Origin of the sequence: Kingella kingae ATCC 23330 (assembly GCF_900111845.1) — a bacterium.
GTDB classification, from domain to species: Bacteria; Pseudomonadota; Gammaproteobacteria; order Burkholderiales; family Neisseriaceae; genus Kingella; species Kingella kingae.
This window is the reverse complement of record NZ_FOJK01000058.1, coordinates 115037-171641: the sequence shown is the minus strand read 5'-3', so window position 1 is coordinate 171641 and position 56605 is coordinate 115037. Positions and strand designations below refer to the sequence as shown.

The window sequence follows — 56605 nt, the reverse complement described above, 5'->3', positions numbered from 1 at the left end:
AACGAACAAAACCCAGACGACTGCCACCCAACGCACGAATGTGCTGAACACGTTCACGGCGAAGGCTGCGGACACGAAGCCGTGCCACATGGCGACCATGTAGATTACATTGTAAACGGACGTTTGCACTACCAACACGGCGACCATTGTGATGACCATGGCGCAGTGGAAATTGTGAAATAATCTTGCCGCGTTAATTATAGTGGATTAAATTTAGATTAGGACAAGGCGACAACGACCGCCGTGTACATCTAGTACATAAGGGAGTTGGCAACGCCGTACTAATCTAAATTTAATTCACTATAAAAGCAGCCTGCACTTTTTGTTGATTGAAAGTGCAGGCTGCTTTTTTGTGTGTACCAATCTATTTCAGCCTGACCTGCGGCTGGAACGTCGGCGGCTCACCGACACATTTCAAATGTCACATCATTTTTTTGATGGCGCGAACATTTGCAAATTTTGTCGGCGAGCCGCCGACGCTCCATTACGCCCCTTTCATTTTCTCATACACCCCAAACAAAAACTCCACTCTATCCGCATCATCGTTACCGCCAGTGTAGCCGTAAGCATTATCCACAGCTTTATCTAGCGCGGCGTGGGCGGCGTGCAAGCGCGTAAACGGTGCGCCCCTGCGATACAAATCCGCCAAGCTCGGCTCGGGCAAGTTTTCCTGTTGCGCTTGGGCTATGTAATGCGCTCGTGCGTCCAACACGGCTTGGGCGGCTGTGGCAATTGCGGTGCGGTGTTTTTGTTCGGCTGGGCTGATTTCGGTTTCAGGCTGCCTGAATGCGGCAAACGGAAACGGAAAATTGTTATAAACAATCGTATTGGAATAGCGGTAATCGCTTTTCAATCGCCCTGCCACGGTTCGCATAAACTCATTGTGCATGGTGCTGCTTAATAGCCCGAAGTGGTACAAAGTCGCGTTTGGCAAACTAAAATTTGCATTGCCGTTAATCGTATTACTATTCAAATAACCAATCGGGATAAATTCGCGTGTTTCCGATGAAGCGCTTGGAATTAACAAATAATTTCCGCTTTCAGGCTGCCTGATTGCTTGAAATAAATGCGGCGTGGCTGCGGCTTTATTGGTTTGCTTATCTGAACTTTCTAAACGCATTTGTTTAACCAATTCAATGCGTTTGGCAACCAAAGGCATTTTTTGTAAATCGGTAAACAATCGCATTTCACTCATTCCATGAAACCACAAACACCAGCGTTCTTTATTATTCAAAAATTCTTCCGCGCCCAAAAATCGGCGAATGTATTGTTCCGCCAATGGTTCGGCTGCAATCAATTCGTTTTTTTCTTCGGTTGATAAAATTAAATTACCGCCGTCAGTTGGTTTGCTGCCGTAAATCATTTCAGGCTCGCCCGAAATTGGTTTACTGCGTTTTTCAATAATCACATTCGGCGCATCAATCAAATACGGATTGATGTTCGCCACTTCGCGTTTTTCAGGCTGCCCTTTGATGTCGGGATAATCAAATAAATATTTCGCACCCGAATGCTTTTCAGGCTGCCTGAAACCCACAATCACGCAATGCACCGCCGCTTTGCCGTGCGCTTGGCTCGTCCATTGAAACGTGCGGTGCGCGAAATGAATTTCCACGCCCCAATCCAACAACGCGCCCCAAAGTGCTTCCACTTGCTGCCCTTGGCAAATGGAATTGGTAGAAACAAAAGCAGCCTGCACTTGCGGATTGTCGCGCATGATTTGCGCCGCTTTCACATACCAATTTGCCACATAATCCAAAATCCCAGCATTTTTCAGGCTGCCTGAAACCGCTTGCGTGTCCGCTTTTTGCTCTTTGGTTTGATACGTTGAACCGATAAACGGCGGATTGCCAAGAATAAAATCCACGTTTTCCCAATCCAATCGCAGCGAATTGCCGTGCGTGATGTGTGCCAATTTGCGTAGCGGAATATTCAGGCTGCCGTAGCCTTTGCCCAATGCCGCGCCTTCGTGCAAATTGCATAAATGGTCAATCAACCACATGGACAACACCGCAATTTCCGCCGCCAATCCGTCAATTTCAATGCCGAAAAATTGCTCAATGCTGACGGCAGATTGCAAATGCGTTTTATCCAATTTCTGATATTCGTGAATGACTTGAATCTCCAATTCACGCAAGGCGCGATACGCCGCCACAAGAAAATTGCCTGTGCCGCAAGCTGGGTCTAAAAATTTGAGTTTCGCGATTTTTTGTTGAAATTCAATCAAGCGTTTTTTCTTGTCGCGTTTCAGGCTGCTAATTTGCGCCAATTCCGCTTTTAAATCGTCCAAAAACAACGAGTTGATGACTTTTTCAATATTGTCTTTTTCGGTGTAATGCGCGCCCAATTCGCGGCGTTCGTTCACGTCCAACGCTTCCTGAAACAGCGAGCCGAAAATTTCGGGCGAAATAAAGCCCCAGTTGATTTCCCTGCCGATGTGAATCAGCTTTTGGCGCATTTCGCTGTCAAAATAAATGGTGGGCAGTGTTTCGGCGAATAAGCCGCCGTTGATGTAGTCAAATTCTTGTAAATATTCAGGCAGCTTGGGTGAGCGTTTGGCGGTGTTGAGCGTTTGGAATAATTCCGTGAGCATTGCACCTGTGTCGCTGCCGTCTGCTTTGGTGTGTTTGTCGATTAGGCGGTTGAATTGGTCGGGGCGGAAAATGCCTGTATCTTCGGCGAATAGGCAAAACAAAATGCGGATTAGGAATTTACGCACGGTGTCGGTATTGTAATCGGCTTTAATGCCGTTGTAGAGTTCGCGCATCATCGCGGACGCTTGCAAATTAACAAGGCTTTGCGCGTGATGAATTTCCGTTTCCAAATCCAGCAAAAAATTGAATAAACCGATGTTTTCAGGCAGCTTTTCAAGCGGAAATTCTACGCAAGCCGTGCCAATGGTTTCGTAAAATCGCATGGTTGCGAAATCGCACACGATGAAATACGGCGGTAAATTTTCAGGTTCTTGGGCGCGGATTTGTTCTAAATATTCACGCGCTTGGGCGGCGGCATCGTCTAGGTTTTTGCCTTTGGTTTTTTGTTCGCAGAGCAATTTTTTCGGCACGAAAACATCGGCGAATTTGGTGGATTTTTCTGCTTTTAATCGCTTTTCCAAAATGGCAATGGCTTTGCGGTCTAGCCCGAAAATGGCGAAAAATTCGTTCCAAAAGGTTTGGGATTCGGATTTTTCGTCTGATTCGTGTTGCCAGCGTGTGGCGAAGGTTTGGGCGTTGATGAGGATTTGGGCGGAAGTGAGCATGGGGATTTTTCCTGTTGCGTAAATGGAGTGGATTATACGGTTTTAGGCTGCTTTTCGGTACACGATACAATGGAGCGTCGGCGGCTCGCCGATAAAATCTTTCATAATCACAAAGTGTTATTTCAAGCAAATCAAGTTGCTGTTATAGTGAATTAAATTTAGATTAGTACAGCGTTGCCAACTCCCTTATGTACTAGATGTACACGGCAGTCGTTGTCGCCCTGTCCTAATCTAAATTTAATCCACTATAAATCCCACCTTACGCGCATATCAACGAATTATGCGAACACAGCCAAAATTTATTGTTTTACAGAAAGTCTAATACAAAAAGCAGCCTGCACTTTTCATCAACACAAAAGTGCAGGCTGCTTTTTCAATCTCAATTTAATCTACACACGCTTAACCGTGCGAACGTGCGGAATATGCTGCAATGCTGTCATTATCGCTTTCAAATGTGCTAAATCGCGCACGTTTACATTGAAACGGAATTCGATAAAGCCTTCTGTGCCAGCTTGCGATTTGGATAGCGTGTCCACCGATGCAATGTTGCCGCCTGTGCCAGAAATCGCGCTTGCCATCGTTGCCAACAGCGCGTGGGCATCGGCTGACGACACCACCACTGCCGCATCGTACATTTTTTCCATGCCAGCAGGCAGCGTTGCCCAATCTGCGTCCAGTTGCTGCTCGGGATCGGATTTGAGCAGCGTGGCGCAGGTGTCGCGGTGGATAATCAAGCCTTGGTCTTTAACGATAACGGCGCGTACCGAATCGCCAGCCACAGGCATACAGCATTTGCCCAAATGCACGCGCGTGGTTTCGCTGCCGTGAATTTGAATCGGGCTTAATTTGACTTCGCCGCCAAAGTGGTTGCCCGCCATATCGGCAATTTCCATCGCCACCGACACAGGCAAGGTCAAGCCCACGCCTACGTTGTATAACACGTCTTCCAATTTTTGCTCGCGTGCTTCTAGCTGCTTTAAGTATTTGTCTTTAAACGTGTCTGACTGTGCGACTTCTTTGGGCAACAAGCTGCCCAAGGCTTGTGCCAACAGGCGTTCGCCCAAGGCAATGGCATCGCTGCGACTGGTGTTTTTGACGTAGTTGCGAATGGCACTACGCGCACGGCTCGATGCGGCAAAGCTCAACCAAGCTGGGTTGGGTTTGCCATTGGGCGATGTGATAATCTCCACTGTGTCGCCTGTTTTGAGTTTGGTACGCAACGGCACAGCCACGTTATTAACTCGTGCGCCAATGCAGCGATTGCCAATGTCGGTGTGAATGGCATAGGCAAAGTCAATGGTGCTTGCGCCGCGTGGCAGTGTGATGATTTTGCCTTTGGGCGTAACGATATAGACTTCGTTGGGGAACAAATCGACTTTGATGTGTTCCAAAAATTCAAACGCATTGTCGCTGCGTGATTGCAAATCCAAAATGTTTTGCAGCCATTGGTTGGTACGCAATGTGGTTTCATCTTCGTGTGTGTCGCCCGATTTGTATGCCCAATGGCTTGCCACGCCCGATTCGGCAACGGCGTGCATTTCGCGTGTGCGAATTTGGATTTCAATCGGCAAACCATACGGGCCGTTGAGCGCGGTGTGCAGCGATTGGTAGCCATTGGATTTGGGAATGGCAATGTAGTCTTTAAATTTACCAGGTTTGGGTTGATACAATTCGTGCAGCGCACCCAAAGCAACATAGCAGGCTGCTTTGCTGTTCACAATCACGCGAAAGCCGTAAATATCCAACACATCTTCAAATTTGATTTTTTTTGCCTTCATTTTTTGATGAATGTTATACAAATTTTTCTCGCGCCCTTGGATTTTGGCTTCGATGTTGTAGCCAACCAAATGCAAGCTCATTTCGCGTAGCACACGTTCAATCACATCGTGGCGATTTTTCTTGAAGGCGGTCATGGCGCGTTGCAACACTTGGTAACGCGCAGGGTGCATGGCTTTGAACGCCAAGTCTTGCAACTCGCGATACACAGGATTCAGCCCCAAACGGTTGGCAATGGGGGCATACACTTCCAGCGTTTCGGTGGCGATGCGGCGGCGGCTGTCGGGGCTTTTTGCACCCAAAGTCCGCATATTGTGCAGGCGGTCAGATAGCTTAACGATGATGATGCGTATGTCTTTGGTCATCGCCAAAATCAGTTTGCGAAAGCTCTCGGCTTGTTGTTCGGCTTTGCTGTCGTATTTTAGGTTTTCTAGTTTGGATAAGCCGTCCACCATTTCGGTGATGGTGTCGCCAAATTCTTGTGCCATTTCGGCTTTGGTGATGTGGGTGTCTTCCAACACGTCGTGCATTAAACCTGCGCTTAATGTTTGAATGTCCATGCGCCAACGTGCCAGTTCGATGGTTACGGCAATCGGGTGGGTGATGTAGGGTTCGCCACTTTTGCGCGTTTGACCATCGTGTGCAAAAAAGGCATAGGCACAGGCTTTTTCGAGTTGTTGTAATTCGTCTGCATTCAAATAACGCGCTTCACGAAACAGGGTATCGCGGACGCTGGCGGTCAGGGAATCGTAGGGGGCGGTGGGTTGAATTGGGGACATGATGTTGGCTCGTGTTGATTGGTTGTGATTGGGTTAAATCATAATAGATAGGGCTAAAAAAATCAGCAATAAATCAAATAGCGTTATTTTATGTTGTATTTTGTACAAAAAAGTGCAGGCTGCTTTTGAACGCTTCAAAAGCAGCCTGCACTTTTTTGTGTTTATTTATTGCGCGACAAAATGTCCACACCCACTTGCCCTGCTGCGATTTCGCGCAAAGCGGTTACCGTTGGTTTATCGTGGCGTACATCATCAACCAAAGGCGATGTGCCGTTTTCTAGCTGGCGCGCGCGGCGTGCTGCTGCCAAAGTTAAGTCAAAATGATTGGGAATGTGCGGAGTGCAATCTTCCACAGTAATGCGTGCCATGAATATTCCTTTAAATAAAACTAAAAACCGTGCAAGGCGACCAAGCAGCCTGCACATTTAAGTGGGCAGATTTTATACGCTTTTTAACACTTTTTCAATGCTGGCAACTTGGTTGCTTTGGCGCAAACGTGTGGCTTGGAAAATTGCCAATAATTCGTTTTCGGCTTGTTGCAAATCGTGGTTATGCACAATGTAATCAAAGGCAAAAGCGTGTTGGATTTCTTCGCGCGCTTCGGATAGGCGACGCGCAATTACTTCATCGCTATCGGTTTGGCGCGTGCGTAGGCGGTATTCCAAAATTGCCATGCTGGGTGGCAAAATAAAAATGCTCACCGAATCGGGTAGGGCGTGGCGAATTTGCGCTGCGCCTTGCACGTCAATTTCCAAAATTACGTTAAAACCTTGATTGCACAAATCTTTTACGGCTTGTGCGCTTGTGCCATAAAAATTGCCAAACACTTCGGCGTGTTCCAAAAACGCGCCTTCGCCAGCCAGTTGTGCGAATTGTTCTTTGTTTACAAAATGATAGTGCTGTCCGTTTACTTCGCCCGCACGTGGTTCGCGTGTGGTGTGCGAAATGGATACGCGAATGTGGGCGTTGCGTTGCGTTAAACGCGATACCAGCGTGGTTTTGCCTGTGCCAGATGCGGCGGAAATGACAAATACATTGCCTGTTTGTTGGGTCATGTTGATTCTCTTGGTTGATGGAAATGGAAAGGTGCAGGCTGCTTTGTTTTGATGTTTTTGTTAGGGTGTGATCCAACATTTCAAAGCAGCCTGCACTTTATGTTTATGCTATTTAAACCGCAGCTTCGCCTGTTTCGCCTGTGCGAATTCGGATAACTTCTTCAACAGGTAAAACAAAAATCTTGCCGTCGCCAATTTTGCCTGAGCGTGCGGTTTGTACAATAATTTCTACGGTGCGTTCTACCAAATCATCGGGCAGCACCAATTCCAATTTTACTTTGGGCAAAAAGTCCACCGCGTATTCTGCACCGCGATACACTTCGGTGTGTCCGCGTTGTCGTCCAAAGCCTTTGACTTCGGTAACCGTCATGCCAGAAATGCCCGCTTCGGTCAGGGCTTCGCGCACGTCGTCCAGTTTGAACGGCTTGATAATGGCTTCAATTTTTTTCATGATGCGTTTCCTTTGTGGTTGATTAAAAGTGCAGGCTGCTTTTTATGGTTCGCGCCCCAAAATCATTGCATCGCCATAACTAAAAAAGCGATATTCTTTGCCAATAGCGTGTTGATACAACTGGCGGATTCGCTCGCTGCCTGTGAATGCAGATACTAACATCAACAGCGTGGATTTGGGCAAGTGAAAATTGGTAATCAAGCGGTCAATGACTTGAAACGGGTAGGGCGGTGTGATGAAAATATCCGTGTCGCCTTGCCCTGCTTGCAATGTGCCTGAACGTGCTGCCGATTCAATCGCGCGTAAAGAAGTCGTCCCAACCGACCAAATGTGGTTGCCACGCGCTTTGGCGGCGGCGATTTTGGCAACGGTGTCTGCTGGCACATCAAACCATTCGCTGTGCATTTTGTGTTCGGCAATGTTTTCTACGCGCACGGGCTGGAATGTGCCTGCGCCAACGTGTAGCGTTACTTCGGCGAACTCTATGCCTTTTTGTTGCAGGCTGCTTAATAAATCATCGGTAAAATGCAAGCCTGCGGTGGGAGCGGCAACTGCGCCTTGATGTTTGGCATACACGGTTTGATAGCGATTGTCGTCATTGTCGTCTGCGCTGCGAACAATATAGGGCGGCAAGGGCAATACGCCGTGTTGTTCTAATAGTTCGTACACCGTTTGTTCGCCCGAAAAATGCAGTTTGAACAATTCGCCCACGCGTTCGGTCATGGTGGCGTGAATGTCGCCCGTAAAAATCAGTTCCGCGCCTGCTTTGGGTGATTTGGACGAGCGAATGTGCGCCAAAGCGGTGTGTGTGTCCAACACGCGCTCAATTAAGGCTTCAATTTTGCCGCCACTGGTTTTTTGTCCAAACAATCGCGCTTTCATCACTTTGGTGTTGTTGAACACAAATATATCGCCTGCACGAACGTAGTTTAATAAATCGGCAAAATGCTGGTCGGCAAACGGTTGATTGGGCAACGCAACCAACAAACGGCTGCTGCCACGCACGGCAGGTGGGTTTTGGGCGATTAAGTGTTCGGGTAAATCAAAGTCAAAGTCGGAAATGTGCATAATTTAGGGATACAAAATAAAACGACATTATAGTCAAAATGAGTACTTTGCAAAACTACTGTGCCGTCATTCCTGCCTCCGCCTACGCAAGGGTAAACTACGGCAGGAATCTAACGTGGCATTTAGGTAATAGAAAATAAATCCATATAATTGAATAAGTTAAATAGATTCCCGCCTGCGCGGGAATGACGGTAATTTAAAGGTGTTTAGATAGAATTCAGTTTTGCAAAGATTTTAGGTAATCTTACGCCTTTTTCATAATTCAGAGACCACAAACCATGCGTACCGCAACCATTACTCGCAACACCAGCGAAACCCAAATTACTGTACCCATCAACCTAGACGGCACAGGCAAAGTGCGTTTGGACGCGCCTTGCGCATGGCGGTGGAACACGATGAGCGCATGGCAGGTAAAATGCCATCAACCAAAGGAACTTTAACGGCATAATTTAAAGTGCAGGCTGCTTTTGAGTGATGTGTTGGGTCGCAACCCAACAAAATGTAATCAACCAAACCAAGCAGCCTGCACCCCAATCCAACGGAACTGAAATCATGAATATCGCCATTATTGATTACGGCATGGGCAATTTGCATTCGGTCTATAAATCGGTGCAGGCTGCTGCCGATGCAGCACAATCGTCTGCCAAAATCACGCTCACGTCCACTCCAGAAAACGTGTTGGCAGCCGACAAAGTCATCTTCCCAGGTCAAGGCGCAATGCCCGACTGCATGAACGCGCTCAACCAAAGCGGTTTGCGCGAAGCTGTGCAAGAATCGTTGAAAAACAAACCATTTTTTGGCATTTGCGTGGGCGCACAACTGCTGTTTGAACACAGCGAAGAAGGCGATACCGCAGGTTTGGGCTGGTTCAAAGGTGGCGTCAAGCGTTTTGCCGCCAACCAAACCGACACGCAAGGCAATCGCCTGAAAGTGCCGCACATGGGCTGGAACACCGTCCGCCAAACGCAAGCGCACCCCTTGTTTACAGGCGTAAGCAATCCCGCACATTTTTATTTTGTTCACAGCTATTACTTTGCACCGCAAGACAGCGACATCGTGCTCGGCACAAGCGAATATCCGCACGATTTTGCCTGCATTGTTGGCAAAGATAACGTGTTTGCCACACAATTTCACACCGAAAAAAGCCACGAAGCAGGCTTGCGACTGTTGCAAAACTTCTTGCAATGGCAAGGTTAAAACGCGATTTTCTTTACATAAACTTACTTTGTTGATTACAATGTGCAGGTTTGAAAAGCAGCCTGCACATTTTATATTTTTAGGATAACCCCAATCTATGCAACTCATTCCCGCGATTGACTTAAAAAACGGACAATGCGTCCGCTTAAAACAAGGCTTAATGGAACAAGCCACCGTATTTTCCGACAGCCCAGCCCAAATGGCAGCGCACTGGCATCAACAAGGCGCGCGCCGTTTGCATTTGGTGGACTTGGACGGCGCATTTGCAGGCGAACCCAAAAATTTCCCGGCCATCAAAGAAATTTTGGCAGCGGTGGCGCAACACATTTCCGTGCAGCTCGGTGGCGGCATTCGCGATTTGCAAACCATTGAAAAATATTTGTCTTTGGGGTTGAATGACGTGATTATCGGCACGGTAGCGGTTAAAAATCCAGCCTTTGTGCGCGAAGCCTGTCGTGAGTTTGCAGGACACATCATCGTGGGACTTGATGCCAAAGACGGCATGGTCGCGATTGACGGCTGGGCAACCGTAACCGAACATCATGTCATTGATTTAAGTAAACAATTTGAAGACGATGGCGTAAACAGCATTATCTATACCGACATCGGACGCGACGGCATGATGAGCGGCGTAAACATTGAAGCGACTGTTAAACTGGCGCAAGCGGTCAATATCCCGATTATCGCATCGGGCGGCTTGACCAATTTGGACGATGTACGCGCCTTGTGTGCCGTCGCCAAACAAGGCGTGGCAGGTGCGATTACAGGTCGCGCCATTTACGAAGGCAGCATTCAGTTTGACCAAGCACAGCAGTTGGCAGACGAATTGCTGGCAGCATAAATTTTTGTTTTAGTTTGAATAAGGAAGTAAAAAAATGACTGGTTCTTATATGTTAATCGCCTTTATTTTGGGCTTTTGGTGCATTTGGTCAGCCAACCGCGATGTGAACTCGCTGGGCGAATCGCTGGGCTTTACGCTGATGGCAATTGTGATTAAATCGTTGATGGAGTGGTCGGGCGTACCCAATCTTGACAATTTGACCATGGCGCAATGGGGCATTTTGTTCGTGTATGTGGTGGTGTGCTTGGAATTAACCGACCGCTTTTCCAGCAGCATGGCGTTGAACATGACGATTGCGGTTGCTAGTGCGTTGGGCTATTTCTTTTTGGGACAATATGTGTTCAGCGCGGCAGGTGCGGCAACGGTCAATGGCTGGTTGTCTTAATTGTTTGTAATATAAAAGTGCAGGCTGCTTTTAGCGGAAAAATCCGTTCAAAAGCAGCCTGCACTTTTTTGCGTTTTAAAAGGCTTTGTTCATTTGGATAAAGACATTTTTCTTGCTGTAATCGCCGTAAAACGGATGATTGCTGCTGACTTTTGTCCAACGGAATACTAGGCGTGGTGTGATGCCCCCAAATTGCCAGCGGTTGTTCCACAAGCTAAGCGATGCAAAATGTTCGCGGTCTTTGCGAATGTAGTTGAACGGGAAGTTGGGCGCATCGTAAACACGTTGTGCAGTGCCAATGCCCAATGAGCTGCCCACGGTGTTGCCCCAATATTGCGTCCAGCCTAAACGTATGCCTTTGCGGCGATAAGCGTCGCTGCTGTCTTGCGCGGTTTTGCGGGTCAGGTCTATGCCCAGCGTCCAGTATTGTTTTTCTGATGATAAAAACAGCCATGTAGCCGACAAATTGCTGTTTTTGCCGTCCAAAAATGAGCGCGTGTCGTGTTTTTGCCAGCTATGTTCGCCCGACAGCAAAACTTGATTTTTGGGCGTGAACCAGTATGACCATTCCAGCGTTAGCCCTTTTTCGGCAGCGTATTCTTTGCCACCATACCAACGGCGTTCAAAATACGGCAAAATCGCTGTTTCACTTCGCGCGGTTTGATGCGCTACGCCCAGTTTGACACGCGCCGATAAATCGTCGTATTTGCGGTTGTCCCAATAATATTTGCCAAACACGTCTGTGCCAAAGCGCAATGACCATTGTTTGCCCAAATAGGTGTCTTTATTGACGTTGCCATAATACGCAATGCCGTGTGCTGATTCGGGTTCACCCAGTGTCCAGTTGCCGACTTTGCGTTGATTGGGGGTGCTATTGATGTTGTTGTCTTGCGTGTAATACGCATTGATGTTAAATGTCCAATCGTTGCGTTTTTTTATGGCGGACAGATAGCTGCCTGCGTATTGGCGGAAATTTTCGGGTAAATCGCTGCGATTGTGCAATTCGGTCAAGATTTGTTTGGCTTCGCTGTTGCGGTGGTCGGCGAACAAAGTTTGTGCTAGTCCCATTTGGATAGACGGCGCATCGGGCTGTTGTGCCAATACTTTTTGATACGATTCTACCGCGTTATCGTAATCGCCCTTGTCCTGCGCGAGCATGGCATCTGCTAAATTGAGCGCAAATTCGTCGTTGCCGTCTGGTAGATTGCGATACCAGGGCAGCAGAATTTTGACACCAGCCACATTGCCTGTTGCCAATGCACCAAAAAAAGCGCGTTTTAAAAGTGCAGGCTGCTTTTGCAGTTCTTCCGATGAAATATTGAGTGTTTCGCCATCCGCATCGTTTGTAGGTGGCGTGTTTTCGGTGGGTTTGATGTCGGGCGTGCGATTGAATTCGGTTTCGGGCGACGATTCGTTCAGCATCTGTTCAACTTTGGGTGGCAGCGTTTCGGCATAAATCGATGCCGTTGCCAGCCACAGCGCACTGGTAAGTAATAGTTTGGAATACATGGAATATCGTTTTTTGTGATTGTGAGATGTATTATAGGCAAATAAAAGCAGCCTGCACAATAAAACAGCCTGCCTGCAAAACACAAGCAGGCAGGTTGTTTATTCAGGGATTAGCTTGGGGAATTAGGGCGTTTGTTTTTTACCGCCGAATACGCCGAAGCCACTGTCAGAAAGTGTATCACTCTTACCATCAATAAATTGGTACTTACCTGCAATTTCTGCCGCATTAGCACCATAGAAACCACCTTCTATCGTTTGATCGGGCGATGAGCTATCTGACTTAAATCTGTTGCCATTAATAACCGCATTGAAGGTTTTTGTTCCCATATACGAACTATCTCCGCTGTTAATGATAGCAGACAGTTTTTTGCTTGAAAAATCAGCCGTTGCGGTGAATGTGCCGTTGTAAGTGTAAGTGTAGTCGATATTAGAGCCAGTCAATACACCAGAGCCATTCAAAACGCGACCACGATAGTGCAACACTTGTCCGCTGTATTTTGCTGTGCCACTAGGCATATCGGCAGTTAAATTACCTTGTACAAACAAAGCGTGTTTACCGTTGCCAGTTGCTGCACCATAAACCACATTGTCTAGGTTATTGAAAATACGGTAATTGTCAGCTTCTGTTAAAGTTGTTCTGTCTGTTTTGTTTGGCAACTGAATGCTGACACCATCCACTACTACAGTTCGCAATGCAGTAAACGTGTCGTTTACGGTTGTCAAAGTTTTGCTGGCTGTATCAACAATAAATTTAACCGAGCTATTGCTGGCAGGTGGCGTTGGTGTAGGCGCAGGTGGCGTTGGTGTAGGCGCAGGTGGCGTTGGTGTAGGCGCAGGTGGCGTTGGTGTAGGCGCAGGTGGCGTTGGTGTAGGCGCAGGTGGCGTTGGTGTAGGCGTAGATTGCGTGCTAAGCGATGAACCGCCGCCACCACCGCAAGCTGTTAAACCCAAGCTACACGCAATCACAATCGCACTCAACTTAAATGGAATGTTCATACAAAAAATCCTCTTGTCGATAAACAGGGTTGATGAAGTAAAACTTTGCTAAATTGCATAAATTTAAATAATGATAATTCATATTATTTACTAAATCAACATCAATTTTAAATATTGGTTTTAAATACTGAGAATTTTTTGTTGAGAATGTATTGATGCTATCGATATAAACAAAAAAGTGCAGGCTGCTTTGTCTATTAAAAAGCAGCCTGCACTTAAATATATCAAATAGAGCGATTAAACCGCACCAATAGTGAGCCGATTGCGTAACCAGCGCACCATTTCTGCCAATTCGCCAGCCATTAGCCCAATAGGCCCAGTTTGTGATTGTTCCAGTAATTCCGATGCTGCACCGTGTAGCCATACGCCAGCAGGAATGGCTTCTTCGGCAGGTAATCCTTGCGCCAGTAGGCTGGTAATGATGCCAGTTAAGACATCGCCGCTGCCTGCGGTTGCCAAGCCTGCGTTGCCTGTATTGTTGGTATGCAAAAGACCGCGCGCCGATGAAATAATGGTGTCGTGTCCTTTTAGCACAACCCAGCAGTGATAACGGTCTGCCAGTTCACGCGCAACCCATGGGCGGTAATCTTGCACTTGATTAATGGTAATGTTAAGCAAATGTGCCGCTTCGCCTGGGTGTGGTGTCAGCACTAAATCGTTGTGTTTGTGTTTGCAAAATTTGTCAGGGTAATCCGCCAAAATGTGTAGCGCATCGGCATCTAACACCAAACGCGGCTGGTCTGAATGCCACAAGTTTTGTACGCATTGAATCGCCGCTTCATCGCGCCCCAAACCACAGCCAACCGCCCAGACATCAACGTCTTGGCGTTTTGAAGCATTGGCAGCGATGTCGAGCATTAATTCAGGGTAGGGCGCATGAACAGGCATAGGTAGTTGTGGTTGGTTAAATGCCACCACTGTTTTGCCGCAACCTGTAAACATGGCGGCAACACCTGCGAGTAAAGGTGCGCCAGCCATGCCAACTGCACCGCCTGCAATGCCAACCGTGCCAAATGTGCCTTTATGCGTATTGGGCAGGTGTGGCATTAGCAGACTGGGGAAATGACGTTTGGCATAACGTTGATACATCGCCAAATTGATATTAGAACGAGTGGTATTAGCCATAGTGAAAATGTTAAATAGACAAATTGGAAAATAATGGCGAAATTTTACACGATGCGCCAAAAAAATTCTGCATGATTTTGCACCTATGCTTGCCAGAATAGGGCAATCACTGCATTATTCGCCCTTTATTTTTTGTGATACAACAAACCATGAATCCAACGATTTCTTTTTTTGGGCGATTTCGCCGACTGTTTAAATTGCTGATTTGGCTGTTTGGCGCAATCCGCCAGATTAACCGCTTATCGCAACACGATGCTGCACAGCGCAATCAAATCATTCGCCAATTAAGTGCAGGCTGCTTGGCAATTTTAAATGTGCGTTTGCAGCACGAAAAGCAGCCTGCATCTTGGAATGGCACATTGGTGGTGGCAAATCATGTATCGTGGCTGGATATTTTGGTGATTAACGCGCTGCAACCTGCCAGTTTTATCGCCATGAAAGAAATCGAAAGCTGGTTTGTGGTGGGCAAATTGGTCAAAAATGCAGGCACGGTGTTCATCGACCGCAGTAATCGCAAAGACATCGACCCCATCAATACCTCCATTGCCACCGCCTTGAAACAAGGCGAAAACGTGTGCTTTTTCCCCGAAGCCAAAACCAGTTTGGGCGATGGCGTTTTGCCCTTGAAAGCGGCGTTGTTTCAAGCGGCAATTATGGCAAACGCGCCTGTTCAAGCCATTGTTTTGCGTTATTATGTGAACCAACAGCGCAGTCAAATGGTGTCGTTTGCCAATGTGGGCTTATTGCAATCGGTGTGGCGCATTGTGTCGCAAGCGCAAATTGATGTGCGCGTGGATTTTGCCGAACCGTTGCAGGCTGCTTCGTTTGCCGACCGTTTTGCGATTAAAGACGAAGTGGAGCAATATTTGCGTCAAGTGGTGGAACAAGATAGCCCGAATCCGAATTCATAAATTATTGAAAAAGCAGCCTGCACTTTAATTGGAATGTGCAGGCTGCTTGCAAAATTATTCCCACGGTGCGGCAATTTCGGCGTGTGCGCTGCTGATGACGAATAATAGCGCGAGAAAAAAATAGCGTTTTGGCATGAAGTTTTTCCTTTTAGGCAGCCTGAAAGTGTTTACAATGCCACCATTTTAACAAATTCATACAAAAAGGTTACACAACAAAATGCGAATTATCTCGGCAAATGTAAACGGCATTCGTTCTGCCTACAAAAAAGGCTTTTTGGAATACATCGCGCAATCGGGCGCGGATATTGTCTGCGTGCAAGAATTGAAAGCGCAAGAAGCGGATTTATCAGTAGAAATGCAACAACCGCACGGTATGCACGGCGTGTGGCATTGCGCCCAAAAACGCGGTTATAGCGGCGTGGCGATTTACAGCAAACGTGCGCCCGATCGTGTGCAATATGGTTTGGGCATTGAATTGTTTGACAATGAAGGGCGATTTGTTCGGGCGGATTTTGGGCGGTTGAGTGTGATTTCGTTGTATTTGCCAAGCGGTACGAGCGCGGAAGAGCGTCAGGCGTATAAATATCAATTTTTAGATGCGTTTTATCCGATTTTGGCGGATTTATTGGCGGAAGGGCGCGATGTGGTGGTGTGTGGCGATTGGAATATCGCGCACCAAAATATCGACATCAAAAACTGGAAAGGCAATCTGAAAAATTCAGGTTTCCTGCCCGAAGAACGCGAGTGGATTGGTAATGTGATTGCAAAGCTCGGCTGGACGGATATGTGGCGCAAATTGTATCCCGATGTGGCAGGTTATACTTGGTGGAGCAATCGCGGACAAGCCTATGCAAAAGACGTAGGTTGGCGGATTGACTATCAAATGGTGTCGCCCGAATTGGCAGCGAAAGCGCAATCGGCACACGTTTATAAAGATGAAAAATTCTCTGACCACGCGCCTTTGGTGGTGGATTACGATTATGCGTTTTAAAGTGCAGGCTGCCTTTTATGTGGAACGATGATGACCTAACCTTGCTGTTGCTGCACGATAACAACGCGCCCGAAGCGTGGGTTGATGCTTGGACGCGTGGTTATCCTTTGGTGCAAAGGGTGGGCGTGTCGGCAATGCAATCGGTAAACGAACGATTGACGGCGGTGCAGGCTGCTTTTGCGACGATTGCCAGTCAAAACGTGGTGGCGGTGGCGCATGGCATGGGCGCAAATGCGTTGTTGTCTTGGCATTATGTGGAAAGTTGGACGATGCATAAGCGTTTGCGCGCTGCCATTTTGCTCGCGCCACAAAAAGCAGCCTGCACATCAAACGAGTTGCGTGTGCGCTTTCAATGTCCCACGGCTGTTTGTGCAGGCTGCTTGGACGATAGCGATTGGCTTTCGCAACAAGCACCGCTGTGGCAAGCGCGGTTTTTTGCTTTGTCTGATGCTGTTAATCAGCAACGCCAACGCGATTGGCAATGGGGAATGCAGTTGATGCAGGAAATGGTGTTGCGATAGTGCAATGTTGGCATCACACAAAATCTCCCCACAAAGTCTGCATTGCCGCAATCGCCGCCAACGAAGCGGTTTCTGTCCGCAACACGCGCTTGCCCAGCACAATCGCCTGAAAACCTGCATCTAGCGCGGCTTGCTCTTCGGCAGCCGTCCAGCCGCCTTCTGGGCCTATCATCAAATAAACCGTTTGCGGTGCGGGCTGCATGGCTTGCAAACTTTTGGCTTGTTGCAAGCTCATCAGCAAATGCAGTTGCTCGCGTGGCATTTGCTTGATGTAATCATCAAAACGCACAATCGGGCGCACTTCTGGCACGATGTCGCGCCCACATTGCTCGCACGCCGAAATCGCAATGTCTTGCCAACGCTGTACGCGCTTATCGGCACGCTCGCCTTGTAGCTTAACCACGCAACGCTCGCTCCAAATCGGCGTAATGCTCGCCACGCCCAATTCCACGCTTTTTTGAATGGTGAAATCCATGCGCTCGCCGCTGGAAATCGCTTGCAGCAAATGAATCGACAACGCGCTTTCGCTGTTGATTTGTTCGGTTGGCGCAAGGGTGCAGGCTGCTTTGCGTTTGCCTAACTCCGTGAGCGTGGCATGAACGCGCTTGCCCCGTCCATCAAACAAAATCAAATCATCGCCCACATTCAAACGCAGCACTTGAATATGGCGAACAATGCAATCGGGCAGATTTAACTCGCCTGCATCGGGCAGGTTGGGCAGATAAAAGCGTGGCATTTGTGGTACTATCCCTGTCTTTGGCAAAACGCCATTCTAACAAAAGTTTTCTATTTATGAACGCAATTCAACGTTTACAAGATTTGGTGCGCGACATTGCTGCCAACCAAATCATGCCTTATTACCTAAAAGTGGAAAGTGCGCGCAAAGCCGATGGCAGCATGCTGTCGCAAGCCGATTTAGCCGCGCAAAAAGCCTTTGAGTGCAGGCTGCCTAGTATTATCAACGCGCCTGTGCTAGGCGAAGAAATGACCAGCGCAGAACAACACGCGCTGTGGCACAACGCCGAACAAGGCTTGTGGGTGCTCGACCCGATTGACGGCACGAACAATTTTGTAAACGGCATACCTCATTTTGCGGTGTCAGTGGCATATGTGCAAAACGGACGCGCCCAACTTGGTGTGGTGTATAACCCTGTTTTGCAAGAATGTTTTGCAGCGGTTCGTGGACAAGGCGCGTGGCTAAATGGTCAAACTTTGCCCTTGCGCCGCATTCACAAAACCTTGCGCGAAGCGGTGGCAGGCGTGGAAATCAGACGCTTGCGTAATGGCAAATTGGCAAATAGCTTGAACTTGTTTGCACCATTTGGCACGCTCCGCAGCATGGGCAGCAGCACTTTGGATTGGTGTTACTTGGCGGCTGGGCGATACGATGTCTATGTTCATGGCGGACAAAATTTGTGGGACTACGCAGCAGGCGCGTTGATTTTTGAAGAATCGGGCGGTTTGCTCGCCACTTTGGAAGGCGATGATTTTTGGAGCGGCAAACACGCTTTTCAACGCTCGGTTATTGCCGCAGGGCAGCCTGCACTGTTTGAGCCGTGGTTGGCATGGATAAGAAAAAATCAGTAATCCTAAATAGACTTCCGATTGACCATTTTTAGACTACCAAAACGGTGGCAATAATAAGGAATTTGATGTTTAAAACGGCAAAAGAATTTACATTTGATATGGCGCATATGTTGGACGGACATGATGGAAAATGCCAAAATTTACATGGACATACTTATATTTTACAAGTTGAAATTTCAGGCAACCTGCACGAATCGGGCGCAAAAAAAGGCATGGTGATGGATTTCGCCGATTTAAAAGCGGTAGTCAAAACGCATATTTTAGACAAAATGGACCACGCTTTTATTTACGACACAACCAGCGAGCGTGAGTGTCAAGTGGCAAATTTGTTAAATCAATTAAATTCAAAAACTTATGGTATTAACACGCGCACCACAGCCGAAGAAATGACGCGCCATATTTTTAATGTGTTAACGGCGGAAGCAAATTTACCTGTTAGTTTAATTCGGTTGTGGGAAACGCCGTCTTCTTATTGTGAGTACGCGGCATGACGAATGAACCAACTTTCCGCATTGTGGAGATTTTTGAAACGCTACAAGGCGAGGGCTACAATACGGGTATGCCGAGTGTGTTTATTCGTTTTGGTAAATGCAATTTGGCTTGCCATTGGTGCGATACGAATTACAATGAATTTGGTATGATGACGCTATCGCAAATTATGGTAAAAGTGCATGAATTTTTAGCGAAAAATATCATTATCACGGGCGGCGAACCGACTATTCAGCCGCATTTGGTGGCATTGCTGGATTGCTTGAAATCGGAAGGCTATTTTTTGGCAATGGAAACCAATGGGCTAAAAGACGTACCTAAACAAATTGATTTTGTGGCAACCAGCCCGAAGCGTTTGTATACGGAGGCGTATGAAAAACGCTGCCTGAAACGTGCCGATGAGGTGCGAATTGTGGTGGATAATGTTGATGTGTTTGATTTTTGTGAATTGATTGAGCAAAAAATTGAATCGCCACGCTATTATCTGTCGCCATGCGAGCAGCAGGGGGAGATGAATATTTTACAAACCATTACGCTATTGGGGAAATTGAATGCGCGTGTGGGTAAACCGCATTGGCAATTAAGCATTCAAACGCATAAATTGTGTGGCATTGAATAATGTTCAGGCTGCCTGAAAGCGCATGATGCAACTTTGAATTATAGCAACCTTGTTCCCTCTCCTTTGGAAGAGGGCTAGGGAGAGGGGAAAATTTCCGAGTAAAACAAATCTTTGTTAAGGCTGAAAGTTTTTTCCCTCTCCCCAACCCTCTCCCACAGGAGAGGGAGTAGATTTGCTTAAATATAAAAATTTCTGTCGTGTACTATAAGGCTGCCTGAAAAAATATTGACAAAGAAACAATATGATAGTTTTAGGAATAGAATCATCGTGCGATGAAACAGGCATCGCCATTTACGACACAGAACGCGGCTTAATCGCCAATCAACTGCACACCCAAATGGCAATGCACGCAGAATACGGCGGCGTTGTGCCAGAACTCGCCAGCCGCGACCACATTCGCCGCCTTGTGCCGCTCACACAAGCCGCACTCAAAGAAGCCAATCTGCAATACAACGACATGGATGCGATTGCCTACACGCAAGGGCCAGGCTTGGGCGGCGCGTTGTTGGCAGGTTCGGCTTATGCCAATGCGCTGGCGTTTTCGTTGAACAAACCTGTGTTACCCGTACATCATTTGGAAGGACATTTGCTGTCGCCTTTGTTGGCAGACAACGTGCCAGAATTTCCGTTTGTCGCGTTGCTGGTGTCGGGCGGACACACGCAATTTATGGCAGTGCACGATTTTGGCGATTACGAATTGCTGGGCGAAACGGTGGATGATGCCGCAGGCGAAGCGTTTGATAAAACAGGAAAATTGATTGGTTTGCCGTATCCTGCTGGCGCGATTTTGTCGGAATACGCCAAATTGGGTTCGCCCGATGCTTACCCCTTTCCGCGCCCGATGTTGCACAGCCATGATTTGCAAATGAGCTTTTCTGGCTTAAAAACATCGGTGCTGACGGCGGTAGAAAAAACACGCGCCCAGCTCAATTTATCGCCTAGCGACCCATTGCCCGAATCCACACGCAACGATATTTGTCGTGGATTTCAAGACGCGGTGGTGGACGTATTGGTGGCAAAAGCCAAAGCCGCTTTGTTGCAGACAGGTTTTCGTACTTTGGTGGTGGCAGGCGGCGTGGGCGCAAACTGGAAATTACGCGCAGAATTGGCAGATTTGTCGGTCAAAACATCGCCCAAATCGCCGCCCGAAAACGTGAAAACCTATTTTCCGCCCTTGCCTTTGTGTACCGACAATGGCGCGATGATTGCGTTTGCTGGCGCAATGCGTTTGTTGCATGGCGTTCAAGCGGCAGAACATTCGTTTGCGTTTGATGTGAAACCGCGTTGGTCATTGCGTGAGATTGTGCGTGGATAAGGTTTAAATGGAGTGCCTGCCTACGGCATACACCTTTTATACTCAAATCAATAGATTTGGACAAAAGGTGCAGGCTGCTCTTGATGCAAATTCAAAGCAGCCTGCATTTTTTGTCATTTTATTTTCAAAATTAAATCAAATCATTACAAAAATCCAATCAAATTTACACAAATCAACATTTGCCTGAATGTGAATTAGTCTTTACATTAAGGGCTGCTATCCCAAATAGCTTCTTTTTTTGGGTGCGTCATTCAGAATAAAAATTGCTCACGGAGAACATAAAATGTTGAACATCGACCCTTCCGAATTAAATCCCCATACCCCAATCAAAAAGCAAAAGTTTTACCAAATTTTGTATGTGCAAGTAGTTTTTGCCATTGTGTTGGGTATTTTGCTCGGGCATTTCTTTCCGCAAACTGGTGAGGCAATGAAACCGCTGGGCGATGCGTTTATTAAAATCGTGAAGATGATTATTGCCCCTGTGATTTTTCTGACGGTGGTAACAGGCATCGCAGGCATGACCAATATGAAAAAAGTAGGGCGCGTGGCAGGTAAAGCGTTTGTTTATTTTATTATTTTTTCGACTTTGGCTTTGATTGTGGGCATGGTGATTGCCAATGTGATTCAACCTGGCGCTGGGCTGAATATTGACCCGCACACGCTCGATAGTTCCAAAGTAGAGGGCTATGTTGCCAAATCCAAAGACGCAACAGTGGTCAATTTTTTGATGAACATTATCCCCACCACCATTGTTAGCCCATTAACCGAAGGCAATATTTTGCAAGTGTTGTTTGTGGCGATTTTGTTTGGTGTGGCGTTGGCAAGCGTGGGCGACAAGGCGCGTCCCATTACCAATTTGCTGCAAGAATTGTCTGCACCTGTGTTCAAAATGGTGGCAATGCTGATGAATCTTGCGCCAATTGGTGCGTTTGGTGCAATGGCATTTACGATTGGTAAATACGGCATCAAATCGATTAGCAATTTGTTGATGCTGGTTGGTGCGTTTTACATCACGTCTATTTTGTTTGTGGTGGTGATTTTGGGCGCGGTGGCAAAATACAACGGCTTTTCCATTATCAAACTCATCAAATACATCAAAGACGAATTGTGGCTGGTGCTGGGAACATCGTCTTCCGAAGCGGCATTGCCCACGTTGATGCACAAAATGGAACAAGCAGGCTGCGAAAAATCGGTGGTGGGTTTGGTGATTCCAACTGGCTATTCGTTCAATTTGGACGGCACAAACATCTATATGACGATGGCAGCCTTGTTTATCGCACAAGCGGTGGGGATTGATTTGTCGTGGGGCGAACAGTTTTCGCTGTTGCTGGTGGCGATGTTGAGCTCCAAAGGCGCGGCTGGCGTAACAGGTGCAGGCTTCATTACATTGGCAGCGACTTTGTCGGTTGTGCCAAGCGTGCCTGTGGCGGGTATGGCGTTGATTTTGGGTATTGACCGTTTTATGTCGGAATGCCGTGCGCTGACCAATTTAGTCGGCAATGCGTGTGCAACGATTGTGGTGGCGCGTTGGGAAAATGCGTTGGATAAAGAACAATTAGATAAGGCATTAAATCGACAAGAAAAACCTTGATTGAATGGGGCGAATAAAAGTGCAGGCTGCTTTTTTATATAACAAAAGCAGCCTGCACTTTTTTATATTTTATGCAACCTTAATCCGCAAACAAATTTTGAAACCACAGCACAAAACTATCAACCAAACGTCCAAACCAGCCCGATTCGCCCACGTCTTGCAACGCCACAACAGGCTGTTCTGCCAACACTTGCTCGCCGTGCATCAGGCGGAATGTTCCCAAAACCTGCCCTTTTTTGATGGGGGCTAACACAGGCTGATTCGTATCGATAAACGATTTGATGTTCGTCTGCTGATTGCGTGGCACGGTCACATACGCATCTTGCCCAAAACCAATGGCAACGCTGTTTTGCGCGCCCTTAAAAATCTTGACGGTGCTGACTTCTTTGCCTGCTTGAAACATGGGTTGCGTGTCAAAATTCAGCAGCGCGTAGTTGAGCAATTTGCTGCTTTCGGTGGCGCGAGATTCGGCACTGGCTGCCCCTGCCACAATGCTCAACACGCGGCGACCATCGCGCTTGCTCGATGCGATTAAATTGTAGCCGCCGCTGTTGGTATAGCCTGCTGCCAAGCCGTCAATGTTGTCATCGCGAAACAACAATAAATTGCGGTTTTGCTGCGTGATGGTGTTATAAGTAAACGATTTGGTTGAATAAATTTTGTAATATTGCGGAAAATCGCGAATGAGCGCGTTGGACAAAATCGCCAAATCTTTAACGGTGGTTAAATGCGTTTGGCTCGACAAACCCGTCGCGTTGTCAAAATGGGTGTTGGTCATGCCCAAACGTTTGGCTTCGGCATTCATCAACGCCACAAATTCGGCTTCGCTGCCAGCTAGCAATTCTGCCAAGCTCACGGCGGCATCGTTGGCAAGCTGCACCACCAAGCCATGCACCAAATCTTGCACGCTCACAGGCTTGCCCAGTTCCAAAAACATACGCGAACCTGCTTGTCGCCAAGCGTGTTCCGATGTTTTGGTGGTTTGGTCGGGCGTGATTTTTTTGTTTTCCAAGGCTTGAAACACCAAATAAGCGGTCATGACTTTGGTTAGCGATGCAGGTTCGATTTTTTGGTCGGCATTGGCTTGTGCCAAAATTTGACCGCTTTGCAAATCTTGCACCAAATAGGCAACGGCTTTGATTTCGGGCAGCTGAATAGACGACAAAGGCACAGGTGCAGAAGCAGCCTGCACATTGGGTTCGCTGGCGGTATTTGCCCAAACAGGCGTGTGCAATAAAGTGGTGCAAATCAAAATAGAGAGTATTTTTTTCATTGTGTTTACTCCGTTTACAGTAAAAAAAGCAGCCTGCACTTTGTTGCGATAAAGTGCAGGCTGCCTGCGATATTTTTTGGGGGGATTATACCCATAAAACGCCAAAGAAAGCGCGTTTGTATTGCATTTACCGCTTGTCCGCGTTATGGTTACAACTTTTCTGTTACGCGAACACAATCATGAAAGCCAATCCCTATCCCGAATACCACGATTATCTAACTCGTATCTTAACCGCATCAGTATACGATGTCGCCAAAGAAACCCCATTGGATTTTGCCGCCAACTTATCACGCCGCTTGAACAATAAAATCTATCTTAAACGCGAAGACTTGCAGCCCGTGTTTTCATTCAAATTACGCGGTGCATACAACAAGATGGCGCAACTTTCCGAAGCCGAATTGCAAAAAGGCGTGATTACCGCCAGCGCAGGCAACCATGCACAAGGCGTGGCGTTGTCGGCACAAAAACTCGATTGCCAAGCCACGATTGTAATGCCCGAAACCACGCCCAAAATCAAAGTAGATGCTGTTAAAGCGCGTGGCGGCAATGTCGTGTTGGCAGGCGTGTCATATAACGATGCCTACGACCACGCGATGAAAATGGTTGCCCAAAGCGGTTTGACCTATATTCCACCGTTTGACGACCCCGATGTGATTGCAGGGCAGGGGACAATCGGTATGGAAATCGTGCGTCAATATGCCAAACCCATTCACGCCATATTTGTGCCGATTGGCGGCGGCGGATTAGCGGCTGGCGTGGCAGCGTTCATCAAACAAGTACGCCCCGACATCAAAGTGATTGGCGTGCAAACCAACGATAGCTGTGCGATGAAAGTGTCGGTCATGGCAGGCAAACGTGTGGAACTCAAAGACGTGGGTTTGTTCTCGGACGGCACGGCGGTCAAATTGGTGGGCGAAGAAACGTTCCGTATGTGCCACGATTTGTTGGACGAAATTATCACAGTGGACACCGATGCCGTGTGCGGTGCGCTCAAAGACATTTTTGACGACACGCGCAGCATTTGCGAACCAGCAGGCGCGTTGGCATTGGCAGGGCTCAAAGCCTATATTGCGCGAAACGATGTTGCCGATGAAACCTTTATCGCGATTACATCTGGCGCAAACATGAACTTCCACCGCTTGCGCCATGTGTCGGAGCGCAGCGAATTGAGTGAGGGCAACGAAGCGATTTTTGCCGTGTCGATTCCCGAACGCGCAGGCAGCTTCCGCGAATTTGTGAATGTAGTCGGTTCGCGCAACATCACCGAGTTCAACTATCGCTATGGCGACGACCAAATCGCGCACGTTTTTGTGGGCATACAAAGCGCAGGCGCAAATGACCGCGCCAAAATTCGCGCCGATTTTGAAGCCGCACAGTTGCCGCACATCGATTTAAGCCACGACGAAATGGCCAAAGTGCATTTGCGTTACATGGTGGGCGGACGCACCAACAACGTGCAAAACGAACGCCTGTTGAGCTTTGAGTTCCCCGAACGCCCCAAAGCCTTGGCGAACTTCCTAAATGCGATGCAAACCGATTGGAATATCACGTTATTCCATTACCGCAATCACGGCACGGACTACGGACGCATTTTGGTTGGCATCGATGTTCCACCGTCCGATAACGCCGCTTTTGACGCATTTTTGGATACCCTAGGCTATGCGTTTGAAGAACAAACCGAAAACGCAGCCTATAAATTGTTTTTGGCGGCATAAAAAAGTGCAGGCTGCTTTGAATTAGCGTAAAAACTTGATAGAATGCTGGGAATTTTTTGTTGATTTAACCCACCTTCTTGATATAAGGAAACCCATCATGGCGATTGAGCGCACCATTTCTATTGTTAAACCCGATGCAGTGGGCAAAAGTATTATTGGCAAAATCTACGACCGTTTTGAAAGCCAAGGCTTAAAAATTATCGCTGCCAAAATGAAACATTTGACTCGTGCCGAAGCCGAAGGTTTTTACGCGGTTCACAAAGAGCGTCCATTTTTCAATGATTTGGTTGCATTTATGACCAGTGGGCCTGTGATGATTCAGGTATTGGAGGGTGAAAACGCCGTTGCCAAAAACCGCGAAATCATGGGCGCGACCAATCCCGATAATGCCGATGCAGGCACAATCCGCAAAGATTTTGCCGATAGCATGCAACAAAACGCGGTGCACGGTTCAGACAGTGCAGAAACCGCTGCAATTGAAATCGCTTACTTTTTTGCAGCAACCGAAATTTGCCCACGCACACGCGGTTAATTTTGTAACAGAAAAGAATGTGCAGGCTGCTTTGCCCTTTTGTCCAAATCTTTGATTTGGTTATATAAAGGGTATGCCGTAGGCATGATTGCCTATATTAAGAAGCAGCCTGCACCTTTAAATTTAATTTATTGATAACAATCAAAACCACAACCACATGAAAACCAATCTGCTCAATTACGACCTACCAGCACTCACAGAACATTTTGCGCAAATGGGCGAAAAACCCTTTCGCGCCAAACAAGTCATGCGCTGGATTCATCAGGGCGGAGCAGAAAATTTTGAACAAATGACCGATTTGGCAAAATCCCTACGCGCCAAATTGGAACAACAAGCCGAAGTTGGCATTCCAGCCTTGATGACTTCGCAAGAATCCAAAGATGGCACGCGCAAATGGCTGCTTGACGTCGGCACAGGCAACGGCGTGGAAACCGTGTTTATTCCCGAAACCGAGCGTGGTACGTTGTGTATTTCATCGCAAGTGGGTTGCGCGTTGGAATGCACATTTTGTTCAACTGGGCGACAAGGCTTTAACCGTAATTTGTCTGCTGCCGAAATCATCGGACAATTATGGTGGGCAAACAAAGCATTAGGCGTTACCCCAAAAAATGAGCGCGTGATTTCCAATGTTGTGATGATGGGCATGGGCGAACCGTTGGCAAACTACGATAACGTGATTACCGCACTATCTATTATGTTGGACGACCATGGTTACGGCTTGTCGCGCCGCCGTGTTACCGTGTCTACATCGGGCATGGTGCCGCAAATGGATAGACTAAAAGAAGATATGCCAGTCGCATTAGCCGTATCGCTACACGCATCAAACGACAAAGTGCGCGATGAAATCGTACCGTTGAATAAAAAATATCCGCTCAAAGAACTCATGGCAGCCTGCAACCGCTATTTGGTGAAAGCACCGCGTGATTTCATCACGTTTGAATATGTGATGTTGGACGGTGTGAATGATAAACCCGAACACGCGCGTGAATTGGTGGAATTGGTCAAAGACACGCCATGTAAATTTAATTTGATTCCGTTTAATCCGTTCCCTAATTCGGGTTACGAGCGTTCTAGCAACAAAAACATCAATATTTTCAAAGAAATTTTGATGGAAGCGGATTTGGTTACCACTGTTCGCAAAACGCGCGGCGATGACATTGATGCAGCCTGCGGTCAATTAGCAGGTCAGGTAAAAGACAAAACCAAACGCCAAGAAAAATGGCAACAAATTTATTTGGAGACAAAAGCATGAAGTTGATAAAAGCAGCGTTATCAAAATTTTCGATTGCGTGTGGCATTGCATTTTTGCTAACAGGTTGCGTTACACAAGGCACAGTATTGACCCAATTTCGTGACATGACACGCAGCGAAAAAAATGCCGAAGCGGTTCGCATCAAAACGCAACTGGCAGTCGAATACATGAACGCCAGAGACTATCGTGCCGCAACGGTAGCGATTGAAGATGCGCTAAAAGTGGATAGTGGCTATGACATGGCGTGGTTGATTCGTGCTCAAATCTATCAATTTTTGAAAGTGTATGACAAGGCGGAAGAAAGTTTTGCGCGTGCCTTGTCTATTAGCCCAACTGGCGCAGAAATCAACAATAACTATGGTTGGTATTTGTGTTCGATTAAAAATAATGCCAATGCAGCGTTGCCGTATTTTGACAAGGCTTTGGCAGACCCAACTTATCCAACGCCCGAAATGGCGTATTTGAACAAGGCAATTTGTAGCGCAAAATTGAAGCAATATGGTTTGGCAAATGCTTATTACGAACGCGCTTTGAATTTGAACCCAGAATTTGTGCCTGTGTTTATGGAACGTGCGCGTACTAAATTGGAAGAAGGGCAATATAGCGAAGCCGACCGCTTATTCCGCATTTATCAAAGTCGCGTGAATCAGTTGAATGCAAAAGCTTTGTTGTTGGGCTGGCAAATTGCGCGTGCCAATGGCGAATCGCAGGCTGCTTATGAATACGAAGCACAATTGCGTGCCAATTATCCTTATTCTGAAGAATTACAATCTATTAGCACTGGAAGTACCGAATAATGACTAAACAAGAAACCCAAAATTCAATGACGACTCCGCAAGAACTGGGCGCAAAACTGCGTCAGCATCGTGAAAAAAAAGGGCTTTCGGTTGGCGAAGTGTCAGAACGATTAAAATTGCCAGCTCGTCAAATTGATGCTTTGGAAAATGGCGAATATGTTAATTTACCCGAACCTGTTTTTGTGCGTGGTTTTTTGCGTAGCTATGGACGTTTTTTAGATGTTGAAGAAGAAACGCTTAATGCGGCTTTATCGCACATTTCGCCACAAGACAAAGTGCAACATGCAGGGCAAAGTAAGTTTAATTTGGGCAACGATGCAACACCCAAAAAATCGTTCCCATTTTGGATTGTTGGGCTGTTGCTGGCGGCTGGTTTGGGCTATGGCGTGTATATGTGGCAAGCTAAATCGCAGCAAGAACACGAAAAACAAGAAGCAGAAACTTCCGTCTTGTCGGCAAGTAGTGTTGCAACGGCTTCTGTACCTAGTTTGAATACCAGCAATGTGATTGTGAAACCGATGACCGCTAGCGATATGCAAATTGTAACCGCTTCTTCGGTAGCACAATCGGCTTCTGCGCCTGTTGCTGCGATTGCTGGCGAATTGGTCATCAACGCGCGTTATCGCACGATGCTTACCGTGACCAACGTGCAAGGCGAAGTATTGATTAACCAAATCGTGCCAGCGCGCAGCGAATATCGTTTTAGCAATGGTGCACCATTTGAAGTACGCTTGGGTTATGCCAGCGGCACAACGGTTACATTCAATGGCGAATCGTTTAACGTAGAAGCCGCCAAGAGAGGTAAATCGGCAACCTTTACCGTTGGCGATAAACCGCTTAACTCTGGTGCTTCTGTACCACAATAATCACAAAATTGCAGGCTGCTTTGATACAAAAACCAAGCAGCCTGCACATTTATCTTTTAAGACACAATATCATGCCACATATTACACGCCGCAAAACGCACCAAGTTCAAATTGACCACATTACCGTGGGTTCAGATTTCCCCGTAGTCGTGCAATCCATGACCAACACAGACACCGCCGATGCGATTGGCACAGCGCAACAAGTCAAAGAACTGTCGGACGCTGGCTCGGAAATGGTGCGAGTCACCGTCAATTCGCCCGAAGCTGCATCAAAAGTTGCCGAAATCCGTAGTCGCTTGGACGACATGGGTTGCGCCGTGCCATTAGTTGGCGATTTCCATTTCAATGGCGAACGCTTGTTGGCGGAGTTTCCCGATTGTGCCAAAGCCTTATCCAAATACCGCATCAATCCTGGTAATGTCGGTAAAGGCGCGAAAGGCGATGAAAAATTTGCCTACATGATTCGCACGGCTGCCGAGCATGACAAAGCAGTTCGAATTGGCGTGAACTGGGGTTCGCTAGACCAAAGTTTGGCGAAAAAAATGATGGACGAAAATTTAGCGTCCGCCAACCCAAAATCGCCCGAAGAAGTGATGAAGGAAGCGTTAATCGTTTCCGCGTTGCAATCGGCGCAAAAAGCGGTGGAATTGGGGCTGCCTGAAAACAAAATTATTTTGTCGTGCAAGGTTTCCAATGTGCAGGATTTGATTCAGGTTTATCGTGATTTGGGTTCGCGTTGTGCCTATCCCTTGCATTTGGGTTTGACCGAAGCAGGCATGGGCAGCAAAGGGATTGTGGCTTCAACCGCCGCGCTGTCGGTATTGTTTCAAGAAGGCATTGGCGACACGATTCGTATTTCATTAACTCCTGAACCAGGTTCTTCGCGCACGCAAGAAGTGGTGGTGGGCCAAGAAATTTTGCAAACAATGGGTTTGCGTTCATTCACGCCAATGGTTACGGCTTGCCCAGGTTGTGGTCGCACCACGAGTACGGTTTTCCAAGAATTAGCGCGTGATATTCAGCAATATTTGCGTGAACAAATGACGGTTTGGCGTTGGCAATACCCTGGTGTGGAAAGCCTGAATGTGGCGGTAATGGGTTGCGTGGTAAACGGGCCAGGCGAGAGTAAATTGGCAGACATTGGTATTTCATTGCCTGGTACGGGTGAAACGCCAGTTGCGCCTGTGTATGTAGATGGCGAGCGCAAAGTAACGCTTAAAGGCGATAATATGGCACAGGAATTTCTTGCCATTGTGCAAGAATATGTAAAAGAGAATTACGGCGAGGGCGGAAAAAAACGCGCTACTAATCGTGTGATTCCGATTCAAACTGTTTAATCGCATGCAGGCTGCTTTTTGATTGGAGATAACGATGCCTATTTTGGAAAAAATGGATTTACGCAAAGCCTTATTTCAGCTTTATTTAAAAAATAACCCCAAATTGGAGCATCAAATTTTTATTTATAGCTATCATGGTGTATCCATTTCATTTTGTGGGCGGTGCATTGCCAGCTAATGTGAAAAAAAGTATTGTGATTCAAAATATTCCCACTGGCGAAATGATGCAGGCGTTTATCGTTCCCGAAAAAAACGAAAATGGCAAAACAACGTTTCAAATTGACAATATGGTGCTGTATGGCAACAAAACGGGCGCGTTGATTGAAATCCATTTGGAAGGTGATAAAATTGGCAAAACTGAAAAATACCGCCAATTTCAACAACTGGTGCATGGTATTTTGTATCAATTTTTGTGATGATTAAATTAAGTGCAGGCTGCTTTTTCACGGATTTTTCGTGCAAAAAGCAGCCTGCACTTTTTTATAGATTCTGTTCGCTTTCAAAACAACGTTCTTCGCCCGAAATCGGGTCTATAAACACAATCTTTTTCGCCAACAATTTGAGCGGTTTGGCGTAATCTTCCGTTCCAGCTTCTTGCGCCACAGGATACAAAGCATCGTTAAGTAACGGCATACCCAAGTGCATCATGTGGACGCGCAGTTGATGCTTCTTGCCTGTGATGGGGCGCAATTCATACAAACTGTGTTTGCCACGCTGTTCCAGCAGTCGGATTTCGGTTTGCGAATTGGGTTCGCCGTCTATTTGTTTGGTCAGGAAAAACGAATCGCCGCGCACCAAACGCGATTGCACAGTCAGCGGATAAGCCAAATCTAAACGAGTCGGCGCAAGCGCATGATAGGTTTTTTGTATGACTTTTTGCTGAAACAACTGCTGATATGCCGCCCGAGTTTGTGGATTGTGCGACAACAACATCACGCCAGCCGTGTCCTTGTCCAAACGATGAATCGGCGTGATGTCTGCCACATTCAAATGTTGCAAATTTGGGTGCAAACGCAAGCGCGTTAAAAGCGTTTCGCGCAGAAATCGTCCACTTGGAATCACAGGCAAAAAATGCGGTTTATCCACCACAATTAAATGCTCGTCCAACAGCAAAATTTTTTCGTCAAACGGAATACGCGGTTCGTCATCGCGGCTGATTTCGCGGTAATAATAAATGATGTTGCCCGCCACAAACGGCTCGTTTTCGTTGATTGGCTCGCCTTGCTGATTGACCACCATGCCGCTGTTGAGCCGCGCTTGCCACGCTGGTTTGCTCACAAATGGAAAATGAGCGCACAAAAAATCAATGAGCGGCTGGTTGTAAAACTGTTTATCGTGCGGCAAGACCAAATAGCTGGGTTTGATGCCGTCTAGCAAGGGTAGGGGATTGTTTTTCATAAAAAAGCAGCCTGCACTTTAAATAGCGCAATCAAAGCAGCCTGCACTTTTGATAAACAAAAAGTGCAGGCTGCTTTTTAACGTATTTTATTGGTTATATTGATTAAACGGCGTTTTGCCTGATTGAAATTTATAAGTGCCTTCAATACTAGAACGCGCACCTGCACCGCAATTACCTACTTCAAGATTCAATTTCACGTCAATCGTTTTGCCTTTGGGAATAAATTGCACATCGCAACCTTCTTGCGCATTTCGGTACGCTAACACACCATTTTCAACTTCATATTGCGGTGGTCAAAAGATGAGCTGTTAAATGTACCGTTGTAGGCTGCGACCGCTTCTACCAAAATGCGATAATTATCGCCTATTCCTTTTTTAATCAATAGGATACCGTTATTGTTGCCCTCTTGATATTCATAAGTCCCATCTACAATCGGCGCAGCCAATGCACCAGCAGTCAAACCCATTAGTGCGATAAATGTTAATGCTTTTTTCATATTGCTTATCCTTTAAAAAATAAAATCAATCAACCCAACACCTTACGCGCCCCAGCAAACAAACGATACCACCCACCCAATTCGCTGTCCTGCCACTCACTCGGCGACCACGACATTTGCGCGGTGCGGAACACACGTTCAGGATGCGGCATCATAATCGTAACGCGCCCGTCTGTTGTCGTGATGCCCGCGATGCCGTTTGGCGAACCGTTTGGATTGAGCGGATAGGCTTGCGTAACCGCGCCCGTGCCGTCCACATATTGCAGCGCAATCGCCAAATCAGCAGGCACATCGCCGCCTAAATGCGCGAAATCCGCCCGACCTTCGCCATGCGACACAACCACAGGCAACGCCGACCCAACCATTTCATTCAAAATCAAAGACGGCGATTTTGCCACTTTAACCATGCTCAAACGCGCTTCAAATTGCTCCGATTCATTGCGCTTGAATTTCGCCCAACCATTTGAATTTGGGATAATTTCTGCTAAATTACTGACCATTTGACAGCCGTTGCACACGCCCAAAGTCAGCGTGTTTGGATTGGCGAAAAACGCCGCAAATTGGTCGCGCAATTTGTCGTGGAACAAAATGGATTTCGCCCAGCCTTCGCCTGCGCCCAACACATCGCCATAGCTGAAACCACCACACGCCGCCAACATTTGCATATCCGCCAAATTCACGCGCCTAGCCATTAAATCGCTCATGTGAACGTCAATCGCTTGGAAACCTACGCGGTTGAACGCCACCGCCATTTCAATTTGTCCGTTTACGCCTTGTTCGCGCAAAATGGCGATTTTCGGTTTCAGGCTGCCTGAAATGTATGGCGCGGCAATATCTTCTTTTAAATCAAACGTTAAATTTGCGAATAATTTCGCTTTTTCATCACCAATCAAGGCAAATTCGCTGTCGGCACATTCTGGGTTATCGCGCAATTTTTGGATTTGGTAAGACGTTTCTTGCCAAATTTTTTGTAGTTCCAGCAGATTAAACGTGTGTTCGCCAATCACAATGCGGTCGCTGCCAATTTCAGGCTGCCCAATTTGATACAGCAATTCAGGGAATTCGCGTTGTTCAAACAAAGCTTGAACGTAAGATAAATCTTCGCTACGAATTTGTAACACTGCGCCCAACTCTTCATTAAATAAAATATCTTGGTCGGTGTGATTTTCCACCAAACGTTCCATGGCAAAATCGTTTTCCAAATCAATCCGCAACCCAGCACGCCCTGCAAACGCCATCTCTGCCAAAGTAACAAATAAACCACCATCACTACGGTCGTGATACGCCAACAATTTGTCTTCGGCAACCAGTTGTTGCATGATTTCGTAGAACGCGATTAATGTGTCTGCATCAATATCAGGCGATTCGCCGCCCAATTCATTGTACACCTGCGCCAAAGCCGAACCGCCCATGCGCGATTTACCAAAGCCCAAATCAATCAACAATAACACGCTGTTTTCAATCGGTTTTAAATCAGGCGTAACCGTTTTACGCACGTCTTTCACAGGTGCAAACGCGGAAATAATCAGACTCAATGGCGACACAACCGATTTTTGCTCGCCATTGTCGTTCCACACCGTTTTCATAGATAAACTGTCTTTGCCAACAGGAATGCTCACGCCCAACGCTTGACACGTTTCCGACACCGCTTGTACCGTGCGGTACAATTTCTCGTCTTCGCCTTTCACGCCGCAAGCCGCCATCCAGTTCGCCGACAATTTAATATTGCCGATTTCGCCGATGTTTACCGCCGCAATATTCGTAATCGCTTCGCCAATGCACATACGCCCCGATGCTGGCGCGTCCGCCAACGCTACGGCAGGTTTTTCGCCCATAGACATCGCTTCGCCTTGATGCGTGTTGAAGCCCATCATTGTTACCGCGCAATCCGCCACAGGCACTTGATAACGCCCCACCATTTGGTCACGGTGCGTCATGCCGCCCACGCTGCGGTCGCCAATCGTGATCAAGAAATTTTTGGCGGCAACGGCTGGCAAACGCAACACGCGGTAAACGCTTTCGCGAAAATCGTATTTTGCCGCGTTAAATTCAGGTGCAGGCTGCCTGAACGTTTCATCGGTGCGTGTGGTTTTAGGCGGTTTGCCGAGCAACACATTCAATGGCAAATCAACAGGATTGTTGCTAAATAAATCATCACGCACTTGCAAATGTCCGTCATCGGTTGCCGTGCCAACCACCGCAAACGGACAACGCTCGCGCTCGCAAATTTCGCGGAATAAAGCCAAATTTTCAGGCAGGATTGCCAACACATAACGCTCTTGCGATTCATTGCACCAAATTTGCAACGGATTTAAGCCGTGTTCTTCCAACGGCACATCACGCAGCGCGAATTTTGCACCGCGCCCAGCGTCATTAACCAATTCAGGGAACGCATTAGACAAGCCACCTGCGCCCACATCGTGAATAGAAATAATCGGATTTTTGTCCGCGCCCAACTGCCAGCAACGGTCAATCACTTCTTGCGCTCGGCGTTCAATCTCGGGGTTGCCGCGTTGCACGGAATTGAAATCCAAATCCGCGTTGTTGCTGCCTGTGTCCATAGACGAAGCCGCGCCACCGCCCAAACCGATTAACATACCTTTGCCGCCCAGTTGAATCAACAACGCGCCTTCGGGAATTTCGTGTTTATGTGTTTGTTCAGAATGAATATTCCCCAAACCGCCAGCAATCATAATTGGCTTATGGAAACCGCGCACCGTGTCGCCGTGTTTCATCTCAAACGTGCGGAAATAGCCGAGCAAATTTGGGCGACCAAATTCATTATTAAACGCCGCACCGCCCAAAGGCGCGTCAATCATAATATCCAACGGCGAAGCGATGTGTTCAGGTTTACCGTAAATTTGTTCCCAAGGCTGACTGAAATCGGGAATATTCAAATTAGACACCGTGAAACCAGTCAAGCCAGCTTTCGGACGTGAGCCGCGCCCAGTCGCGCCTTCATCGCGGATTTCGCCGCCAGCCCCAGTCGCCGCCCCTGCAAATGGCGCAATGGCGGTGGGGTGATTGTGCGTTTCCACTTTCATGATGATGTGCGTTTTTTCTTTATGGAAATCATATTGTTGCGCGTTTTCCGCGTTGGGGTAAAAGCGTTCAATTTCCGCACCTTCAATCACAGACGAATTGTCTTTGTAGGCGACAATCGTGCCGTTTGGCGATTTCTCGTGCGTGTCGCGAATCATGCGGAACAGTGATTTTTCTTGTTTTTCGCCATTCAAAATAAAATCGGCATTGAAAATTTTGTGGCGACAATGCTCGGAATTGGCTTGCGCGAACATCATCAATTCCACATCAGACGGATTGCGATTAATCTGTTGATAGTTTTCAACTAAATAATCAATTTCATCGGGCGACAAGGCTAAACCCATTGTTTTATTTGCCGATTCCAACGCCGACTTGCCACCGCCCAAAATATCAACAGTTTCAAATGTTTGGTCTTGGTGTGCAATGAATAATTTTTCGGCTGCCTGAAAATCGGGCAACACGGATTCGGTCATGCGGTCGTGCAATAAACTTGCCCATTTTTGGCGTTGTTCATCGTTTAGGCTGCCTGAAATATAGACCGCCATGCCGCGTTCAATGCGTTCCACGTCCGTAATACCGCAGTTTTGCGCGATGTCGGTTGCTTTGCTCGCCCAAGGCGAAATCGTGCCAATGCGCGGCGTAATCAAAAAAAGGCTTTGCGTGGCTGTGGGCGCGTTTACGCATTCAGCAGCCAGCAAAGCCTGTAATTTTTCAATCGTCGCCGCATTCAATGGCGCAGACGACGCAACAAAATACCAAAATTCACTTGAAATCTGCGTTTCAGGCAGCCCCAATTTTGCCGCCTTTTGACGCAATTTTGCAACACGGAACGGAGAAAGCGCGGACGCACCACGCAAAGCAGTAACAACAGACATGATTTTTTAAACTCACGATGTGGTTAGTGGAAGGAGCGCGAATTATAGCGGAAAATTGCAGGCTGCTTTGAAATAATTGGTTGGCGACAGAATAAAAAACCTTATAATTTCGTTTTTACATTTTACCGAGAATACCCATGACGACCATTAACACTCTATTCAAAATGAAAGCAGACGGCGAAAAAATCGCCATGCTCACTTGTTACGAAGCCAGTTTTGCCGCCTTGATGAATCGCGCAGGCGTAGATGTTTTGCTGATTGGCGATTCGCTGGGCATGACCGTTCAGGGGCAGAGCAGCACCTTGCCTGTGTCGCTGGCGGACATGGTTTACCACACCAAAAACGTGGCGCGTGGCAATCAAAACGCGCTGATTTTGGCAGATTTGCCGTTTGGCGTGTATCAACAAAGCAAGGAACAAGCCTTTGCCGCTTCGGCGGAATTGATGGCAGCAGGCGCACACATGGTCAAACTGGAAGGCGGCGCAATCATGGCGGAAACCACGCAATTTTTGCAGCAGCGTGGCATTCCTGTTTGCGCCCACATTGGCTTGACACCGCAATATGTAAATGTGTTTGGCGGCTACAAAGTGCAGGGCAAGGGCGATGCGGCGGCAGCTGTGTTGTACGATGCCAAAGCGCACGAAGCAGCAGGCGCAGCAATGTTGTTGATGGAATGTGTACCGAGAGAACTGGGTAAACAAATTACGCAAAGCGTGGCGTGTCCGACCATTGGCATTGGCGCAGGCGTGGACACAGACGGTCAAGTTTTGGTGATGCACGATATGCTGGGCGTATTCCATGGCAAAACCGCCAAATTTGTCAAAAATTTTATGGACGAGCAACCAAGCATTCAAGCAGCAGTGGAAGCGTATGTGCGCGAAGTGAAAAACAAAACGTTTCCTGCGGTTGAACATACGTTTAGCAGCTAACACAATTAAAGCAGCCTGCACTTTTTGTTGATTTTGAAAGTGCAGGCTGCTTTTTCAATGCTCCGTCATTTTCTCCCGAAAAGCAGCCTGCAATGCTTTAACCTGCATCGCACGCGCTTCGTCTATTTTTTCGCTGATTTGTGCAGGCTGCTTTGCGTATTGTTGCGCGATTTCGCCTGCGTTGATTTGTTGCGCGGCGGCAATCAACGCCATAATGTGTTCACGTTGCGGATAGGGCGAATTTTGTTTACCTAAACGCCCTTGCTGGTCGGCAAGACACACGTTCAAAGCAGCCTGCACCCGTTCTGGGCGGCGAAACGCATCGCATTCTTTGAGCAATTTGATGATTTTGCTCGCCTGTTTGATTTGCCCGATTTGATGAAAACGAATGTGGAACGCGCACACCAATTCCGCCAATTCCGCGCAATGTTTGGGGACGCGCCAACGCTGGTTCACAGCGCGAATTGGCTCAACACCACGCCTATCGTGTCCAATGTGTTTGGGCAACACATCGTGTGGCGTCAATGCCTTGCCCAAATCGTGCAACAAGGCGGCATAGCGTTCGGCAAGCGACAAATTCAAATCTGCCGCGCGTTGCAACACCAGCAAAGTGTGTTCGCCCGAATCCACTTCGGGGTGGTAATCGGCGTGTTGTGGCACGCCAAACAAGGCTTCTACTTCGGGCAACAAAATCGCCAGCGCACCGCAATCGCGCAAGACTTCAATCATTTTGCGCGGTTCGCATTCCATTAGCCCTTTGGCGAACTCTTGCCACACGCGTTCCGCTACCAGCGCGTCCACTTCGCCTGCTGCCACCATGTCGCGCATCAGCTGCATGGTTTCGGGTGCAATCGCAAAACCGTATCGCGCCGCAAATCGTGCCGTGCGGAGAATGCGAACAGGGTCTTCGGCAAACGCAGGCGACACATGGCGCAAAATACCTTGCTGCAAATCGCGCTGTCCGCCAAATGGGTCAATGATGCTGCCGTGTTCGTCTTGCGCCATCGCGTTGATGGTTAAATCGCGGCGTTGCAAATCTTGTTCTAGCGTAACGCTGGCATCGGCATGAACGGCAAACGCAGTGTAGCCCTTGCCTGTTTTGCGTTCGGTGCGAGCCAGCGCGTATTCTTCGTGGGTTTTTGGGTGCAAAAATATGGGAAAATCCTTGCCTACCGCCGTGAAACCTTGCGCCAACAAAGTGCTGGCTTCTGCGCCCACCACCACCCAATCGCGGTCTTGCACGTTTTTGCCCAAGAGCGTGTCGCGTACCGCGCCACCGACTAGATAGATTTGCATGAGTTGTCCTTTTGGTTAGTTGATTGTGGTTATAGTGAAATGAAATAAAAATAGGACAAGGCGACAATGCCCGCCGTGTATGAATAATACATAAGGGCGTTGGCAACGCCGTCCTATTGCGATTTCATTTCACTATAAAAAGCAGCCTGCACTTTTTGTCTCAATTTAATCAAAGTGCAGGCTGCTTTGCTTGGTCTATTTAATTCAACACCACATTGCGTAAATATTCTTGCACCGCATTGGCGATGCTGTTTGCCATTTGCCGTCTAAAATCTTGGCTAGCCAACAATTTTTCGTCTTGCGGATTGGACAAAAAGCCCATTTCCACCAGCACCGATGGCATATCCAGCGAGCGCAAAATCACAAAATTACCCAATTCTGCCGTGCTGTTATGCACTTTGGCATGACGCGCAACCTGACGCAAAATCAAGTTGCCCAAACGTGTGCTGCTGGCTGTGGTTTGGGTTTCGAGCATATCGGTCAAAATGTTGTCCACGTCTTTGTTGCCCACGCTGGGAATGCCGTCTATAAAATCGACTTTATTTTCGGCAGCCACCAAACGGCGAGCGCGTTCGCTGTTGGCGCGTCCCAGCACAAACACATCTGTGCCGCGTGCTGCTGGTGCATCTTCCACCGCATTGGCGTGAATCGAAATAAATAAATCGGCATTGACATCACGCGCTTTTTTGCGTCGTTCTCGCAGCGGCACAAACGTGTCATCGCTGCGTGTCATATGCACCACATAACCTTTGGCTTGCAAGCGCGAACGCAATTCCAGCGAAGTAGCCAAAACCACGTCTTTTTCGTGAATGCCTGTGTTTTTGCCCGATGCACCTGGGTCTTTGCCACCATGCCCTGGGTCAATCATAATAATTGGCTTGCGCGGTGCGGCAGGCTTGCTCGGCTGTTGTGTAGATGCAGGCTGCTTATTATTGGGCTGATTGCGTTTTTGTGCCAACAAATCGCCCAAAGGGTCATCGTTGGCGTTAAAAGTAGGGGTGGCTTGGGGCAAATTACCGTGTCCCAAATCAATCTGAATACGGTGTTTTTGTTTGCCCGATGGCGCAAGCGCGGTTACTTGAATCGGCAAGGCACGGTTCAAATCCAGCACCATACGCAAAGTGTTGGCATCTTTTTGACCAAAGCGAATCTGACGAATAATGCCGTTATCACCTTTGAGCTGGCGCGTGATTTGGCTTAATGTTTGACTTTGATGAATGCCTGTCAAATCCACCACCAAACGATGCGGATTGTCCAAATTAAAATGACGATAGGCGATTTTTTGGTCGCTTTCCAACACGATGCGCGTTTTGGTGCGGTTGCTTTGCAAACGTGCCGACAGGATTTTGGGTTCGTTGCCATTGGGTGCGGCATAAACCAGCGAGCCTGTTAAAGCACAGCTTGCTAATGCCAACATTTTGCGGCGAGTTAATTTGTCCATTGTTGCAACGCCTCCTTTCCTTGTGCGCTCACGGCTTTTATGGTGCAAAGCCGTCCATTTTCTTGATGAGTAAGCTGAATAAGCAAATCTGGTGCAGGAACATAATCGCCGCCTTGTTCTGCCCATTCAATCAAACAAATGCTGTTGGCGATTAAATCGTCCAAGCCAGCATCTTCCCACTCGTCTGGCGTGGCAAATCGATATAAATCAAAATGATGCACAGTTTGTTGCGCTAACGGATAGCTTTCGACAATCGCATAAGTGGGGCTTTTGACTGCGCCGTCGTGTCCCATGCCGCGCAACAATCCGCGCGTGAAAGTGGTTTTGCCTGCGCCCAAATCACCTTGCAAATACACAACCAAAGGTGCGTGCAGGCTGCTTGCCCACGATGTACCCAGTGCCAGTGTTTCGGATTCGTTTGCGAGGAATTGTGTGTGTAACATGCTTGAACAATAAGATAAAAAGGGTTAAATCATAACAAAAGCAGCCTGCAATTTAAAGTGCAGGCTGCTTTTTTGTATCAAATTTATTTCGTCAAAACATTCAACGCTTCTTGATATTTCGCCACCGTTTTTTCCAACACATCGGCAGGAAGTTTTGGCGCAGGCGGCTGTTTGTTCCAGCCACTTTGTTCCAACCAATCGCGCACAAATTGCTTATCAAAAGATGGCGGATTTGTGCCAACTTGATACGTTTCCACCGCCCAAAAACGGCTGCTGTCGGGCGTTAAAACTTCGTCCATGAGCGTTAAAACGCCGTTTTCGTCCAAGCCAAATTCAAATTTGGTATCGCAAATAATAATGCCACGCGCTTTGGCAAATTCCGCCGCTTCCGTGTAAAGCTGAATCGCTTTGGCGCGGACTTCTTCGGCGCGTTCTTTGCCGATGATTTCGCAGCAGCGTTCAAATGAAATATTTTCATCGTGGTCGCCCACTTCCGCTTTGGTTGAAGGCGTGAAAATCACTTCGGGCAATTTTTCCGCTTCACGCAAATTTTCAGGCAGCTTGATTCCGCAAACCGTGCCTGATTTTTGATATTCTTTCCAACCACTTCCGCTTAAATAACCGCGTATCACCGCTTCAATTTTCACAGGCGTTAAACGCTTGGCAACCACAGCGCGTTTTTCTACGGCTTGGGCTTCGTTTTCAGGCAGCACGTCAAAAACCGTTTGCCCTGTGAAATGATTGGGCATGATGTGCGCCAGTTTGCCAAACCAAAAATTAGAAATTTGCGTCAAAATTTCGCCTTTGCCAACAATGGGTTCGTCTAAAATCACGTCAAACGCCGACAAGCGGTCGGTTGCCACAATGAGCATGATTTTGTCGTCAATTTCGTACAAATCGCGGACTTTGCCAGAGTAGATTTTTTTCAATGATAATTTGGTCATGGTGCGCTTTCGTTAAACAAGGTTAAGAACGGGGCGTATTGTAGCGCGATTTTGGGTTGAGATAAAAGAGAAAAGCAGCCTGCACTTTCCATAAAACAGAAAAAGTGCAGGCTGCTTTTTGATTACGCGTTTTCCTTTAAACGATATTTTTTAGCGATGCGTTTGGCGCGTTTGTGCCATTGCCATGCTTGCTTCTCGTTGGGGGTGTTGCTGGCATAGTTCAATCGCATAAAATCGTCTAACAGTTGGGCAATTTCATCGTGCAGGCGATTGTTATCGTGCAGGATTTGGCCCAATTCCATTGGTGCAATCGCGGCGATGGTGGGATATTGCTTGCCCAGTAATCGGCGTTTGAGCAGGGTGTAGCCGTTTTGCAGCGGTTGTATCACGTCTTGCTGGCGTGATTTGCGCCACCACAAGCCCAGCGGTATGAGCGACAATGCGCCACCTGCGCCAAATACCATCAACACGTTCCATGTGTTCACGCCGTCAAAACCGAGTTTGTTGAACAGGCTTTGTTGGCGTTCGTCATCGTAGTTTACTACCCATTGTTGCCAATAGAAGCGGCCTTGGTCAGAAAAACGTGTCCAAAAGCCTGTGTTGGGGAGCAGGCTGCCTTCATCGCCTGATAGGGCTTGACTTACACCACTTTCAATGCGAACAGCAGATACGGCTGCGGTTGGGTCAATGCGTTTCCATACTTGGCGTTCTGGCAACCAAACTTCTGTCCATGCGTGGGCATCTTTGCTACGGATTTGCCAAAATTGTTCGGCTTCGTTGTATTCGCCACCTTGATAGCCCACGACTACGCGAGCGGGTACGCCTGCTGCGCGCATCATTACGACAAAGGCATCGGCATAATGTTCGCAAAAGCCTTGTTTGCTGTTGAACAAGAATTGGTCGGTACTGTTGCGGCTGCCCAAAACAGGCGGTTTGAGCGTGTAGGTAAAGCCTTGTTGTGCAAAATAGTTAAAAGCAGCCTGCGCGAATTGTTCGACATTGCCGTTGTTTTGTTGATACAGGGCTTGGGCAAGTTCGCGAGTGCGTGGATTGCTGTTGGCTGGGAGTTTGGTGTAGAAGTCTTGTTCGCGTGCGTTTAATTCGTGCGGTAATTCATTGGACAGCGATGCACGTAAATCAACGCGGCGTACACCTTTGCGGCTGAACATGCGCAACACATTGCCCGATTCCATAAACACGCCACGGCGATTGCGAACTTGCGGATAATCCAATGCAGGAATGCGCCCTTTGTCATCTTCGGCAATAATGGAATAGGCGATGTACTGTCCTTTGCTGGCATCGGCTCTGTCCACAAAATCGTGCATGGCTTGCCATTCGTTGCCGTTGTGCTGTCCCATTACCATTACGCGCCAATACAGATTTTGCTGTTGTGGTATGACATCGTTGTCAAATGTGGCAGTAAACACAGGTTCGTTACTCAATACCAAATCGCCAATACTGCCAGGTTTCATCGTGTCGGACATGCCTGTTGTGGCTTGGGTTGATGAAGTTTGTGGCACGCCCAAAAACGGCGCACTTCGGCGTGGCACAGACACAAATAACACCACCATCGGCAACAACGTCAGCAAAAAGCCCACTAAACTTTGTTTGAGTGCAGGCTGCCATGTCAAGTCGTTGAGCAAGGACAAAGTACAAGCCATCATCATTAAGCACAACAAAATCCACATGCCTGTTAACAATTCTTGGCTAAACAAAATCGCGCCAGCCAGCAAAAACAGCATCACCACCACCAACACTTGCCAGTCGCGCTTGGTTTTGCCTTCGTAGCTTTTGAGTAATGCCAGCAACAGCAAAAACGAAATGCCGCCTTGCAAACCCAAAATCGTGCCAAGTTGTTGGAATACCAGCACCGTTGCGCCCAGCAGCATACACACAGTTTGCCACAGTTTGAGTTGGTAGATGCCCATGCTCAACAAACCCAATCGCAAGCAAATGAACACGGCAAACACAATCACCACGCCCACAGGCAATTCAAACAGCAGCGGAATGGACACCGCAATCAGCGAAATCATCGCAAACAACGCGGCACGAAAAGACGGCTTGGTATTTAGATAACTAGGTTGAACAATAAACAAAATAATCGCCCATTCAATAAAGAAACAAAAAAGTGCAGGCTGCTTTTTCATATTTTTGATACTCAAAAGCAGCCTGCACTCTATTTTACACATTTACACGATTTAAATCCGCAAAATGCGTTCGCCACGACCAATACCTGCCGCGCCTGTTCGCACCGTTTCCAAAATCAAACCTTTGGACACGTTTTCCAAAAAGCTGTCCAATTTTTCGGACGTGCCTGTGATTTCCACCGTGTAGGTTTTGTCGGATACATCAATCACCGAACCGCGATAAATTTCTGCCAAACGCAACACTTCATCACGGTCTTTGCCGACTGCGCGGATTTTGACCAGCATCAGTTCGCGTTCCACATAACGGCTTTCGTTCAAATCCACTACTTTGACCACTTCCACCAGTTTGTTCAACTGTTTGGTGATTTGCTCAATAATGTGCTGGTCGCCGCGGGTCACAATTGTCATACGCGACAAAGTAGCGTCTTCGGTTGGCGCAACCGACAACGAGTCAATATTGTAATCACGCGCCGAAAACAAGCCCACTACGCGGCTCATTGCACCCGATTCGTTTTCAATCAAAACAGATAAAATGTGTCGCATCATGGTACGCTCCTTGTGTCGTAATTGCGGTCGTGAATGTCGTTTACATCGGAATCGGCTTTGGTTTCGCGCATATGCAGCGGCAACACCATTTCGTCCAACGCCTTGCCATTGCCCACCATTGGGTACACATTTTGTTTGCTGTCGGTGATGAAATCCAAGAACACAAAGCGGTCTTTCATTGCCAACGCTTCACGTAACGCGCCTTCTACGTCTGATTTTTTTGTGATACGCATACCCACATGACCATAAGCTTCTGCCAATTTCACAAAATCGGGCAACGAGTCAAAATAGGTTTCCGATTCGCGGTTGCTGTAATACAGCTCTTGCCATTGGCGCACCATGCCCAAGTAGCCATTGTTCAAGCAAATTACTTTTAAAGGTAATTTATATTGAAAACAAGTGCTTAATTCTTGGATATTCATTTGGATTGAGCCTTCGCCTGTGATGCAGCAGACATCTTTGCTTGGGTCGGCAAGATACGCACCCATGGCATACGGCAAGCCCACGCCCATTGTGCCTAAACCACCCGAATTGAGCCATTGGCGCGGACGTTCAAACGGATAATATTGCGCGGCGAACATTTGGTGCTGCCCTACGTCTGATGTAACAATCGCATCGTTGTTGGTTACTCGCGCCAAAGTTTGCACCACATATTGCGGCAAAATCAATTCGCTGTCGGCTGTTTCAGGCAAACGCAAGCAATCGCGGCTGCACCAGTTTTCTACGGTTTTCCACCATTTTTCCAACGCGCTGGGGTTGAACGTCAATTCTTGTTTTTGCCACAAACCGAGCATTTCGGTCAGCACATTGGCTACATCGCCCACAATCGGCACATCTACTTTAACGCGCTTGGCAATGCTAGATGGGTCAATGTCAATTTGAATGATTTTTTTGCCATTTTCCAAAAATTTGCTTGGCACAGACACCACGCGGTCATCAAAACGCGCACCAATTGCCAACACCACATCGGCATTTTGCATTGCCAAGTTGGCTTGATAAGTGCCGTGCATGCCCAGCATACCCAAAAACTGTTTGTCGCTAGACGGATATGCGCCCAAGCCCATCAACGTGCCTGTACACGGAACGCCCAAAGTGCGAACAAAATCGGTCAAAACTTGATGCGCGTTGCCCAACACCACGCCGCCACCAAAATAAATCAACGGACGCTTTGCCGCCGCCAACATTTGCAAGGCTTTTTTGATTTGACCAACGTGCCCATTCACAACGGGTTGATACGAGCGAATAAAAATATCTTCTTGCGGATAGCTAAATTTAGCCGATGCTTGGGTTACATCTTTGGCAATATCCACCACCACAGGGCCGGGGCGACCTGTTTTGGCGATTTGGAACGCCTTTTTGATAGTGGGGACTAAATCGTCAATATGTGTTACCAAGAAATTGTGTTTTACGCAAGGGCGAGAAATACCAATCATATCAATTTCTTGGAAAGCGTCCGAACCAATTGCAGGCGATGCCACCTGACCCGAAATCACGACTATTGGAATGCTATCGGTATAAGCCGTGGCGATGCCTGTAATCGCATTGGTTGCGCCAGGACCAGACGTTACCAAAGCCACGCCCACTTTGCCGCTGGTTCGCGCATAGGCATCAGCTGCATGAACCGCCGCTTGTTCGTGTCGCGTTAAAATATGTTCAAATTTATGAAGTTGGTAGATGGCATCGTAGATTTCCAACACCGCACCACCAGGATAACCAAAAACGTATTCCACGTTTTCTGCTTTAAGACTGTGCACCAGAATTTGTGCGCCTGTTAATTGCATGACAACCTCTTTTGTTGAGCGCGAAAATCAATCAACTGCAAGGGCTTTATCTCTGCACCTATAATGCTATCGGCACAAGCAGCGATTTAGGGTACGCGCATCGTGCAGACGTGATAACAACCGATTGCAATTAGTTCACTTTGACGCAGGGTTTGTGAAAAATAGGGAATTGTTAAGATAACGCAAAGAGCATTATCTGACAAGCATTTTGTGTTAATTTGTATTAACTTGATACAAAATGCAGGCTGCTTTTGTCTATTTATGCTAATTATTTTGTACAATAGCGCATCAAATGTAAGCAGCCTGCACCAAAATTGCTTATAGCCAAACAACGTAACCCATCTTAACGGTATTAAATAAAATGAAAACTTTTATCCAAACAACACAACGCGGTTTTACCTTGGTTGAACTTATGGTTTCCATTGCAGTTTTAGCGATTTTGGCAATGATTGCCTACCCAAGTTACAGCACCTATATGGAACGTGTACGCATTGATAATGCGCGTGCAACCATGATGGACACTATTCAATTTGCCGAACGCTATTACGCAACCAACAAAACCTTTGCCCAGCTAGACACTGCCAAAATTAAAGCAGCAGGCATCGCCAACGATAAATACGACCTAGAATACGTTGCTGTTGGTGCTAACAATTACTTACTCAAAGCGACACCCAAAGCAGATTTATATAGTGCAAAGAAAAGAGCAAGCAGCCCTTTGAATGTGCTGTATTCATCACAAAGTGGTGTGTTTGTTCGCTGCAATGATTCAGACTTTGCTATTGCGGCGGTTGCTGAACCCAAAGGCACAACCAACTGCGAACCATTAAGCTAATCGCATCAATAAAATCAACAAAAAGTGCAGGCTGCTTTTTTCGGCGAAAAACCGTAAAAAAGCAGTCTGCACTTTTTGCTATATCAATTAAATAGAAAATTCGCCTGTAAATTCCAAATCCGCGATTTCTTTGCGTAAATGCTTGGTTGCTGGTGTCACAATCGCCACAAACATCGCTTCACGAATGCGGCGTTGCACAGGGCTACGCATCAAATAGCCTTTTGCGCCAGCGTGTAAAGCCGCCGATTGCGCTGCGTCCAATGCCAATTCTGCTGCCGCCAAGCGCGTTTGCAAAGTTTCTAAAATACTGGTTGAGCCAGCCCACGCTTCGTCTGCCAATTTAACCGTTTTTGCCAATGCTACTTGGAAACGTTCGTTTAGTTCATCGATTTGATTATCCAAGTAAAAATTTACTTCGCCATTGCTTACGTTTGCTAATTCAATTTCTTGCAAGCAGCCGTCAATAATGCCTGCGCCGATGCCGATTTGCAGCAAAATAAAGCCAGCTTTAATGGATTTGATATACGCTTCAAACTGCGCGGGTTCTGCCAACACATCTTCGTGCGGTACAAACACGTTTTCAAATTTCAGCGCGAAGGTGCGTGTGCCTTCCAACGCGCAAAATTCAGGGCAAGGATTCAACGACACGCCTTCACGTTCCGCGCCTGTGATGAACATCACATAGCCGTCTGCCGTTTGTGCGGTGTTCGCCCAAATATGCGTGTCGCCCAAGTTGGACACCCACGGCAACACGCCATTGATGCGATAGCCGCCCTCTACTTTTTCCACTTGCAAGAAATTGTTTTCAATGCCAGCCAAGTGTTTGACCGTGTTGGACATACCTGTTCCAGCCAACACTTTTCCTTGCAATACGTCTGCTAAATAGCGCGATTTAACGGTTTCGTTGGGCGATTGATGCAAATACCAGCCGCAAGCCGATTGACACCACACCGAAAACGCCGTTGCACCGCACACTTTGCCCACTTCGCGGATTACCAAAATTTGTGTGGTCAAGCCCAAGCCGTTGCCGCTTTCTTCGGTTGTGCCAACGGATTGATAGCCGCCAATTTTGCCCAGTTCGCGCATAAAGTTTTCTGGGTAAACGCCTTTACAGTCAATGTCTTGGACGATCGGTGCGATTTCGCGTTGGGTTAATTCGGCAATTTGGTTCAATAAGGTTTGTTGCGACATGATGTTTGTCCTGTAAGTAAAAGTCATCAAAAAAAGCAGCCTGCATTGTACGCAGGCTGCTTTTAAAACGGAAAGATTGAATGTTTCTTTACGATAGAAGTATTTTTTATATATCAATTAAATATGCCCAAAACTTAATCCCAAAACAAGGCTCAACAAACTCAACACACCGTTGTAAATCAACATGATATAGAACATCATGGTAGATAAATCAAACGATTTGCCGCTGGATTTGTATTTTTGTGCCAAGTGTTCGGCAATCACGTCGCGCAACACACGCAGCACTTCATCATTTTGCTCTGGCGTGCCAATCGTCAGGCGCAGGCAATTTTCTACAACGCTGTGGCTGCCGTGCAAGTTTTTAACCAAGATTTTGTTTTGCTTCAATTTTTCAAATGCGGTGTTGGCATTGGGCAAACGCACGGTAACAAAATTGGCTTGGCTGTCAAACACGGTAACGTCTTCCAACGCGGCTAATTCGCTACTCACTCGTTCGCGCTCTGCGGTTAAAGTGGCGATGTTTTGGTTTACCGTGTCTATGTGTTGCAACGCGAATTTGCCAGCGGTTAGGCTTAACTGGTTCATGTTGTAAGGCGGCAAAATTTTTGCCAACTCGTTGATGATTAACGGACTGCCAGCCGCGTAACCCAAACGCAAACCTGCAAAACCGATTTTGCTCAATGTACGCAGCACGATTAAATTGGCAGGCACACCTGCTTGCGGCATAAACGTGTCGTTGGCAAACGCGCCATAGGCTTCGTCAATCACAACAATGCCCGAAGCAGCCTGCACAATTTGTTCGATTTCTTCACGCAAAAACGGTTTGCCTGTCGGATTGTTGGGGTAGGCGATAAACGTGATTGCAGGCTGCTTTTCTTGTATCGCTTGCAACACGGCAGGCAAATTGAGCGAAAAATCGGCATTGAGCGGCACGCTTTCGTATTGCATACCAAACAATTCTGCGTTGCGGCGATACATCACAAAGCTGGGTTCAACTGCCAACATGACAGCATTGGGCTGTGTGACCAAAATTGTCAGAAATTGAATTAATTCGTCCGAGCCGTTGCCCAAAGCAATCTCGGCGTGTTCGGGAATGGCAAAGGTTTCGCGCAAAGCAGCCTGCAATCCGCTGCTGGCTGGATTGGGATAGCGGTTAATCGGTGCGGCGGCTAATTGTTGCGTCAATTCGGTTTGCATCTCTTCGGGGAAAGAGTAGGGGACTTCCATTGCGTCCAGCTTAATGAAATCGGCTGGCACATCGGCAACGTGATAGGCGTTTTGCGCCAGAATATCGGGGCGAATCACACGAGTAGGCATGGTTGGTTTCCTTTTTGTGGATTGGAATACAAGTGATAAGCTGCATAAAGATATGCAACGGAATGTAAATGTAACACAAAAACAAGCTGTCCCAAAACGTTAAATTTGCTATGATGCCAACTTTTTTAACCGTTAGGTACTTTGTATTATGTCTGTTTACACCAGCGTATCCGATGATGAAATGCGTCAGTTGCTCACGCAATACGATTTGGGCGATTTTCAATCCTTGCAAGGCATCGCACAAGGCATCACCAACAGTAATTTTTTCTTGCACACCACGCAAGGCAGCTTTGTATTGACCGTTTTTGAAACCCTACGCGCCGATGAATTGCCATTTTTTATGGATTTGACCCATCATTTGAGCGCGAACGGCGTGGCTTGCCCAGCTCCTATCGCGCAGAAAAACGGACAATTCACCGTCACTTTATCGGGCAAACCAGCCTGCATTGTCAGCAAATTAACAGGCAGCGACACGGCGTATCCCCATGCCGAACAATGTTTTTACACAGGCGCAATGCTGGCAACCATGCACCAAGCAGGCACATCGTTCACACAAACGATGGATAACCCACGTCATAGCGCGTGGTGGACGCAATCGGCAAGCAGCCTGCATGATTTTTTGGACGCAGAAGACGCGGCTTTGTTGCAAGACGAAATCGCCTACCAAGCGCAAAATCCCGACACGCATTTGCCCAGTGGTATCATTCACGCTGATTTGTTCAAAGACAATGTGTTGTTGAGTGGCGACCAAGTGGCTGGTTTTATTGATTTTTACTACGCTTGCCACGGCAGTTTTGTGTATGATTTAGCCATTGCGATTAACGATTGGGCGCGCGATGCCCACAATCACATTGTGCCAGAATTGCAGGCTGCTTTTTTACGCGGCTATCAAAGCGTACGCGCCTTAACGCCAGCCGAATTGGATTATTTGCCCAACGCCTATCGTGCAGGCTGCTTGCGTTTTTGGGTGTCGCGTTTGTTGGACTTTCACTTCCCAGCATCGGGCGAAATGACGTTTATTAAAGACCCCAATGTGTTCCGCGATTTGTTGTTGGCGTATCGCAAAGCTATATATAGTGAAATGAAATCGCAATAGTACAGCGTTGCCAACGCCCTTATGTGCTATTTGCACACGGCGAGCGTTGTCGCCTTGTCCTATTTTTATTTCATTTCACTCTAATATTGCAAAACTCGCTATCCATTGTAGATAGCGAGTTTTTGTTATAAGCAAATCATCTAAATCACACAAACACAAAATCTTTTGCAGGCTGCTTTTTATCTTTTATCTTTGCCAGCCATATTGTTTTTTTGGTTCGATTATGACCGCTTTATCTATTCAAAACATTTCTCTTGGCTATCAACAAGGTAGCGCAATCAAAACAATTATGCACGATTTCAGCCTAGACATTCAGTTGGGCGAATTGATTAGCTTGCTGGGCGCAAGTGGCGTAGGTAAATCTTCGCTGTTGCGCGTGTTGGCTGAGCTGAACAAGCCGCTTTCAGGCAGCGTTTCCTTGTTTGGCGAACCACTCACGAAACCGCATCCGCGTGTGGGTTTTGTGTTTCAAAGCGCGGCGTTGTTGCCGTGGCTGAACGTGCGCGACAATGTGGCGTTTGGGCTAGACTTTAAACGTCAACCGAAAGTCAGCAAAGATGAGCAAAATCAACGTATTGATGATACATTAAAAGAAGTCGGATTGGCACACGCGGCGGATAAATTTCCGTCTGAATTGTCGGGCGGCATGCCGCAACAAGCGGCGTTGGCGCGTGGCATTGTGCGCCAACCGCAAGTGTTGTTGCTGGACGAGCCATTTTCCGCGCTTGATGCCGTGATTCGTGAGCAAATGCAAACGATGTTGCGCGAAATTGTGTAGCACCACAACACGGCGGCGGTGATGGTTACGCATGATATTGATGAAGCGTTGCTGGTGTCTGACCGCATTGTGTTGGTGGGGCAAGGTGGGCGGATTGTTGGGACGTGGCAGCCTGACATTCCGTTTCCACGCGTGGCACGTTTGGCGGAATTGAATCAGATTCGTGGCGAAATTATGCAGAGTTTGCATTCGGCGCAGCATTATTCGGAACAGGTTAAGACGGTGGAATTTGTGATTTGATTTTTCAGGCTGCCTGAAATTGAAATTTGCGTAGGTCAAGACCCCAACCTACAAACCGATTGTTTATAAAAAGAAAAAACAAAATGCACACACGCCGAGATTTCCTAAAATTATCCGCTCTGTTTACCGCCACCGCCGCTATGCCCTTGCTGCAAGCCTGTGGCAAACGCGCCGCCACGCAGCCCAACGCGCCTGTAACCATTGGCTATTTGCCGATTTTAGATGCCGCGCCCTTGCTCGTGGCGCATGGCAAAGGCTTGTTTCAACAACGCGGCGTGGAGACCGTCAAACCTGTGCTGTTTCGCAGTTGGGCGAGTTTGGTGGAAGCGTTTTTGAGTGGGTAAGTCAATTTAATTCATGTGCTGTCGCCGATGAGCGTGTGGATGCGTTACGGCAGCCGTGCGCCTGTTCGCGCTTTGATGTGGAATCACACTTGCGGTTCGGCTTTGACGGTGCGCCCTGATGTTAATCAACTGTTTGATTTACAAGGGTAAACGGTGGCGATTCCGTTTTGGTATTCCGTACATAATGTCGTGTTGCAACAGCTTTTGCGCCAAGCAGGTTTGCAGATTGTGGAGAAAAATCCGCAAGCTGGACAAGTTTGCCTAACCGTGATGCCACCATCTGATATGGTGGCAGGTTTGGCAGCCAAGCAAATTGCTGGATTTATCGTTGCCGAGCCGTTTAACGCACTGGCGGAAAGTAAGGGCGTAGGCAAAATTTTACGTTTTTCGGGCGATATTTGGAAAGAACACGCTTGCTGCCTGACGATGATGCACGACCACGATATTCAAAACCGCCCTTATTGGGTGCAAAACGTGGTTTCAGCGTTGGTAGATGCGGCGGCGTTTGCGAAACATCATCGTGCGGAAACGGCGGAATTGTTGGCAAAACAAGGCATTCAAAAATACACGCCGCACGATGTGAACGTGTTGCGAAACGTGTTGCAGCCCGAGCTAATTCAATGGGCGAATTACGAGCGAAACCGCGCCATTGTCCACGCCGATTGGCAGAAAAAACGCATTGATTTTCAACCGTTTCCATTTCAATCGTATAGCGAATTGTTGATTAAATTGCTGAAAGAAACGCATTTGGCTGGCGTGAATACGTTTTTGCAAGATGTGCAGCCTGAAATCGCGGCGAAAGAATTGTTTGACACGCGCTTTGTGCAGGCTGCTTTGGGACAAGGGGATTTGATGCAGCAGTTTGGTTTGCAGGGGTTTGAGCGGAAAGAGATTTTTGAGATTTGAGTTTTTCAGGCAGCCTGAAAATTTTAAAAGAAAGAAAAACATGAACAAAAACGTACACATTCTCGGATTAGCAGGCTTGTTGATTTTGCTCGCATTGTGGCAAATCGGCAGCTTGATTTTGGCGCATTCTATGCCGTTGGCGAATATGCTTGCGCCAGCCGCCGCGATCGGCAGCCTGAAAAAGCTGCTGCTTGACGGCAATTTGTGGGCACACATTGGTGCGAGTTTGCAGCGCGTGGGCGTGGGTTTGTTGGCGGCATTGATGATTGGTGTACCGATTGGCTTTGCGCTCGGTTTGTCGCGCAAGGTGGAGCAAGTGGTGAGTCCGTCTTTTCAGTTTTTGCGTATGATTTCGCCGTTGTCGTGGATGCCTGTGGTGGTGATGTTGTTTGGCATTGGCGATGCGCCGATTTATTTTTTGTTGGCGTTTGCGGCGGTGTGGTCAATTATTTTGAATACGGTTTCGGGCGTGAAAAATATCAATCCGCAATGGCTGGAATTGGGGCGTTCGCTGTCGGCGACCAAATCGGAAATGTTGTTTAAAATCATGTTGCCTGCGGTGGTGGGCGATATTTTGAACGGTTTGCGTTTGGCGATTGGTATTGTGTGGGTGGTGCTTGTGCCGTGCGAAATGTTGGGTGTGAACGAAGGTTTGGGCTATTTTATTTTGGATACGCGCGATAGATTGGCGTATTCGGAATTGATGGCGGCGATTGTGTTGATTGGCGTGATTGGGTGGGCGTTGGACAGCGCGGCGCGGTATTTGGCGCAGGTTTGGCGTAAGGCGTAATATAAACGTAAATCAACAAAAACAGCCTGCATTTTAGGTGAACAAAATTTGCAGGCTGCTTTGTTTATTGTATAGATTTGTTTATTGTATAGATTTGTTAAACATTTTGATTTACCATTACGCCCTGCTTAACAGATAGACATGGAAATAGGGAACATCATGAGCGATTTAAAAGAACAATTAAAATCGGGCTTGCAAGCCATGAATTTGGATTTGCCTTTGGCGCAGCAATTATTGTTGCTGGAATACGTTGCGCTGCTCAAAAAATGGAACAGCACCTATAACTTAACCGCCTTGCGTGATGAAAATCAAATGATTAGCCATCACATTTTGGACAGCCTAACCCTGCTGCCCTATGTGCAAAACGCGCAAAGCATGATGGACGTTGGCTCGGGCGGCGGCATGCCTGGCATTCCCACCGCAATTTGTCGCCCCGATTTGCAGATTACTTTGCTGGACGCAAACACCAAAAAAACCACGTTTTTGCAACAAGCTGCGATTGAGTTGGGCTTGAAAAACGTAACCGTTGCCAGTGGTCGCGTAGAAGCCATGCACGACAAAAAAGTAGATGTCGTAACCAGTCGCGCCTTTGCCGAGCTACACGATTTTGTCGCGCTGACCAAACATTTGCTCAACGAACAAGGCTATTGGGCAGCGATGAAAGGCGTGTATCCATACGAAGAATTGGAAAACGTTCCTGCTAATATTGAAGTTTATCAAATAGATAAGTTGGAAGTGCCAACCCTAAACGCCGAGCGTCATATGGTATTGATGCGTCCGAAAAAGGGTTGAGCATGAGCGCAAAAGTTTTAGCCATTGCCAACCAAAAAGGCGGAGTCGGCAAAACCACTACCGCCGTGAATTTGGCAGCATCATTAGCGCATCGTGGCAAACGGGTTTTGCTGATTGATTTAGACCCGCAAGGCAACGCCACCACAGGCAGCGGCATAGATAAAACCGACATCGCCACAGGTGTGTACCACGTTTTGCTGGGCGAAGCCGATGTGCAGGCTGCTTGCATTCGCAGCGAAGAGGGCGACTACGATGTGTTGGCAGCAAACCGCGATTTAGCAGGCGCAGAAATTGAATTGGTGCAAGAAATCGCGCGAGAAATGCGTCTAAAAAACGCGTTGGAAGCCGTGGCGCAAGATTACGATTTTGTGTTGATTGATTGTCCGCCCACTTTGACCTTGCTCACGCTCAACGGTTTGGTTGCCGCACAAGGCGTGATTGTGCCAATGGTATGCGAATACTACGCGCTGGAAGGCATTAGCGATTTGGTTGCCACCGTGCGCAAAATCCGCACCGCCATCAACCCACGTTTGGATATTTATGGCATTGTGCGAACTTTGTATAGCAACCGAAATCGCCTGTCGCAAGACGTGAGCGTACAGTTGCAACAGCATTTTGCCGATAAAGTGTTTGCGACCACCATTCCGCGCAATGTGCGTTTGGCAGAAGCCCCAAGCCACGGGCAGCCTGCACTAGCCTATGATGCCAAAGCCAAAGGCACGCTGGCTTATTTGGCGTTGGCAGACGAGATTTTGGCTAAATAGCCAAAATAGATACAGAATAATCTGCATTTTCTTTAACTTAATCATTGAGTTTGACTATGTTGAAAAAATTAGCAGTATTCGCCCTTGCGGCTTCTTTGGTTACGCCTGCGTTGGCAGACAACTGGTTGGGCAAAGCGCAAGCTATCAACAAGCAAGCAATTGGCAAACGCGACTCTGCTGCACGCCAAGTATTCAAGCGCGTAGGCAGCGCAGCACAAGGCAAAACCGTAAGCCACACCGTGAACTTACGCGCTGGCAAATTCTATGGCTTTATGGTGGACTGCGATTACGAATGCAAACGAAGCTAAATTGGAATTGGTAAAAGGTGCGAAGTATTGGGCGAAATGCTTGAAGCAGATAACAGCTCGTCAATGTTCGGCTTCTGCGCTGAACAAAGTGGCGCGTACACTTTGAAATACACGATTACTGAATGCGCGAAAAACCGTTGCGCTTATTCTGCTCAGGTGTTTGAGGGCAACAAAGCGTACGATTTGGATTTCTAATCGTTTGATTGTGTAAACACATAACAAAGCAGCCTGCACTTTTGTAAATCGAAAGTGCAGGCTGCTTTTTATATTATGAATTACGCCACGCCATATTGTGCGCGATAGGCTTTCATGGGCTCAACAAATTGCGCCAAATCAGCACGGTTTTCTTGTTCCAACATCGCAAACAAATCCAGCAAATTGGCAATCGCGACAACGGGCAAACCATATTGCTGCTGCACTTCTTGCACCGCAGATTGCTCTCCTGTACCTTTTTCCATGCGGTCTAATGCAATCGCTACGCCCACAGGTTTTGCGCCTGCTTGCTCAATCAATTTCACACTTTCGCGCACCGATGTGCCAGCCGAAATCACGTCATCAATAATTAACACGCGACCTTGCAATGGCGCACCCACCAGCGTGCCACCTTCGCCGTGGTCTTTGGCTTCTTTACGGTTGTAGGCAAATGGCACGTTTACGCCTTGTTCTGCCAACATCATTGCCGTTGCTGCCGCCAAAATAATGCCTTTGTAGGCAGGGCCAAACAACATATCAAATTGCAGGCTGCTTTCTAAAATCGCTTTGGCATAAAAACGCGCCAGTTGCAAAGTAGAAGCCCCATCGTTAAACAAGCCAGCATTAAAGAAATAGGGCGATTGACGACCTGCTTTGGTCGTAAATTCCCCAAATTTTAAGACATTTTGTTGCAGCGAAAATTGCAGAAAATCTTGATGAAAATTAGACATAGTCCGTTCCTTTGGTTTGAGATAGGAATAAAAAGCCACGATAGTTTACCGTTTGCCATTGCTGTTTTCAATGTTTTACACCGCTCGTTTCCGCAACACCAACCACAAAAACACCAGCCCCCCAGCAAATTCCACCACCACACTCAACACCGCTTTCATGCCCAACAAATGCTCAAACACCGCCTGACCTGCCACCAACATAATCCCAGCAATCAACACCACCAACGGCAAGCGCACCGAATGTTTCAGGCTGCCTGAAAAATGATTCGCCAACGCACACACCAGCAAGCCAAAAAAACTCACAGGCCCAACCGTTGCGGTTGCGGTTGCCACCAACACCGAAATCCATAACAAAATCCACAGCGTATTTTTCTGATAGTTGATACCGAGATTGGTCACTTGGTCGCGCCCCAACAAATGCACGTCCAAGCGATGTCGCTCGCGCCAAATCATCGCCACGCTGAGCAGCATAATCGCGCCGCCAATCGTCAGCATATTCGTGTTCACCGTATTAAAACTCGCAAACGTATTCGCCTGCGCCACCGCAAATTCTTCGGGGTCAATCACACGCTGCAACAGACTAGACACGCTGCGAAATAACACCCCAAAAATCACGCCAATCAAAATCATCCGCGCCAAATCACGCCCACCCTGCCGCAACAACATCTGAAACAGCAACAAAGATGCGCCCATCATCACCACCAATTCCAGCGCAAATTTTCCCAAAAGCGGCAACTGCGTATAGCCCACA

General features: G+C 47.5%; 58 protein-coding genes and 1 pseudogene (2 of these 59 cut by a window edge). 33 read left to right on the top strand and 26 right to left on the bottom strand.

What is annotated here, in order from left to right:
* On the top strand, window positions 1-183 hold the 3' portion of the coding sequence (locus BQ5809_RS08930; RefSeq protein WP_003785924.1) for a hypothetical protein. The gene continues 156 nt to the left of window position 1, outside the view; 183 of the gene's 339 nt are visible here — the last part of the coding sequence; the start codon falls outside the window, past its left edge; the stop codon is at window positions 181-183.
* Between the two features lie 301 nt (window positions 184-484).
* Here BQ5809_RS08930 and BQ5809_RS08925 read toward each other — a convergent pair whose 3' ends face one another.
* The 6 genes from BQ5809_RS08925 to queA form a co-directional block, all read right to left on the bottom strand.
* Window positions 485-3256, bottom strand: coding sequence for a class I SAM-dependent DNA methyltransferase (locus tag BQ5809_RS08925; RefSeq protein WP_003785925.1), 2772 nt, complete (start codon window positions 3254-3256; stop codon window positions 485-487).
* Between the two features lie 389 nt (window positions 3257-3645).
* On the bottom strand, window positions 3646-5811 hold the full coding sequence (locus tag BQ5809_RS08920; RefSeq protein ID WP_003785926.1) for a RelA/SpoT family protein: 2166 nt from the start codon (window positions 5809-5811) through the stop codon (window positions 3646-3648).
* A gap of 161 nt (window positions 5812-5972) precedes the next feature.
* Window positions 5973-6179, bottom strand: coding sequence for a DNA-directed RNA polymerase subunit omega (gene rpoZ / locus BQ5809_RS08915; protein ID WP_003785927.1), 207 nt, complete (start codon window positions 6177-6179; stop codon window positions 5973-5975).
* Between the two features lie 72 nt (window positions 6180-6251).
* Window positions 6252-6866 carry a guanylate kinase gene (gene gmk / locus BQ5809_RS08910; protein ID WP_003785928.1) on the bottom strand — a complete coding sequence of 205 codons (615 nt, stop codon included), beginning with the start codon at window positions 6864-6866 and terminating at the stop codon, window positions 6252-6254.
* A 112-nt stretch (window positions 6867-6978) separates the two neighbouring features.
* On the bottom strand, window positions 6979-7317 hold the full coding sequence (locus BQ5809_RS08905) for a P-II family nitrogen regulator (RefSeq protein WP_003785929.1): 339 nt from the start codon (window positions 7315-7317) through the stop codon (window positions 6979-6981).
* A gap of 42 nt (window positions 7318-7359) precedes the next feature.
* Complete coding sequence (gene queA / locus BQ5809_RS08900) at window positions 7360-8385, bottom strand: tRNA preQ1(34) S-adenosylmethionine ribosyltransferase-isomerase QueA (RefSeq protein WP_003785931.1); 1026 nt, start codon at window positions 8383-8385, stop codon at window positions 7360-7362.
* A 358-nt stretch (window positions 8386-8743) separates the two neighbouring features.
* Here queA and BQ5809_RS10550 point away from each other — a divergent pair.
* The 4 genes and pseudogenes from BQ5809_RS10550 to BQ5809_RS08880 form a co-directional block, all read left to right on the top strand.
* Window positions 8744-8833 (top strand): annotated as a pseudogene (locus BQ5809_RS10550) (imidazoleglycerol-phosphate dehydratase); the annotation flags it as partial.
* A 104-nt stretch (window positions 8834-8937) separates the two neighbouring features.
* Complete coding sequence (gene hisH, locus BQ5809_RS08890) at window positions 8938-9582, top strand: imidazole glycerol phosphate synthase subunit HisH (RefSeq protein ID WP_032827625.1); 645 nt, start codon at window positions 8938-8940, stop codon at window positions 9580-9582.
* A 97-nt stretch (window positions 9583-9679) separates the two neighbouring features.
* Entirely contained in the window at window positions 9680-10423 is a 744-nt protein-coding gene (gene hisA / locus BQ5809_RS08885; protein WP_003785936.1) for a 1-(5-phosphoribosyl)-5-[(5-phosphoribosylamino)methylideneamino]imidazole-4-carboxamide isomerase, read from the top strand.
* Window positions 10424-10457: 34 nt separating this feature from the next.
* Window positions 10458-10808: a hypothetical protein gene (locus BQ5809_RS08880; RefSeq protein WP_032827626.1), complete on the top strand. Its 351-nt coding sequence runs from the start codon at window positions 10458-10460 to the stop codon at window positions 10806-10808.
* 75 nt (window positions 10809-10883) lie between these two features.
* Here the strand turns inward: BQ5809_RS08880 and BQ5809_RS08875 are convergent, their stop codons facing one another.
* The 3 genes from BQ5809_RS08875 to BQ5809_RS08865 all read right to left on the bottom strand — a co-directional run bounded on the left by BQ5809_RS08875 (window position 10884) and on the right by BQ5809_RS08865 (window position 14438).
* Entirely contained in the window at window positions 10884-12317 is a 1434-nt protein-coding gene (locus tag BQ5809_RS08875) for a porin family protein (protein ID WP_003785940.1), read from the bottom strand.
* Window positions 12318-12440: 123 nt separating this feature from the next.
* Window positions 12441-13313: a transferrin-binding protein-like solute binding protein gene (locus BQ5809_RS08870; protein WP_234982870.1), complete on the bottom strand. Its 873-nt coding sequence runs from the start codon at window positions 13311-13313 to the stop codon at window positions 12441-12443.
* Window positions 13314-13550: 237 nt separating this feature from the next.
* The gene (locus BQ5809_RS08865) at window positions 13551-14438 is read right to left on the bottom strand and encodes an NAD(P)H-hydrate dehydratase (protein WP_003785943.1); all 888 of its coding nucleotides are present in this window, start codon (window positions 14436-14438) and stop codon (window positions 13551-13553) included.
* A 149-nt stretch (window positions 14439-14587) separates the two neighbouring features.
* Here BQ5809_RS08865 and BQ5809_RS08860 point away from each other — a divergent pair, with 149 nt between their 5' ends.
* From BQ5809_RS08860 to BQ5809_RS08850, 3 genes are all read left to right on the top strand, one after another.
* A complete protein-coding gene (locus BQ5809_RS08860) occupies window positions 14588-15349 on the top strand; it encodes a lysophospholipid acyltransferase family protein (protein WP_003785944.1) in 762 nt (253 codons plus the stop codon).
* 217 nt (window positions 15350-15566) lie between these two features.
* A complete protein-coding gene (locus BQ5809_RS08855; protein WP_003785945.1) occupies window positions 15567-16340 on the top strand; it encodes an exodeoxyribonuclease III in 774 nt (257 codons plus the stop codon).
* Between the two features lie 17 nt (window positions 16341-16357).
* Window positions 16358-16861 (top strand): alpha/beta hydrolase, encoded by a 504-nt coding sequence (locus BQ5809_RS08850; protein ID WP_003785946.1) that lies wholly within the window; start codon window positions 16358-16360, stop codon window positions 16859-16861.
* Between the two features lie 13 nt (window positions 16862-16874).
* Here the strand turns inward: BQ5809_RS08850 and BQ5809_RS08845 are convergent, their stop codons facing one another.
* Entirely contained in the window at window positions 16875-17597 is a 723-nt protein-coding gene (locus BQ5809_RS08845; protein ID WP_003785947.1) for a 16S rRNA (uracil(1498)-N(3))-methyltransferase, read from the bottom strand.
* 56 nt (window positions 17598-17653) lie between these two features.
* Here BQ5809_RS08845 and BQ5809_RS08840 point away from each other — a divergent pair, with 56 nt between their 5' ends.
* The 5 genes from BQ5809_RS08840 to BQ5809_RS08820 all read left to right on the top strand — a co-directional run bounded on the left by BQ5809_RS08840 (window position 17654) and on the right by BQ5809_RS08820 (window position 22462).
* Window positions 17654-18448 carry an inositol monophosphatase family protein gene (locus BQ5809_RS08840; protein WP_003785948.1) on the top strand — a complete coding sequence of 265 codons (795 nt, stop codon included), beginning with the start codon at window positions 17654-17656 and terminating at the stop codon, window positions 18446-18448.
* A gap of 65 nt (window positions 18449-18513) precedes the next feature.
* On the top strand, window positions 18514-18939 hold the full coding sequence (gene queD / locus BQ5809_RS08835) for a 6-carboxytetrahydropterin synthase QueD (RefSeq protein ID WP_003785949.1): 426 nt from the start codon (window positions 18514-18516) through the stop codon (window positions 18937-18939).
* Window positions 18936-19556, top strand: coding sequence for a 7-carboxy-7-deazaguanine synthase QueE (locus tag BQ5809_RS08830; RefSeq protein ID WP_003785950.1), 621 nt, complete (start codon window positions 18936-18938; stop codon window positions 19554-19556). Before queD ends, BQ5809_RS08830 begins: the two co-directional genes overlap by 4 nt.
* Before the next feature lie 241 nt (window positions 19557-19797).
* A complete protein-coding gene (gene tsaD, locus BQ5809_RS08825) occupies window positions 19798-20871 on the top strand; it encodes a tRNA (adenosine(37)-N6)-threonylcarbamoyltransferase complex transferase subunit TsaD (RefSeq protein WP_003785953.1) in 1074 nt (357 codons plus the stop codon).
* A gap of 283 nt (window positions 20872-21154) precedes the next feature.
* Complete coding sequence (locus BQ5809_RS08820; RefSeq protein ID WP_003785955.1) at window positions 21155-22462, top strand: dicarboxylate/amino acid:cation symporter; 1308 nt, start codon at window positions 21155-21157, stop codon at window positions 22460-22462.
* A gap of 79 nt (window positions 22463-22541) precedes the next feature.
* Here BQ5809_RS08820 and BQ5809_RS08815 read toward each other — a convergent pair whose 3' ends face one another.
* Window positions 22542-23735, bottom strand: a complete 1194-nt coding sequence (locus BQ5809_RS08815) for a D-alanyl-D-alanine carboxypeptidase family protein (RefSeq protein ID WP_032827627.1) — start codon at window positions 23733-23735, stop codon at window positions 22542-22544.
* 179 nt (window positions 23736-23914) lie between these two features.
* Between BQ5809_RS08815 and ilvA the strand changes: the two genes are divergently transcribed.
* The 7 genes from ilvA (at window position 23915) to BQ5809_RS08780 (ending at window position 30650) form a co-directional block, all read left to right on the top strand.
* Window positions 23915-25450: a threonine ammonia-lyase, biosynthetic gene (gene ilvA / locus BQ5809_RS08810; RefSeq protein ID WP_003785957.1), complete on the top strand. Its 1536-nt coding sequence runs from the start codon at window positions 23915-23917 to the stop codon at window positions 25448-25450.
* Between the two features lie 97 nt (window positions 25451-25547).
* Window positions 25548-25982, top strand: a complete 435-nt coding sequence (gene ndk / locus BQ5809_RS08805) for a nucleoside-diphosphate kinase (protein WP_003785958.1) — start codon at window positions 25548-25550, stop codon at window positions 25980-25982.
* Between the two features lie 157 nt (window positions 25983-26139).
* On the top strand, window positions 26140-27234 hold the full coding sequence (rlmN, locus tag BQ5809_RS08800; RefSeq protein ID WP_003785959.1) for a dual-specificity RNA methyltransferase RlmN: 1095 nt from the start codon (window positions 26140-26142) through the stop codon (window positions 27232-27234).
* Window positions 27231-28031 (top strand): type IV pilus biogenesis/stability protein PilW, encoded by an 801-nt coding sequence (gene pilW / locus BQ5809_RS08795; protein WP_003785960.1) that lies wholly within the window; start codon window positions 27231-27233, stop codon window positions 28029-28031. Before rlmN ends, pilW begins: the two co-directional genes overlap by 4 nt.
* Window positions 28031-28897 (top strand): helix-turn-helix domain-containing protein, encoded by an 867-nt coding sequence (locus BQ5809_RS08790; protein ID WP_003785961.1) that lies wholly within the window; start codon window positions 28031-28033, stop codon window positions 28895-28897. Before pilW ends, BQ5809_RS08790 begins: the two co-directional genes overlap by 1 nt.
* Before the next feature lie 71 nt (window positions 28898-28968).
* A complete protein-coding gene (gene ispG / locus BQ5809_RS08785; RefSeq protein ID WP_032827628.1) occupies window positions 28969-30234 on the top strand; it encodes a flavodoxin-dependent (E)-4-hydroxy-3-methylbut-2-enyl-diphosphate synthase in 1266 nt (421 codons plus the stop codon).
* Between the two features lie 134 nt (window positions 30235-30368).
* Complete coding sequence (locus tag BQ5809_RS08780) at window positions 30369-30650, top strand: hypothetical protein (RefSeq protein WP_003785963.1); 282 nt, start codon at window positions 30369-30371, stop codon at window positions 30648-30650.
* 64 nt (window positions 30651-30714) lie between these two features.
* On the opposite strand, the gene BQ5809_RS08775 is transcribed toward BQ5809_RS08780, so the two are convergent.
* From BQ5809_RS08775 to purL, 4 genes are all read right to left on the bottom strand, one after another.
* Window positions 30715-31632 carry a pseudouridine synthase gene (locus BQ5809_RS08775; protein WP_003785964.1) on the bottom strand — a complete coding sequence of 306 codons (918 nt, stop codon included), beginning with the start codon at window positions 31630-31632 and terminating at the stop codon, window positions 30715-30717.
* Between the two features lie 87 nt (window positions 31633-31719).
* Window positions 31720-31899 (bottom strand): hypothetical protein, encoded by a 180-nt coding sequence (locus BQ5809_RS08770; protein WP_032827629.1) that lies wholly within the window; start codon window positions 31897-31899, stop codon window positions 31720-31722.
* A complete protein-coding gene (locus BQ5809_RS08765) occupies window positions 31893-32129 on the bottom strand; it encodes a hypothetical protein (protein WP_003785967.1) in 237 nt (78 codons plus the stop codon). Before BQ5809_RS08765 ends, BQ5809_RS08770 begins: the two co-directional genes overlap by 7 nt.
* Before the next feature lie 29 nt (window positions 32130-32158).
* Window positions 32159-36046, bottom strand: coding sequence for a phosphoribosylformylglycinamidine synthase (gene purL, locus BQ5809_RS08760; protein WP_003785968.1), 3888 nt, complete (start codon window positions 36044-36046; stop codon window positions 32159-32161).
* 137 nt (window positions 36047-36183) lie between these two features.
* Here purL and panB point away from each other — a divergent pair, with 137 nt between their 5' ends.
* Window positions 36184-36975, top strand: coding sequence for a 3-methyl-2-oxobutanoate hydroxymethyltransferase (gene panB / locus BQ5809_RS08755; protein WP_003785969.1), 792 nt, complete (start codon window positions 36184-36186; stop codon window positions 36973-36975).
* A 54-nt stretch (window positions 36976-37029) separates the two neighbouring features.
* Here panB and BQ5809_RS08750 read toward each other — a convergent pair whose 3' ends face one another.
* From BQ5809_RS08750 to ilvB, 7 genes are all read right to left on the bottom strand, one after another.
* Window positions 37030-38271, bottom strand: a complete 1242-nt coding sequence (locus BQ5809_RS08750) for a multifunctional CCA addition/repair protein (protein ID WP_003785970.1) — start codon at window positions 38269-38271, stop codon at window positions 37030-37032.
* A gap of 199 nt (window positions 38272-38470) precedes the next feature.
* Window positions 38471-39712, bottom strand: coding sequence for an N-acetylmuramoyl-L-alanine amidase (locus BQ5809_RS08745; protein WP_003785971.1), 1242 nt, complete (start codon window positions 39710-39712; stop codon window positions 38471-38473).
* On the bottom strand, window positions 39700-40155 hold the full coding sequence (tsaE, locus tag BQ5809_RS08740; RefSeq protein ID WP_003785972.1) for a tRNA (adenosine(37)-N6)-threonylcarbamoyltransferase complex ATPase subunit type 1 TsaE: 456 nt from the start codon (window positions 40153-40155) through the stop codon (window positions 39700-39702). The genes BQ5809_RS08745 and tsaE overlap by 13 nt, the downstream gene beginning before the upstream one ends.
* Window positions 40156-40238: 83 nt before the next feature.
* On the bottom strand, window positions 40239-41099 hold the full coding sequence (locus BQ5809_RS08735) for a phosphoribosylaminoimidazolesuccinocarboxamide synthase (RefSeq protein ID WP_003785974.1): 861 nt from the start codon (window positions 41097-41099) through the stop codon (window positions 40239-40241).
* Window positions 41100-41221: 122 nt separating this feature from the next.
* The gene (locus BQ5809_RS08730; protein WP_231954118.1) at window positions 41222-43261 is read right to left on the bottom strand and encodes a transglutaminase TgpA family protein; all 2040 of its coding nucleotides are present in this window, start codon (window positions 43259-43261) and stop codon (window positions 41222-41224) included.
* Between the two features lie 36 nt (window positions 43262-43297).
* A complete protein-coding gene (gene ilvN / locus BQ5809_RS08725) occupies window positions 43298-43789 on the bottom strand; it encodes an acetolactate synthase small subunit (protein WP_003789905.1) in 492 nt (163 codons plus the stop codon).
* Window positions 43789-45573: a biosynthetic-type acetolactate synthase large subunit gene (ilvB, locus tag BQ5809_RS08720; RefSeq protein ID WP_003785980.1), complete on the bottom strand. Its 1785-nt coding sequence runs from the start codon at window positions 45571-45573 to the stop codon at window positions 43789-43791. The genes ilvN and ilvB overlap by 1 nt, the downstream gene beginning before the upstream one ends.
* 361 nt (window positions 45574-45934) lie before the next feature.
* On the opposite strand from ilvB, the gene BQ5809_RS08715 reads away from it, so the two are divergent.
* On the top strand, window positions 45935-46405 hold the full coding sequence (locus BQ5809_RS08715) for a type IV pilin protein (RefSeq protein WP_003785984.1): 471 nt from the start codon (window positions 45935-45937) through the stop codon (window positions 46403-46405).
* Window positions 46406-46492: 87 nt separating this feature from the next.
* Here the strand turns inward: BQ5809_RS08715 and BQ5809_RS08710 are convergent, their stop codons facing one another.
* Both BQ5809_RS08710 and hisC read right to left on the bottom strand, forming a co-directional pair.
* On the bottom strand, window positions 46493-47596 hold the full coding sequence (locus tag BQ5809_RS08710) for an acyl-CoA dehydrogenase family protein (RefSeq protein ID WP_032827631.1): 1104 nt from the start codon (window positions 47594-47596) through the stop codon (window positions 46493-46495).
* Between the two features lie 117 nt (window positions 47597-47713).
* Window positions 47714-48913, bottom strand: coding sequence for a histidinol-phosphate transaminase (hisC, locus tag BQ5809_RS08705; protein ID WP_003785988.1), 1200 nt, complete (start codon window positions 48911-48913; stop codon window positions 47714-47716).
* Window positions 48914-49061: 148 nt separating this feature from the next.
* On the opposite strand from hisC, the gene thrB reads away from it, so the two are divergent.
* The 11 genes from thrB to BQ5809_RS11165 all read left to right on the top strand — a co-directional run bounded on the left by thrB (window position 49062) and on the right by BQ5809_RS11165 (window position 55126).
* The gene (gene thrB / locus BQ5809_RS08700) at window positions 49062-50009 is read left to right on the top strand and encodes a homoserine kinase (protein ID WP_003785990.1); all 948 of its coding nucleotides are present in this window, start codon (window positions 49062-49064) and stop codon (window positions 50007-50009) included.
* Between the two features lie 223 nt (window positions 50010-50232).
* Complete coding sequence (locus BQ5809_RS08695; protein ID WP_003785992.1) at window positions 50233-50787, top strand: ABC transporter ATP-binding protein; 555 nt, start codon at window positions 50233-50235, stop codon at window positions 50785-50787.
* 21 nt (window positions 50788-50808) lie between these two features.
* Window positions 50809-51027, top strand: coding sequence for a hypothetical protein (locus BQ5809_RS11335; RefSeq protein ID WP_003785994.1), 219 nt, complete (start codon window positions 50809-50811; stop codon window positions 51025-51027).
* Window positions 51028-51110: 83 nt separating this feature from the next.
* Window positions 51111-51371, top strand: a complete 261-nt coding sequence (locus BQ5809_RS11330) for an ABC transporter substrate-binding protein (RefSeq protein ID WP_003785996.1) — start codon at window positions 51111-51113, stop codon at window positions 51369-51371.
* Window positions 51372-51398: 27 nt separating this feature from the next.
* Complete coding sequence (locus BQ5809_RS11430) at window positions 51399-51521, top strand: hypothetical protein (protein WP_003785998.1); 123 nt, start codon at window positions 51399-51401, stop codon at window positions 51519-51521.
* Window positions 51522-51524: 3 nt separating this feature from the next.
* Window positions 51525-52277, top strand: coding sequence for an ABC transporter substrate-binding protein (locus tag BQ5809_RS11325; protein WP_003785999.1), 753 nt, complete (start codon window positions 51525-51527; stop codon window positions 52275-52277).
* A 40-nt stretch (window positions 52278-52317) separates the two neighbouring features.
* Entirely contained in the window at window positions 52318-53067 is a 750-nt protein-coding gene (locus tag BQ5809_RS08685) for an ABC transporter permease (protein WP_032827632.1), read from the top strand.
* A gap of 159 nt (window positions 53068-53226) precedes the next feature.
* Window positions 53227-53859 carry a 16S rRNA (guanine(527)-N(7))-methyltransferase RsmG gene (gene rsmG, locus BQ5809_RS08680; RefSeq protein ID WP_032827633.1) on the top strand — a complete coding sequence of 211 codons (633 nt, stop codon included), beginning with the start codon at window positions 53227-53229 and terminating at the stop codon, window positions 53857-53859.
* Window positions 53860-53861: 2 nt separating this feature from the next.
* Window positions 53862-54623, top strand: coding sequence for a ParA family protein (locus BQ5809_RS08675; RefSeq protein WP_032827634.1), 762 nt, complete (start codon window positions 53862-53864; stop codon window positions 54621-54623).
* Window positions 54624-54679: 56 nt separating this feature from the next.
* On the top strand, window positions 54680-54931 hold the full coding sequence (locus BQ5809_RS08670; protein ID WP_003786003.1) for a hypothetical protein: 252 nt from the start codon (window positions 54680-54682) through the stop codon (window positions 54929-54931).
* Window positions 54932-54958: 27 nt separating this feature from the next.
* Complete coding sequence (locus BQ5809_RS11165; protein WP_169309633.1) at window positions 54959-55126, top strand: hypothetical protein; 168 nt, start codon at window positions 54959-54961, stop codon at window positions 55124-55126.
* A gap of 80 nt (window positions 55127-55206) precedes the next feature.
* On the opposite strand, the gene pyrE is transcribed toward BQ5809_RS11165, so the two are convergent.
* On the bottom strand, window positions 55207-55854 hold the full coding sequence (gene pyrE / locus BQ5809_RS08665) for an orotate phosphoribosyltransferase (RefSeq protein ID WP_003786005.1): 648 nt from the start codon (window positions 55852-55854) through the stop codon (window positions 55207-55209).
* A 75-nt stretch (window positions 55855-55929) separates the two neighbouring features.
* Window positions 55930-56605: the 3' portion of an iron chelate uptake ABC transporter family permease subunit gene (locus BQ5809_RS08660; RefSeq protein ID WP_003786007.1), read on the bottom strand. The gene runs 275 nt beyond the window's last position; 676 of the gene's 951 nt are visible here — the last part of the coding sequence; its start codon lies off the right edge, out of view; its stop codon occupies window positions 55930-55932.

Bases quoted from the DNA above. Each gene is read 5' to 3' on its own strand.
- BQ5809_RS08925 (WP_003785925.1), bottom strand. From the start codon at position 3,256: ATGCTCACTTCCGCCCAAATCCTCATCAACGCCCAAACCTTCGCCACA.
- BQ5809_RS08920 (WP_003785926.1), bottom strand. From the start codon at position 5,811: ATGTCCCCAATTCAACCCACCGCCCCCTACGATTCCCTGACCGCCAGC.
- rpoZ (WP_003785927.1), bottom strand. From the start codon at position 6,179: ATGGCACGCATTACTGTGGAAGATTGCACTCCGCACATTCCCAATCAT.
- gmk (WP_003785928.1), bottom strand. From the start codon at position 6,866: ATGACCCAACAAACAGGCAATGTATTTGTCATTTCCGCCGCATCTGGC.
- BQ5809_RS08905 (WP_003785929.1), bottom strand. From the start codon at position 7,317: ATGAAAAAAATTGAAGCCATTATCAAGCCGTTCAAACTGGACGACGTG.
- queA (WP_003785931.1), bottom strand. From the start codon at position 8,385: ATGCACATTTCCGACTTTGACTTTGATTTACCCGAACACTTAATCGCC.
- hisH (WP_032827625.1), top strand. From the start codon at position 8,938: ATGAATATCGCCATTATTGATTACGGCATGGGCAATTTGCATTCGGTC.
- hisA (WP_003785936.1), top strand. From the start codon at position 9,680: ATGCAACTCATTCCCGCGATTGACTTAAAAAACGGACAATGCGTCCGC.
- BQ5809_RS08880 (WP_032827626.1), top strand. From the start codon at position 10,458: ATGACTGGTTCTTATATGTTAATCGCCTTTATTTTGGGCTTTTGGTGC.
- BQ5809_RS08875 (WP_003785940.1), bottom strand. From the start codon at position 12,317: ATGTATTCCAAACTATTACTTACCAGTGCGCTGTGGCTGGCAACGGCA.
- BQ5809_RS08870 (WP_234982870.1), bottom strand. From the start codon at position 13,313: ATGAACATTCCATTTAAGTTGAGTGCGATTGTGATTGCGTGTAGCTTG.
- BQ5809_RS08865 (WP_003785943.1), bottom strand. From the start codon at position 14,438: ATGGCTAATACCACTCGTTCTAATATCAATTTGGCGATGTATCAACGT.
- BQ5809_RS08860 (WP_003785944.1), top strand. From the start codon at position 14,588: ATGAATCCAACGATTTCTTTTTTTGGGCGATTTCGCCGACTGTTTAAA.
- BQ5809_RS08855 (WP_003785945.1), top strand. From the start codon at position 15,567: ATGCGAATTATCTCGGCAAATGTAAACGGCATTCGTTCTGCCTACAAA.
- BQ5809_RS08850 (WP_003785946.1), top strand. From the start codon at position 16,358: ATGTGGAACGATGATGACCTAACCTTGCTGTTGCTGCACGATAACAAC.
- BQ5809_RS08845 (WP_003785947.1), bottom strand. From the start codon at position 17,597: ATGCCACGCTTTTATCTGCCCAACCTGCCCGATGCAGGCGAGTTAAAT.
- BQ5809_RS08840 (WP_003785948.1), top strand. From the start codon at position 17,654: ATGAACGCAATTCAACGTTTACAAGATTTGGTGCGCGACATTGCTGCC.
- queD (WP_003785949.1), top strand. From the start codon at position 18,514: ATGTTTAAAACGGCAAAAGAATTTACATTTGATATGGCGCATATGTTG.
- BQ5809_RS08830 (WP_003785950.1), top strand. From the start codon at position 18,936: ATGACGAATGAACCAACTTTCCGCATTGTGGAGATTTTTGAAACGCTA.
- tsaD (WP_003785953.1), top strand. From the start codon at position 19,798: ATGATAGTTTTAGGAATAGAATCATCGTGCGATGAAACAGGCATCGCC.
- BQ5809_RS08820 (WP_003785955.1), top strand. From the start codon at position 21,155: ATGTTGAACATCGACCCTTCCGAATTAAATCCCCATACCCCAATCAAA.
- BQ5809_RS08815 (WP_032827627.1), bottom strand. From the start codon at position 23,735: ATGAAAAAAATACTCTCTATTTTGATTTGCACCACTTTATTGCACACG.
- ilvA (WP_003785957.1), top strand. From the start codon at position 23,915: ATGAAAGCCAATCCCTATCCCGAATACCACGATTATCTAACTCGTATC.
- ndk (WP_003785958.1), top strand. From the start codon at position 25,548: ATGGCGATTGAGCGCACCATTTCTATTGTTAAACCCGATGCAGTGGGC.
- rlmN (WP_003785959.1), top strand. From the start codon at position 26,140: ATGAAAACCAATCTGCTCAATTACGACCTACCAGCACTCACAGAACAT.
- pilW (WP_003785960.1), top strand. From the start codon at position 27,231: ATGAAGTTGATAAAAGCAGCGTTATCAAAATTTTCGATTGCGTGTGGC.
- BQ5809_RS08790 (WP_003785961.1), top strand. From the start codon at position 28,031: ATGACTAAACAAGAAACCCAAAATTCAATGACGACTCCGCAAGAACTG.
- ispG (WP_032827628.1), top strand. From the start codon at position 28,969: ATGCCACATATTACACGCCGCAAAACGCACCAAGTTCAAATTGACCAC.
- BQ5809_RS08780 (WP_003785963.1), top strand. From the start codon at position 30,369: ATGGTGTATCCATTTCATTTTGTGGGCGGTGCATTGCCAGCTAATGTG.
- BQ5809_RS08775 (WP_003785964.1), bottom strand. From the start codon at position 31,632: ATGAAAAACAATCCCCTACCCTTGCTAGACGGCATCAAACCCAGCTAT.
- BQ5809_RS08765 (WP_003785967.1), bottom strand. From the start codon at position 32,129: ATGAAAAAAGCATTAACATTTATCGCACTAATGGGTTTGACTGCTGGT.
- purL (WP_003785968.1), bottom strand. From the start codon at position 36,046: ATGTCTGTTGTTACTGCTTTGCGTGGTGCGTCCGCGCTTTCTCCGTTC.
- panB (WP_003785969.1), top strand. From the start codon at position 36,184: ATGACGACCATTAACACTCTATTCAAAATGAAAGCAGACGGCGAAAAA.
- BQ5809_RS08750 (WP_003785970.1), bottom strand. From the start codon at position 38,271: ATGCAAATCTATCTAGTCGGTGGCGCGGTACGCGACACGCTCTTGGGC.
- BQ5809_RS08745 (WP_003785971.1), bottom strand. From the start codon at position 39,712: ATGGACAAATTAACTCGCCGCAAAATGTTGGCATTAGCAAGCTGTGCT.
- tsaE (WP_003785972.1), bottom strand. From the start codon at position 40,155: ATGTTACACACACAATTCCTCGCAAACGAATCCGAAACACTGGCACTG.
- BQ5809_RS08735 (WP_003785974.1), bottom strand. From the start codon at position 41,099: ATGACCAAATTATCATTGAAAAAAATCTACTCTGGCAAAGTCCGCGAT.
- ilvN (WP_003789905.1), bottom strand. From the start codon at position 43,789: ATGCGACACATTTTATCTGTTTTGATTGAAAACGAATCGGGTGCAATG.
- ilvB (WP_003785980.1), bottom strand. From the start codon at position 45,573: ATGCAATTAACAGGCGCACAAATTCTGGTGCACAGTCTTAAAGCAGAA.
- BQ5809_RS08715 (WP_003785984.1), top strand. From the start codon at position 45,935: ATGAAAACTTTTATCCAAACAACACAACGCGGTTTTACCTTGGTTGAA.
- BQ5809_RS08710 (WP_032827631.1), bottom strand. From the start codon at position 47,596: ATGTCGCAACAAACCTTATTGAACCAAATTGCCGAATTAACCCAACGC.
- hisC (WP_003785988.1), bottom strand. From the start codon at position 48,913: ATGCCTACTCGTGTGATTCGCCCCGATATTCTGGCGCAAAACGCCTAT.
- thrB (WP_003785990.1), top strand. From the start codon at position 49,062: ATGTCTGTTTACACCAGCGTATCCGATGATGAAATGCGTCAGTTGCTC.
- BQ5809_RS08695 (WP_003785992.1), top strand. From the start codon at position 50,233: ATGACCGCTTTATCTATTCAAAACATTTCTCTTGGCTATCAACAAGGT.
- BQ5809_RS11335 (WP_003785994.1), top strand. From the start codon at position 50,809: ATGGTTACGCATGATATTGATGAAGCGTTGCTGGTGTCTGACCGCATT.
- BQ5809_RS11330 (WP_003785996.1), top strand. From the start codon at position 51,111: ATGCACACACGCCGAGATTTCCTAAAATTATCCGCTCTGTTTACCGCC.
- BQ5809_RS11430 (WP_003785998.1), top strand. From the start codon at position 51,399: ATGAGCGTGTGGATGCGTTACGGCAGCCGTGCGCCTGTTCGCGCTTTG.
- BQ5809_RS08685 (WP_032827632.1), top strand. From the start codon at position 52,318: ATGAACAAAAACGTACACATTCTCGGATTAGCAGGCTTGTTGATTTTG.
- rsmG (WP_032827633.1), top strand. From the start codon at position 53,227: ATGAGCGATTTAAAAGAACAATTAAAATCGGGCTTGCAAGCCATGAAT.
- BQ5809_RS08675 (WP_032827634.1), top strand. From the start codon at position 53,862: ATGAGCGCAAAAGTTTTAGCCATTGCCAACCAAAAAGGCGGAGTCGGC.
- BQ5809_RS08670 (WP_003786003.1), top strand. From the start codon at position 54,680: ATGTTGAAAAAATTAGCAGTATTCGCCCTTGCGGCTTCTTTGGTTACG.
- pyrE (WP_003786005.1), bottom strand. From the start codon at position 55,854: ATGTCTAATTTTCATCAAGATTTTCTGCAATTTTCGCTGCAACAAAAT.